Source organism: Cellulosilyticum sp. ST5 (genome assembly GCF_046529625.1).
GTDB classification, from domain to species: domain Bacteria; phylum Bacillota; class Clostridia; order Lachnospirales; family Cellulosilyticaceae; genus Cellulosilyticum; species Cellulosilyticum lentocellum.
Map to the genome: position 1 here is coordinate 4,765,447 of NZ_CP132338.1, position 57,671 is coordinate 4,823,117.

The window sequence follows — 57,671 nt, forward strand, 5'->3', positions numbered from 1 at the left end:
ACACTATCCCTACTAAGTTTTAATGAAGGAAGTATATTTATAAGAGGGATTGCTGTAGATAATGAAGGAAATAGGAGTATAGAGAATGAACAGGCGTCATTTGTAGAATATGTTGTAGATCGTACAGCGCCACAGGTGCCACTAGGGCTAAAGGTGGAAGAAGATGTTGAAGGAATAGTATTAACTTGGTTGCAAGGTCAAGAAGAAGATATAGTAGGCTACGATGTCTATAAATATGATGAGAGAGAAGCTACATATAAGCAAGTAGCTGCTAATTTACAAGCGCTTTATTATAGAGAACCAGATAAAAAACCTAAACAGAATTATAAGTATAAAATCAACTGTATAGATAGCGCAGGAAATCGTAGTGAATTTTCAAAGGAAGTAGAAATAATAGCTTCTAATGATATTCAGGCACCGACTATTACAAGTATTGCACCAAGTAACAATGCTAAAATAGCTATTAATCCAACTATAAGTGTAGCTATATATGATAATTATAAGTTGGGGCAGGTGGTATTAGACTATCAAAAGCAAGGAGAACTGGAATGGAATAATATCGACACCATAGCGACTGATGAAAAATCAGGTATATTTGAATTTAAGTGGGAAACAGATAAACTTGAAAGTGGTATTTATAATCTACGTTGTTATGCAATAGATTCAACAGGAAATAGAAGTATAGATATGAAGGTATCGTATGAGTTAAATACAGGGAAGTTGCCAGCACCAACGATAAGTGGACAGCCAGGACCATGGCAGGTACAACTTAATTGGAAAGTAGAGCAAGATGCCCATTTAATTCGAAGCTATAAAATATATAGAAAAGAAGGGCTAAATGGAGATTTTACATTAATCGTTCAAACTGAGCAAGTTGAATATATAGATAAAATGATTTCGCCCAAAAAAGCCTACACGTATAAAATAACGGCTAGGGATATTTATGGTAGAGAGAGCAATAGTAATGAAATAACAGTTATTCCACTAGCTCAAGACCCCTATGCACCAACAGCTAGACTAGGATATAGTATGGCAGCAATGACAGGAAGAGCAGTGGTATTTGATGCTTCGTTATCAAGTGATAATGATGAGATTGTGAGTTATAAATGGGACTTTGGTGATGGTAAACAAGGAGCAGGAATAGCTCCGAAACATGTATTTGAAGAAGAAGGTGTCTATGAAACTAGGTTAACCGTACAAGATGCTTATGGTAATACAGATTCAGCAAGTATAAATGTCTATGTTTATTCAGCACATTTAACAGGAGAAATTCGTTTAAAAGTGTTAGATCAAGAAACAGGACTACCTATTCCGAATGCTTTAGTATATGTTGATGCACCCAGTATCAGATCAGAAGATTTAATTATCTTACGAGCAGATCAATCAGGAATGGTATCTATTTACCAAAGAGATGGAAACTATAATATTGCTGCCTATGCTACTAATTACTTACCTAAAGAAGTGAATATGAAGGTAGCGAGAGGAAGAGTAAGTGAACAAACGATTCGTTTACCGAAAGGTGAGCCTATTATTGGAGATATCCAAGTTCATAAAATGACCATGGAAGAAATGCAAGAGGCAGGTATAGATCTTTCAAATCCAGACAATCAACACTCTTTTAGTTTTAATATTCATTTAACATTTCAAGAATTAGATTTACCTATTATTTGTAATTCAAAAGGAGAAATAATATATCATGGTAGTACTAATGAGAGTGGAGGAGGAGGTGGCGCTGATGCTAGTAATTATGTAGTAGGTCCCCTAAGAAATTATTCCGGAAATGCTAGTACTTCAACATATATACAAGCTATACCGGCCCCCGAGGGGAGTAATGAGCCACCAGCTATTTCTACTATTACAGTACCTCAGAAAATAAGTTGGCTAAAAGAATTCTTTAATGTGTCTGTAACTGTGCAAAATGTGTGTGATTCACAATTTGTAGTTCAAGATTCTACTATAGAAATTCAATTACCGCCAGGACTCTCTCTAGTTCAAATGCTAGGTGGTAACAAAAGTGTAGTAGATGACCAAGGAAATCAAATGGCAGAAGTAAAACTAGATGACTTAGCAGGGGGCGAAAAAGCAGAATATAGCTGGTTTGTAAGAGGAGATAGTCCCGGTGAATATAATATTGATGTTAATTATAATGGTATGCTCATGCCATTCAGAAAGAAGATTAGCGCAATATTTAGAACATCTGAACCTGTAACTGTGTCTAAGCCAGGAGGACTAGCAGTTAACGTACAAGTAGAAGATGCAGCATATACCGGTGTACCCTATTATGTTTATTTCCAAATTATTAATACTAGCTCAGAGCCTATTTATAATTTACAATGGATGACCGGAACTGAGCAATCAAGTGCCATTGGAACGTATTGTATGGGAGGTTATTTAGACTGGGCAGGTGAGAACGATAGATCTAATCAAGTAGGAAAAGAATATGATGAATTTTCAAGCCAAGAAGGCGAGAAAATGAAGATAGATAAAGTCCATATCCCAGATTTAGATATTCATGATTTTGCTAATATAGAAGGTATTGAAGAGAGTGATAAAGCTATAACTGTAGAAGTACTTGAACCTGGAGAAAGTATATATTTAGTATACAATAATAGTATAGGTGCACCAGATGGAAAATATAATAAGCTTATTGAGGCCTATGTAACTTCTCAGTCCATGGACATTCCGGTAAGTATTTCTGTTATTCCAGCACATAATCCACAATACCGCATAGCAGAGCCAGAATTAGTGGAAGACCCAGTTAACGTTGTTACAGGAGGACAAGAGACTACAAAAACACTAATGGCGCTTCAAGGTTTAGGACAAGTTACTTTCGAAGCTTATTATTCATCATTAACGCCAGAAGAACAGGGAGAAGACGAAACACCTGAACAAATGGGGCCAGGGTGGTACCATAACTATGAAATGAAGTTAGAACAAATCGAAGGCAATACAAAGGTATTAGTACTTCACTTGTCACCGGTTAATGTACTTTTTCTTTTTGATAAGAGTGGAAATGGTATATATACCTCTAATTCACCAGACTTAAAAGATGTACAGTGTGTCAAGTCAGGAGAACAGTATATTTATACAGATGTTAATAAACAGGAATTTACCTTTAATAATAAAGGTAGACTCACCAGTATTCAACCTAAGGGTGGAAGTATTTTAGACTTAAGCTACAAAGATGACGTTCTTTCTTCTGTATCTGAAAGAAATAGCAATATTAGATTAACCTTTAATTATGATGGACAAACACTTTTAAGAAGTGTAACAGACCAAGTAGGCAGAATAGTTCAGTTTGATTATAATTCTGACCGTCAGCTAGTAAGTATGACAGATATGAATGGAAAGACTGAAACTTATACTTATACAGGTAAATATCACATTCATACAATGACCAATGCAGAGGGCATTACCTATTTGACGAATACTTATGATGAAAAAGGAAGGGTACTTATTCAAGATGATGCTAGGTCAGGTAATGAACTTGCTACTTTTACTTATGATGATAAAAGCTTCTGGAGATATATAGTAACAGTAAAAAATAGACTAGGTCATAATAAAACTTATGTTTATAATCGAGATGGCCTTCTCATTATGGAAACAGAAGAAGTAAGTGAAGCAAGAACAAAGGTAAGAACATTAACTTATGATAGCAAAGGTAATCAGGTATCTGACACCAATGGAGATGTTGAAGTAACCTATGAGTATAATGGGAATAATCAGGTTACTAAAATAACTGATCCAGAAAATACAGTTACATATATGGCTTATGATGGCAATGGAAATGTAACCAGTATTGTTAATGAAGAAGGAGAAGCTTCTTACTTTACCTATAATGAAAACAATCAAATATTAACCATGAGGGAACCGTCTGGTAAAGTGACTCAATATGAATATGATGAGTACAGCCGGATTTTATCAGAAGAGGTAGTAGGCTTAGGAAAAATCAAATATGATTACAAAAATGGTTTATTAACAAGTGTTACTGACTCTAGAGGTAATGCGAATCATATGACATATGATGAAGCTGGTAGGCTTAAAACAACTACGGATAGAGAAGGTAATACAACTACTTATGAATATGACCATAAAGGAAACCTATTAAGTCTTACAGATGCATTAGGTTATAAAACTTCCTATACCTATGACAGCAGAGGTAATCAGCTCACTATAACAGGTAGTAAAGGGAACACCGCACACTTTGAATATGATGGTAATAATAATCTGGTTAAAGCCATAGATTGTGAAGGAAATACAATCCACTATATTTATGATGGCAATGATAGACTCATTAAAACTATTTATCCCGATGGTTCTTTTGAATTAAAAGAATATAATTATATAGGAGATCTCATTAAAACCGTAGATACAAAAGGTGCGATAACTGTTTTCCACTATGACACAAGAGGCAGCTTAGATGCAATGACTTTACCAGATGGTGAAAAAGTTATTTATGGCTATTTTAAAAACACAAAATTAAGGACTATGGACACCGTAGGAAAAGGCAGCACCAAATACAGCTATGATAAAGCTTGGAATTTAACAGGTAAGGAAGATGCAGAAGGTCATCTAACACAATACGGCTATGATCAAGCAGGTAATTTGATTTGGAGTAAGGATGGAGAAGGCAACACTAGATCTTATGCTTATGATAATTGGGGACGCCTTGTAAATGAAACTGATGCAAGAGGGTATATGACAAGCTATGCCTATGATTTAAATGATAACTTAACGACAGTAACAGATGCATTAGGTAATGTAACGACCTACACTTATGACAAAGAAGATAGGGTAGTAGCTATTACAGATGCAAATGGCAACACAACTACCTTTAAGTATGATGCTTTAGGACGTTTAATAAGTGCTACTGATTCCTTAGGTCGCACTGTGAGAAGAGAATATGATGAATATGGTAATCTCATCAGTGACTTTGATGCTGCTGGGGTTAGATTGTTTACTAATACTTATGATAGCTTGAATAATCTTGTAAGTACCACAGATGCATTAGGATATACTACTAGCAATGTTTACAATCAATTAAATCAAGTGATAGAGGTAGTAGATGCTTTAAATCGTACCACTAAAATAACCTATGATCAGACAGGCAACGTAAGTCAGGTAGAAGATCCTGAAAAAGGCATTTCTAAGGCCATTTATACCTTAGGTGGAAAATTGAAGTCCTATTCAGATCCAGGAGGTGGTGGCTATACTTATACCTATAATCAGTCAGGACAAATGGTAAAAGAGACCACTAGTCTTGGATATAGCCATAGTTATACGTATAATAATATAGATCAACTTAAAAGTAGTACTAATGGTAGAGGGCAAAATACAACCTATGCTTATGATAAAGCAGGCAGAATCACTTCTTTTACAGATGAAGTAGGTAAAGTTAGCTATAGATATGATGCTAATGGCAATGTCCTTCAAGTATTAGATGAGAAAAATAGTATTCAAAGAGAATATGATGCTTTGAATCGTGTCATCAAATATATAGAAGCTAATGGTATGGCTATTAGGTATGAGTATGATGCAGTAGGAAATGTCACCAAAGTGATTTACTCCAATAATAAGGAAGTTAAATATCGCTATAATGCAGTGAATCAAGTAACAGAAGTTGAGGACTGGGCAGGTAGAAAAACCAAGTATAGTTATGATATTAATGGCAGACTAGAAAAAACGATAAGATCAGATGGCAGTGTTCAAATCAATCAGTATGATGCTCTAGGTCAGCTTGTTGGCATTATTGATAAAACGGGTACAGGACAAGTCATTAATAGCTATAGTTACACTTATGATGGAGCAGGCAATATTGTAGAAGAAACCAAAGCACAAGGAGGTGTAAAAGCCTCAGCAGTTGTTTCAGAAACAGTAGCCATGACTTATGATAAAGATAATAGGTTAAGCACTTATAATGGTAAGAAAGTTATTTATGATCAAGATGGTAACTTGACGTATGGTCCACTAAATGGTAAATGGGTAGAATTTGAATATGATGCTAGAAATAGGCTGATTCGAGCAGGAGACACCATCTATGAATATGATGGTGAAAACAATCGTATTGCTGTTATTGAAGAGGGTAAACGAACAGCTTATGTAGTGGATAGCAACTATGAACTGCCTAGGACCATTGCACAAATAGAAGAGGGTGAACCTGTTACATGGTACATCTATGGCAAAGGTTTATTGGCCCAGGAGCAAGGAGATCATTATTTCATTTATCACTTTGATAATAGAGGTAGCACTACAGCACTTACAAATAGTAAAGGCGAAGTAACAGACAGATTTAGTTACACAGCATATGGTGAATTAGTAGATCATCAAGGAAGTAATGATGTTATCTTTAAATACAATGGACGCTCAGGTGTCATAACAGACAGTAATGGTTTATACTATATGTGTACCCGATACTACAATCCAGATATCAAGCGTTTTATGAATACGGATGTAATAGTAGGTAATGTTTTAGATGGCAGAAGCTTAAATCGTCATGCGTACGTTAATGGTAATCCAATCAACTATAGCGACCCCTTTGGACTAAGCCCAGAAAAAGAAGAAGATGAAGGCATTAATGAGGTCTGGTTAGATGTAGCAGGCTTTATGCCAGTACTTGGAGATATAATAGATGCTGTTAATGCAGTTAATTATTTAAAGGAAGGGGAGTACGGAAAAGCAGCATTCTACTTAGGATGTGTTTTTGGTGCGGACCTAATCTTTAAAGGTGTAAAATACTTAGGCAAAGGCTTAAAAACAGCAGGAAAACTCATATCAGATGTGCTTGGTAAAGTTGGTGCTAAATCTGGTAAAGAGATAGCAAAACAGCTAGCAGAAAAAACAAGCTTTAAAATAGTGGGTTCGGTTACAGAAAATACGGCAGAAAGAACAGTAAGAGAAGCCGGACAGCAAGCAACAGAAAGAAACATAAGAGAAGTAGCACAAACGGCAACAGAGCGAAATATTAAAGAAGCAGTAGAAGATACTGTTGTAGAACAGACGAAAAATGTTAAGTATAAATTAGATTTACAGTTCTTTGCTGATAAGGGTGGCAGATATTCAGGAACTGGTAAGTATGGGGATGTTGGGGGCCATCATGTACATGCAAAGGCTGGTTTTAAAGGAGCTTCTAAATATGACCCTAATGTAGGGTTTTCTATAAGCCAAGATTTTATGGAACGAAATGGACTGAATCATCAAAAGATGACATCAAAACAACGTGAGTTATTTAAAGAGTTATATGAAAGCGGTAGACCCAACACATTGGATGAACATACAAGGATTGCTCGAGAGGCTTTAAAAGCAGGTGGCGCAGGTGATAGTCTTATAAATGACTTGCTAGAAGATTCATTATCAAATTTAGCTGGACAAGGTGTAAAGCAACCAACTAGAATACCATGGTATTCAAAATAATAAAAGAATGGAGATTTAGGTATGAGTGATGTGTTAAGTAGGTTTGGAGAAATATTAATAAGTGATGTTAGAGATAGGACTATACGCAGTTATGATATGAGAATAAATGGTAAAATGAAAGATGAAAGTTCTCAAAAATTATATTCTGAAGTTGAACAGTTAGACATTACACAACGCCAGTTGATAGAAAGAATTGTTCCTCAAATTGTAGATTTAAGTATTCATAATATGCTATGTATGTTAGAAGAGCATTCAAATATTGATATGCAAATTGAGGGAGAAAGTATTTCTGAAATAAGTGATGGGTTGTCTGGAGAATTGTATACTGAAGATGGGTGGATACAACGGTTCTCAAATCAACGATACGAAGAAATTTGATTTAATTATGATTATACTTTAGGACTCACTAATCAACTCTCGTCTCTGTAAATTAATCGAAATGGCGCTCACCGAAGGTAATGTAACCCATAAAGATTAATTAAAAGACTTTAGTGTGAAATTTCCCATCTAGGTATACTTTCGGTCAGAATGGAAAATGAAAAGTTAATATTAAGTTCTAAAACGCTAATATAAACTCACTCTTAGCAACTATGAAAAAAGTTGCGAAAGGGTGTGTTTTATTATGCAAACTAAGAAAGTGAATTCAGGTGCCGTTTAATTTAAATATAATGGGCGATCAGGTGTTATAACAGATGCCAATGGTTTATACTATATGTGTACCCGATACTACAATCCAGATATTAAGCGTTTTATGAATGCAGATGCAGTAGTAGGTAATGTATTAGATGGTAGAAGCTTAAATCGTTAGGCATACGTTAATGGTAATCCAATCAGCTATGATCCCTTTGTTTGAAGTCTAGGAAAAAAAGACGAAGGTACTGGTTATAGTTGATAAAAAGAGAAAAATATTGAGGATAGATAAAGGAGAATTATTCATTTACCGGTAGACTCGCTGAAAGTATTCTTTTTTTACTATCAAAAATGTAGACGCTAAAAAATGCAGAAAATCTGTGGTTTAAGTATAGCCTGTATTATTTGTGGTAGTGAATTATAAGTCATAGCATTATTCATAAAAGATATAAAAATCAGCTCTCGCATTAGCAGATTAAAATCAGCTAATGCGAGAGCTCTTTTAAATTTGACGGAATAAAATATTTAAAATTAAAATAATTGAATAAATATTTAAAATATATTAAAATTATTTTATATTTGGTAATTTTGGGAGGGAATATGAAGAAGAAGAGAGTAATAATATGGCTAATGATTTTTTTACTTATGGGTAATAGTATTTATGCAGCAGAGTATTTTTATGATGATCTTAATAGGTTAGTACGGGTAGAGTATGAGAGTGGTATTTGTATTGAATATGAATATGATAATGCAGGAAATATATGTAAAATCACAACTACAGGTGCAGATGAGTCAAATGAGGGAGAAGAGAAAGAGCCTGAAGAAGGGGAAAAGGAAGATAAGGGGGATGAAAAAGATTCCGAGGATAAGCAGAATGAGAATCATACTGAGAGTGATAAAACAAATAGTGGAGTAAAGAATGATACAGCAGGAAGAGAAAAAGAAAGTGTTACTACAAATCAAGTAATCTTAACATTAAATAGCAATATAGCTGTATATAATGGACAAACTATAGAGATGGATGCAACAGTAATGATTTCAAAAAGTAATAGATTACTAGTACCTGTAAGATATTTGGCATATGCACTTAATATATCACCAGAGCAGATTAAATGGCATGCAAAAACAAAAGAAGTAGAGATTCTAGGAAGTAAGAGAATTGTTATAGGCATAGGAAAAACATATATGCTAGTTAATGGTATAGAGGTACCATTATTAGAAAAGGCACAGATTATTAATGGAAGAACTTATTTACCAATAGGGGATATATGTAGGGCATTTGAAGTGAGTTATAGCTGGGACAATAATACGAAACAGCTAAGTATTGTAAGTAAATAGAGGTTATGGAGGGGAATATGAGGAGTAGAAAGAAATATTTATGCTTTTTATTAGTGGGGGCTATATTAATTGAGACAATATATGGGGAAGAACTTAGAGGTGCATTAGGTGATGTGATTAATGCAGTGGTCAATACGAGCATGAAAATAAGTAATAATGTAGACCCAAAGACCACATCATCAATGCTAGAAGTTATAGCAGATAATAGTATGGAAGTAACTACATCAAGTATGCTTAATGTGACAGCACTGTATAACCAAATAGAAGATGGTTATAGTATAGATGATGTAATAACATTAGAGGAAGATATGATAATTGATGGCAACACATATCTATATGGGCAAGTAGATTTAAATGGATATAAAATGACCATTAATGGAAATCTATACTGCCAAGAGGACTCTATTCTTGAAATGAACGGGGGACAGCTCTATGTAAAGCAAAATATAGAAATACAAGATAGTACACTAATTATGAACAATGCGAATGATGAGATCCATATAGAGGGAGACTTTAAGTCTAATGTAGCTCGGAGGATTAATCCTGTTAGTCAAATGGAAACTAGTGTAGCTAGTTATGGAATGCAATCGCTAGAATTAACTGATGGATGTATTTATATTAAGGGAAATTTAAGTTCGAATTCAGCTCAAGGTTACTATTCGGAAGGTAATCATAGAACTATATTCAATGGGATAGGTAATCAGTACATAGATATTGAAGGGCTGGAGTTGTTTAACAATGATTCTAGCATTAATAGTATTGAAATAGTAGAGGAAAGTAGCATTATTGTAAAGAATTATATTAATTTAGAGCAAAAACCTAATGACGAAACACTTAGTAAAATCTCTCCAGTAGAAAAGGTGTTAATTCAAGGGATGCCACTTGTAAATGAGATAGAAGGCGATGTAGTACTAAATAACTATAGTAATCTAAATGGTGATATTACAATTAAAGGGAATTTGTATATTAATGGTTATATAGAGTTAAATGGGTATAAACTGGTTGTAAAGGGTAGTTTGTATTGTGATAATTACGCTACACTAAGGATATTGGGGGGAAGTGTACAAGTACAAGAAGACGTTTATTGTGAGAATTCATCTCAGATTAATTTAGGTGGAGGAAGACTAGAGGTACTAAGAAATATGATTATCAGCAATTCCATCTTAAGTATGAGTGATGATGCAGATGAAGTTGTTATCAAAGGAAATTTAACATCTACCATATCTGGGTATTATTATCCATTACTTACAAATGGAAAGTTATACATAGGTGGGGATCTAACAGCTAATACACCTAAAGCATATTATTCTGGGTATAAGCATATTACCATTTTTAATGGAGAACGAGAACAATATGTTGATATAAAAGGCAATCAAGTGTTAGGAGCAAGTTATTCAATTAATGAGCTTGCTATTGAGGAAGGAACAACATTAATATTAAAAGACTATATAAATTTAGACAATAATTTTGATGATGAAATGTTGAAAAGGATAGAGCAGCCACAATTTCTACTTATAAACGGAGTACCTATTAGTGGAAAAATAGAACAAGATGCGACGGTGACTACATCGTTGTACCTATATCAAGATTTAGCTATTAATGGAAATCTATATATACAAGCTAATGTTGACCTAAATGGACATAAGCTTGAAGTTAGTGGAAGTGTTTATATTATTAATAATAATACAATAGTAGTTGATGGAGGTAAGTTTTCTGTAGAAGAAAACTTAAAAATGAGTAGTAATAGTCTAATTATGAACAGTGAGGCTGATGAAGTCATTATCAAGAAAGATCTTTTGGTTACAGGATATTATAATTATTCTTCATCACCATTAACTAAAGGTAAACTCTATATAGGTGGGAATCTAACTTCTGATGCTTATATACCATATTGCTCTCAAGGACAACATATTACTATTTTTAACGGTATAGGGGAGCAATGCATTGATATAAAAGGATATGCAAAATTTAATAATAATTATCGAATTAATCAGATAGCCGTTGGAGAAGAGTCAACATTAGTATTAAAAGATTATATGAATCTAGGTAACGAGCCTAATGACCAATTATTAAAACGAATCAGTCCATTAGAATTTTTATTGGTAAATGGTATTCCTAACACTGGATTAGTAGATGAAGATTTAACCATTAGAACACCGCTTGTTTTACATAAGGATATGGTAGTAGATAAGGATTTATATATTAAGTCTAACTTAGATTTGAATGGACATACACTTACAGTTTTGGGAAATGTGTATCATACATCTGGGACCTTGAAAATAAATAAAGGAAATCTAATAGTAGGTAAAGACTTTAAAACAAATGGTTTAATCTACATGAAAAATGTTGAAGATTCAATAGAAGTGCAGGGAAATTATATAGTTAATACTGGGGGGTATTCTATAAGCAGTGACTATCAATTTACCGCTGGAATGGTAAAAATCAAAGGAAATCTAAAGACGGGTAATAACTATGGATATAAGGCTACAGGGGAGCACAGGACGATTTTCTATGGAGAGGGCATACATATAATCGATCTCTATTATCGTTATTATCAAGGGATTGGAAAACTAGGGACCATGGATAATGCCATAATAAAGCTTGAAAGAGGAACTACTATAGGTGAGATCATAAATGTAGAAGTATTAGAAGGGATGCAAAACCTTTCTTATCTGTATTTAACCAGTATTCATATTACAGAGCCTGTAGATAAATCCTGTACTATAAATCTACCTAATTCTACAGTTAAACTTACCCATGATTTAGTGATAAAGAAGGATTTAACATTGACAGGAACATTAGACTTAAATGGTTATAATTTAATAGTAGAAGGAGATTTTTACCATAAGGGATATCTTAATATTAATAAAGGAAAGTTAACAGTACATGGTAATTTACAAACAAGTAATAGCGCAACTTTTTATATGCAAAATGATGAAGATATCATAGAGATTAAAGGAAACTATTTAGCAGGAAGTGGTCAGTATAACAGTGTAATGACAAAAGGAAAAGTATATATAGGAGGCAATCTAGAAGTATTAGTCAGTTATGGGTATAAGGCTGCAGGTACCCATGAAACTATATTTAATGGAAGTAGTGAGCAAAGTATAAGATTTTACTACCCATATGTACCTTATAATAACATTGGAACATTAGTGATTACTGATGATAGTAGTGTCACATTAATAAATGAGATATATGTAGATGCACTAAAAGACAAGACAACGCTTAAAAGAATTAAGAATAGAACTAACTTAAAAGTAGCAGGTGCAACAATATTTGAAGAAGAATATGTGGAAGATTACACTATTACTAATAGTATAAAGGTAGGATCAGATGTAATTTTCAAGAAAGACCTTTATATTAAAAATGATGTTGACTTAAATGGACAGCAGTTAATAGTTGAGGGGGATCTGTATATACAATCAGGAAGCTTAACGATTAGCAATGGTAAGCTTGAAGTTAGAGGGAACTGTGAAATTACCGGTACAGGTAGGTTTAATATGCTAAATGAGCAGGATGAGGTAAGGGTACTAGGTGATTTTAATACACAGAGTACTAATACGACGGCGTCCACCCTAACGAGTGGAAAGTTTTATTTAGCAGGTAATCTAATTAGCAATACAAGAACTGGTTTTTTTGCTAGCCAGACGCATACTTTAATTATGAATGGAAATAAGCAACAAGTCATTATGTTTGCATCTACAGCTAGTGATGGTAATGCAATAGCTTCTATATCTATACCAGATAATACAACTGTAAGATTGGTTAATCCTGTAGTATTCCAAAAACCAATAGCCAAAGCAGATTTAGATAAAATTACCCCCGTGCAAAATATTATTTCTGAGGGGAATGTAGGTAATCTAGAGGGAGTATGGGAAGGTGATTTAACCTTAGCCAATAACCAACTTACCTCAGATTTAATCGTAACCCAGAATCTCTATATAAAAGGGGATGTGGACCTTAGAGGCTATCAGCTTACAGTTAAAGGGCATATTTACCATGAAGCAGGAACATTAACTTTAAATGGGGGGCAAATTAAAGCAGAGAAGAATTATTATTTTGCTGTGGTAAATGGAGAGAATTATACTGATAGTACAGGAAAAATTGTTGCCAACCAAGAAAGTGAACAGATAGAGATTATTGGTGATCTAGTTTGGACATACAATATGACACATGTCATTATGTCATCAGGTAAGTTGATTTTGCATAGTAATGTTATATGTAAATATAGCAATTATTCAAGTAATAGTCTTGGGAAATTTACTAATGAGGCATATATAGTTCTAGCTGGAAATACTTATCAAGAAATAAATCTTTACTATAGAACTGAATTACCAAATTTAGAAGTCACTGCAGCTGCTGAGAAAAACATAAAATTTTATACTGAGATAATAGTTACCAATCGATTTGTGCATCATAATGTTAACTACACAGGGAATGTTTATTTTAAAGATGAGGCAGCTTATCAAATATTATCGGACCCTACTTGGGATAAAGAAGTACCTTTATATGGACATACCTTTAAACAAGATATTAAGACCGATAAGGTTGTTAGAATGGTTTCAGATACTTATATAGATGGGGTAACAGTAGAGTTCGATAATATCGTTAAGGGAGATTATATATATATTAGAAACCAAGGAAATGCTATTTTTAGAAATTTAGTTGAAAATTATCGAATAACTATAGATAAAGAGAGCCTAGTTGAACTATATGGATGTGCTAAGATTAATAGTATTACAGGAGAAGGGAAGGTAGTAATAGGCAATGATGTAGAACTAGGGTCATATAGTATTGGCCAGTTAGTCATTGAGAAAGGTAATTTAACTTGCCTAGAGCAAAATAACAATAGCTATGTCAAGGAGCTGCAAGTTAATAGTGCCACGAAGATAGCTGGCTTATTATATATAGATAGCTTAAAGCTAAGCGAAAATATACACATTACTAATCCAGAAAATATAGTATTTAGAGTACTTGATGAGTATAATAAACACCCTAATAAGGGATATAGTCTTGGGAATGTTATTTTAGCTTCGAATTACAATTTTACTGGAGATGTACGTATCAAAGGAAATTTATCGCTCTCTAATAATGCAAAAGTTAATGTAGCAGGTGATTTGTTAGTAGAGTATGGCTCTATTACAGTCTATAGTGGAAATTTATATATAGCTGAAAATTTAAATACAAAGAATAGCGGAGTAGATATACGAACTGGAACAGTAGAAGTAGGAAAAGATTGTGAGCTAGCTTGGCTATCTTTTTCTAGTGCAGCAAATCAGCTTATTTGCCATGGCAATTTGAAGTTACTTCCAATAAATGATATATATATTGGATATGGACAAATTATAATAGAAGGGGACTTGGTGCAACAAGGAGATAAGAGCATTCAGATTGGTGCATCTATACTTTTTAAAGGGAATAAAAAGCAACAAGTTATTCTGAATGATAATAGAAATTACTTCACTCAGGTTACAAACCAAAATACAAGTTCAGAAGGAGTAATATTTAATAGTTTTAATTGTATTAAGGAATTAAAGGATGAGTATGGTACCATCCATTTTGAACAACCAGGAAAAAGATTATGGCTAACTAATAGTACTTTAGCAGAGGATTTAGTGATAGAGGGAGATGTGTATCTTGTTGGCACAAACCTTGATTTAAATGGTCATACGGTAATTATTAAGGGGAATTTAACACAAATTTATGGGAATCTTAATATAGGTAGTGGCACATTAAAGGTTGATGGAGATTACAAATATATTCATCATAGTAAGTGGGGGGATGAGGCATGGCAACTGCAAGCTTCATATAGTACGACCTATCTAAATATGGAAAATGCGGATGGTTACTTTTATATTAAAGGAAATATGGAGGTTAATAATAACAGAGCATACGTGTATTTGCGAAAAGGTAAGTTAGTTGTACTTAAAGACTGTAAATTTGCACCGTATCGTATAGATAGTGATATAAACCATAAATTATTACTCATTGGTGATAATAGGCAAACTATAGATACTAAAGGGGTTAGTTATAGCTATTACAATAAAGTAGGGACATTAGTTATTGACAAGGCAGTAGACAATTATACTTTTAATCCTACTAACTGTTATCAAAAGCTAGAAATTGTGGAACAGCAATCAGGTGATACACCACAAGGATTTCAAATTAGCTATCAGACAGGTAAGAAAGTAGTACTTAAATGGAATGAATTACAACCTATTAGAGAAGAAGAATCCTATCGTATTTATAGAAATGGTGAGTTATTAGAAGAAACTACAGAGCGAAATTATAACGACACCACTGTCCAATCAGGTGAGACCTACACTTATCAAGTGACAGCTGTAGTAGGGGATCAAGAAAGTGAAAAAACAGAGGGAGTAGAGGTAACACCTTCTGAACCTAAAATTCTAGAAAGTACAGTTGACCATGAGCCGGTAATAACTAATAATACTCACAAAATTACTGTTAAATATGATAATAACTACTATAGTTTCAAAGAGTTAAGGGTATATGATGTATTTAATGGGCAAGAAAACTCTCTCTTTTCTACTTCATCACCTAGCACAACAACACAAAAGCAGATTACTTTTGATAATACATGGTATTTATCAAGTACAGCAGTAGGAGAACATACCTTAAAGTTTGTATTTACGGATATAGATGGCAATAAGTTTATAGAAGAACGAAAAGTACAAGTGCAAAAAGGTGCTTATGCAGCAAGTGTTATAAAAAGTGAGGCTGGTATTCAAGTATCATGGAAAGTACCTAAGCCAGAAAGTGTATCGCATTGTAAGATAGAAGTATATGAGGCTAATAAGCGCATTAAGGAAGATGAGCTGCAGAAGAACTTTACAATTTTATATGATGATTTAGATACAAGTACTAACTATACCTATAAGATTTATACTTACTACACAGGTGGTAACCAAAGTGAACCGTTAATTACTAATTTCTATGCAAGCAGTATGTTACCTAGAGGTGGAAGTGTTATTGATGCAAGTACAGAATTCATTATTAATAGTAATGCAGGTGCGTCCTATTTTGATTTAGCTTATTATAATGTGGATCTAAAGCAGTGGCTCCCTATTAGTTATGCTTATGAAGTAAAAGAAGGAGATAAGGCATTTAGTAAGCATTATGCGTATCTTTTAAATGTACCGTTTGGATATGAAACATTAAAAATTCGCATGATTACAAAAGGAGACAATGGTGCTACCCTACAACAAGATTTTGTGTATACAGTAGAAAATAATACAGTAGATTTAATCAATCCAGAGATAACAAATATAACACCCGAAAAAAATACAACAGTAACGGGTAAGACTGACTTTAAAGTAGTTGCTACAGATAATCATAAGGTAGCTAGATTGCAGATGTCTTATTGGAATGAAAGGCAAAAGCAATGGACATTAATGGGAGAAAATACAAATAGTAATGAACTCCTTGTAAGTTATCAAATACCGATTGATGTAGGAAGTTTTAAGGTAAGATATCAGGTATGGGACAAAGCCGGCAATACAACAGATGCTATTTACATTTATGAAGTGGATCAGAGTTATTTTGCCATTACAGATATGCAGTTTGAAGGTAGTAAGGTGACATTAGAATGGACAACCTATGGAACCAATCACATAGGGCATTACTGTATGGCATATAAAAATTTAACAACAGAGGATTTTACCTATTCTGAGAAAATAGCAGGTTCACTAAATAAATACACTTTAAATGACCTAGTAATAGGTGATATCTATGAGGTGCAAATTCATAAATATGATTTGCAAGGAAAGATGATAACAAGTACAGAAAAAATAATGATTAAAGTTGGCAGTGACAATCTAGGTATTACAAGTTTTGGACCACACCAAGGATATTTTAGTGACAAAGTGCTAGTTAATATAGGTGCTAGAAGTACTCAAGGAATTAGTAAGATTACCTTAGAAGCGTCTTATGACCAAAAAGAGTGGCAAGTAGCAGCTATAAAAGAATATACCATACCAAGTAGGGCTAATTCGTATGCAATAGAAATAGATCTTTCAAGCTATAAAGAAGGCGAGTTATATTTTAGACCACTCATGGAAGACCAAAAAGGAAATATACTTGATAGCAAGAGTTTACCAATCATTTTAGTTAACGTAGACCGAACTGCTCCACCATCTGTTAAAGCATTTACAGCAGAGGCTAAGGGAAATAACGTTAACTTGTCATGGGAACTACCGGATGATGTAGCAGACATAGCTTATTGGCAAGTAGAAAGAAGGGCAGAAAATGAAAGTGAATACAAGCTCATTTATAAGGGGAATGGTCTTAGTAAAGAGGCTATTGATACAACTGTTCAAGCTAAGGCGAAATACACCTATCGTATTTTTAGCATAGACTGGGCAGGTAACGGTTCAAGTGCACAAACAGCCAAGGTAGAGGTTCTAGAAGATAGGCAAGTCCCAACTATAGAAACCTCTTGGAATGGTGTGGAAACACCCCTATATAGTGATGTGCTTCGTATTCACGCAATTGATGATTTTTATTTAGCTAATGTACTAATTGAAATTAAAACAGCTACTAGCCAGACTTATAAAGTATTTAAAGAACATCAACTAAAGGATGTCAATAGTGCCTGGATTGAAGCTGGCTTTTCAAAAGATGATTTTGAAGAAGGTAATAATACTATTCGTATTACTGCAACGGATCAAGCAGGTAATAAGAGTGAGGAGCATCTCTTTACAGTAAAGGTAGATAAAACACCACCTAAGGCGCCTAATATAGTGGCTCAAAGTACAGATAAGGGTATTGCGCTAGAGTTTAGTAGTGAAGAAGAGGGTGTACGTTACTATTTATTTAAAAAAGAAAAGGTAAACTTTAATTACTTAACTGAAACAACGGAGACCGCTTATTTAGATAAAGCAACCATTCCGCAGAAAAGCTATACTTATATGATTTATGCAGAAGACACTAATGGTAATAGAAGTGAGGAAGTACAGCTTGCAGTAAAGGATGAAAGAACTGATAATGAGGCACCATCCATCCACTTAGCTAACTTTACACAAGGTGTTATTGGAAGAAATTATATTCTAGATGCCTCTAAATCTATGGATAACTGCGGAATCAATGAAGTGATTTGGCTTATTGATGATGAGATTACTAGAAAGGGTGCCATTGTTAATTATAGTTTTAATACATTAGGTATACATAATGTAAAAGTAGTAGTGACAGACTATGCCGGCAATAAAGCGCAGCGAGAGATTGAAGTAGAGGTAGTAAGGGCGACCCAGTTAGGAGGCATAGAACTTAGTATAGTAGATAATAAAACAAAACAAGCCGTAACAGATGCGAGTGTTTATATTACTTCTAATTTAAGAGCTGAACAAGATAATTTATTTTATACCAATGCTAATGGCGTATTAACTACTAATTTACCAAGTGATACTTATGAAGTAAGTGTATTTTCTCCTACAGCAGGAGGAGGCAGTACTACATTAGAAGTGAAGAATGGTGAGGTACAGGTAGAAGAAATAACGCTTGAGAAGATAGATATTATTAAAGGACAAGTTAATGTTAAACCATTAAGTTTAGAAGAAATAGTAGAAGCAGGTATTGATATTAAAGATCCAGATAATCGTCAAGTGTATGAAGCAATCATTAATTTAGAATTTGAGCAAGTACGCATTTTTGTTAATCAAAAGCCACAAGTTCATTATCAAACACAAAATAATGGGTATTACTACTATGTAGGTAGTACTGAAGGCAGTGGAAAAAGTAACGATTTTAAGCAGGCGACACCACCTACACTTTACATTCTAAAAATACCGTTTGAAATCAGTATGTTAAAAGAGTTCTTTGAAATAGAACTAGAATTAATAAATACTAGCGACCAAGATATTTGCTTCCAAGATATTATGGCGACTATTGATCTTCCAAATGGTCTTAGTTTAGCACCGACTACAGAGGTTCAAACCATCAATCATGAGGTAGAAGAAATTAATGGTGGTCAGCAGACAACTACTAGCTGGCTAGTAAGAGGGGATAAAGAGGGTGAATATGAAGTAGGTATAGATGTCTCCGGTGTATACACCTTTGGTACAGATCCTAATAAAAAAATACCAGATAAAATGAGGTTTATTACAAAACCACCACTTAAGGTCTATGGTAATTCAGCTCTCTATATGTATGTAGAAGCACCGGAAATTGCCATGCCGGGAGAAGAGTACACCATTGACGTAGAATTAACTAACGTGTCAGACAAAGATATTAATGACCTCAAAATTAAGGCAAAGGAACCTTCTAGCTACAAGCAAGTAGGTGAAGAAATAGTAGTGGACTATGGAAGTGAAGGCTTTGACTTTACTACAGAAAATATGACGGTGGTTCCAACCTTAAAATTAGGCCAAGAGGTAAGTGTCAAGGTATTAGAACCAGGGCAATCCGTAAATATGACCTATACCACAAAGATTTTATTTCCTGAAAAGGATGAAGAGGGCTTCGATGTACAATATATGTTGAGAAATGCTTTTATTACAGGAATGAATGGGCGTGTAAACATCAAGACAGGTCTAATTAGTACCACCAAACAAAGTGGTAGTAGGCTAAGAGATGCTAGCTATTTAGAAGCTTATAATAGCGGTGGTATAGATGCAGTAACCGGTGCCCAAGCACTTGATCAGCCTATTATGAGTGTTAATAGTGCCATTCCATTATCACTAGGACTAGAATACAATACAGCACAAACCAAAGGAAATATACTTGGTAGAGGATGGAGCCATACCTTTGATTCTTATATTGAAAAGATATCAGATACACAAATTAGAGTCTTTTGGAGGCCGCAACAATTCACCTTGTATGAACGCAGGGAAGATGGCGTTTATGTAGCAGGAGATTGGCAGACGAATAAAGATAAGCTCTATGTAGAAGCAGATGACAGTTATCGACTAGAACGTTCTGATATGCAAGTGCACTATTATAATGCTAAAGGTAAGCTGACCAAGCTGGTGAATAAGATGGGACAAGCTTTAGTCTTAGCTTACAACGACCAGGATTTATTAGAAACTATTACAGAGCCTATTTCAGGAGAAAATATTCATTTGGCTTATGATAATCAGAAGCTAAGCAAAGTAACAGACGATCATGGTAGAAGTGTTAAGCTATCTTATAATCAATCAGGACTTTTAGAAAGCGTAACAGATATGCTAGGCCAGGCAACTACCTATCATTACAATAAGAAAAAACTTTTAGAAGAAGCCATTAATGCAGAAGGCAATAGCTTTGTCAAATTAGGCTATAATGCCAAAGGAAAGGTTATTTCTCAAACTTTTCCTAAAGGCTATACAGAAACCTACAGCTATGAGACCTACACAGAGGGAAATACCAGCTATATTACTATGGTTACCACAGATGATGTAGGTAACAAAACTTATAAAACAGTAGATATGGATGGGCAGTTATTAAAAGAAATAGATGAACTAGGCAATACCTATTACTTTACCTATGATAGCAATCATAGAAAAATAGGTGCTACTGACGGTGAAGGTAATACCACTAGATATCAGTATAATGACTATGGTGATGTGACAGAAATAAAAGATGCGATGGGCTATACTCAAACCTATACTTACGATGAACATCGCAATCTTTTAACTTATACGAATCAAAAGGGCAAAGTAACTACTTATACCTATGATGAATCTAATAATACACCTAAAACCGCCGTACTATCAACAGGTGCAACTACACGGTATGACTATAATGCACAAGGGTTATTAGAACAAACGACTAACTTTGATTACTATGAAGGCTTAGATGTAGTAAGTATTAATAGTTATGAGCAAGGTAGGTTAAAGTCTGTCTCTGATTTTAATCGCAATGAGACTACCACGACTTATGATACCTATGGCTTCCCAAGAACAGTAACAGATAGAGAAGGCAATACGACTACTTATATTTATGATGCAGCAGGTCAGCTAAAGAGCATGACAGATGCCAAAGGCTATACGACAACTTATACCTATGATAAAACAGGCTTATTAAAGACACAGACAGATGTGAAGGGCACCATTAGTTATGACTATGATACAGAAGGAAATATGGTGAAGCAAACCGACCCTAAAGGTAATGTGACAGAGTATGATTACACCATTAAAGGGCGACTGAAATGGACAAAATACGCTGATGGTAGCAAAGAGCAAATCACCTATAATGCAGCAGGGCAGATAGAAACGTCTACAGATCGTAACAATGCCGTAAGTAGCTATACCTATGACAACGCAGGCAATTTAGAAACAGAAACACACCCACAGTCAGGAACCACATCCTATACCTACGACAGTTTAAACCGCAAGAAAACAGAAACGAATGCTAAAGGTGCAAACATTACTTATGAGTATGATGAACTTGGTCAAGTGGTTAAAATCATAGCACCAGATCGCTATGTGACCACACAGACCTATGATGATTTAGGTAATCTCACCACGCTGATAAATGGCTGTATGGAAACCACAAGTGCAACTTATGATAAGTGGGGTACCAAGCTTACTAGTACAGATGCAAGGGGGTATGTAACCTCTTATAAGTTTGACAAAATGGGCAATCTTAAGGCCGTAACCAATCCTTTAGGGCAAACAACCAGTTACTCCTATGACAAGGAAAATCGTTTAAGAACGACTACTAATTCGTTAGGTTATACAACTTCCATGACCTATGATGCTCTGGGTAACATAGAAACCACTACTGATGGTGCAGGTAGAACAATGAAGACTTTTTATGATGCTAGAGGCAATGCCAAAGAGGTTTATGATGGCTATGGTCAGCTTATTAGCAAGATGACCTATGACGCAGCTTCTAACTTAGAAACTGTTACAGACGCATTAGGCAATACTACTACGAACCACTATGACAATATGAATCGCCTTCAAACCTCTATAGATGCTCTTAATCAAACCAAAGAAAGGCAATATGATAATAGAGGTAACTTAAAACAGGTAGTAGACCCAGCTACAGAAAACAGAACAGAGCCAGTTATTACATCAGCTACTTATAATCCAAAGGGACAAGTGAAGACCATCACAGACCCAGAAGGCAACACTCAAAGCTATGACTATGATGTAATAGGTAATTTGTTAACAGAAACCACACCATTTGGTGGTAAGTATTCTTATACTTATAACGATCTTAATTTACTTAAAACGAAGACCAATGCAAGGGGCCAAACAGCAACCTATGACTATGACGCCGCAGGTAGAATTAAGAGTTTAACAGACCAAGTAGATAGCACTAGCTACACTTATGACAAAAATGGCAATCTACTAACTGTAAGTTCGGCAAAAGCAGGCACTATTACTAGAACCTTTGACGAGCTAAACCGTGTCAAAACTTATACAGATGCAAATGGTAATACGATCCAATATAACTATGATGCTGCAGGCAATCTCAAGGAAATGACATATCCTAATGGGCAAAGTATTACCTATAACTATGATGGCTCAGGCTTGCTTGCAGATACTATAGACTTCAAAGGTGGGACCACTCACTATGACTACGATAATAATGGCAGAATCAAAACAATCACAAGACCAAACGGTACTACTAGAAGCACTACTTATGATGCTGCAGGTCAAGTGAAAACTATCATTGATACAAATGCCAAAGGAGAAATGGTCTGTAACTATAGCTTTGACTATGATGCGGGTGGTAAAATAAAAGAAGAAAAAGGCTTGAATGAAAACCTCACTATTACTAACGGTGAAACCATCATGACCTATGGCAAAGGCAATAGACTTCTTACCTACAACGGACAAGAAGTTAAATATGACGCTGATGGTAACATGACCTATGGGCCACTAGATGGTAAGATGGTAGACTTTAAGTACGATGCTAGAAATAGACTTATAGAGGCCGGCACAACAACTTACCAATATGATGCAGAAAATAACAGAATCGGTCAAATCACCAATGGTGAAAAAACAACCTATGTAGTAGACACCACAAGCAGTGCACTCTCCAGGGTATTAGTAGAGAAAAAAGGCAATACAGTTAGACAATACATCTACGCTACAGGCCTTATTATGCACGTAGAAGGTGGTGAATATGCGACTTACCACTACGACAACAGAGGAAGTACAGTAGCTATTACTAATGGACAAGGAACAGTAACAGATACCTTTACCTATGGTCCATATGGCGAACAATGCGGCAGAACAGGCAAGACTAGAACACCATTTCTCTACAACGGTAGATACGGTGTAGAAACAGACAACAACGGACTCTACTACATGAGAGCAAGGTATTATAATCCAGATATCAAACGTTTTATTAACCAAGATGTTATTCAAGGAAGTTTAGATAATGCCATAAGTCTAAATAGATTTGCTTATACTAATGGTAATCCTATCAGTTATATCGATCCATTTGGAACAGTGACTATGGAAGAAGGTATGGCATTAGAAAGACAAGCAAACTTGAGACCAAAGACTCAAGAAGAAGCTATGAGAATATGTCTTAATCAACAAATGGCAGATTTAAAGTTACAGCAAATACAAACTGAAAAAGCTAAAAGGCAGAAGGAGATTAAGAGACTTAATAGAGAACTAGAATGGAATCAGTTCTGGGGAGGTGTTGAGAGTTCTATTTGGGGTGGCCTTGCAGTTGGGACAGATTTTACTTGTTCAGTAGTACCTGTTATGAATTTTTCTTATAGAAGTGCACAAGGTGTAGGGAATATAACAAATCCTAATATGAATTGGGATATATGGTTGCAACAGTGGTCCGGAGCAGGAATAAGCACAGCTACATTTTTCTTGATGGGGCCAATGCTAGGAGTTACAGGGAGTACATCAGTTGGAGCAGTAGGTGGGACAATAAAAAATGTGTTTACACAAAGTCCATATATTACCATGGGGCAATTCTATACGGGAACGTTGGTAAACAGTGCTACTACAGTATCTCAGGTAGTGGGTAACACTACTAGAGTAGGCAGATGGATGTCGCAAGCAGAATATAAGAATATGGTAAAGACTGGAATGGTTCAAGAAAGTTATAGTGGAACAACACATGTTGCTAATCCTGCATCTATAGAAGCATTTGGAAAGCAGGCAAAGGTAGGGCAAATTTATGTAGAGTTTGATGTTCCTACATCTGCTCTAATACAAACAAATGAAGGATGGGCAAAAATACTAGGTCCTAATACGATAGAAGCCCGTCTAGCTGTGAACAAAGGCTTACCTATACCAGAAATACCACCTGCTACTAATATTCAAGTAGTTGGAGAAAAATAAAAAAGGGGGATACTATGCATAAGATATTAGAGAAATGGATAGAGAAAAATAGGTATAAATTAGAAGAAATAGGAATTACTACAGATGAAATAATTACGACAAGTGAAGAAGTAGAATTGCCCTGCATAAGGGTGGACCAGAGTACAGATAAATGTATTGGTAGAATTTGTGTGTGGAAAGATGGGACTATTGATTTAGAGGTTTTAGATATACAGACTGAGAGGAGATTAATGTTTGCACATTATGAAGAACAACACGAAGTAGAGTGTTTTATACAACCATATATTAAAGTAATATTGAAAAATTAAAAGATTTGTTAGGCTCAGCATACCAATTAAGTTTGGTACCTGCTGGGTTTTCTTTTTGCCTAAAATACATAACCATGAAAATGTGATACACTAAAGGTGGTTGAATATAAATGATAATATTATTAGTTAGAATAATTATAATATTTTGGTATGACAGAACTAATCAATGTTCTTCTAACTAAAAACAGTCCAGAAGTAGTTATTATGGATACACAAGTTAAAGCACTTAGTATGTCTCGTAATGAGCTGATAATCAAAGCGATTACGATTCTACTTAACTTTGAGCCTACATTTTACAAGAAGTTAGAGGTCTATAAACACTAGTTTTGACAGCAGAAGGACTTAAATCGATAGAAGATATCCAAGTAGGGGCCAATGTTTACGCTGAAAATCCAGAAACAGGAGAAAAAGGCCTGAAAGAAGTTCAAGCCACTTATATTCATGATAAAGTAGTCATTATCTGAGCTGGTCAAGCAAAATTGTAACACTATAGTTGAAATCTTCTCTAGCTCTTGGGGAATAACTCCCCAACCCCCTGTAGACTAGATTCTTAAAAAGCATTTTAGTTAAAATACTTTTTAAAAATCTAGTGTAAAAAAGCTAACTATAGCTTGTTCTTTTCGTAGCTGGAGCTTTACCCCCATTAAATGAATGAGGTCTTACATGATTATACCAGCAATAAATCTCCCCATAGATACCTTGATTTAAGCACTCATCATCTTTGAAGTGATGTTGTGAAACATATTCTGTTTTTAACGTGCTATAGAAACTCTCCATAGGTGCATTATCATAGCACGAGACCGCTATGTAACCACACAGACCTATGATGCTCTAGGAAACATAGAAACCACTACTGATGGTGCAGGTAGAACAATGAAGACTTTTTATGATGCTAGAGGCAATGCCAAAGAGGTTTATGATGGCTATGGTCAGCTTATTAGCAAAATGACCTATGACGCAGCTTCTAACTTAGAAACTGTTACAGATGCCTTAGGCAATACCACTACGAACCGCTATGACAATATGAATCGTCTTCAAACCTCTATAGATGCTCTTAATCAAACTAAAGAAAGGCAATATGATAATAGAGGTAACTTAAAACAGGTAGTAGACCCAGCTACAGAAAACAGAACAGAGCCAGTTATTACATTAGCTACTTATAATCCAAAGGGACAAGTGAAGACCACCACAGACCCAGAAGGCAACACTCAAAGCTATGACTATGATATAATAGGTAATTTGTTAACAGAAACCACACCATTTGGTGGTAAGTATTCTTATACTTATAACGATCTTAATTTACTTAAAACGAAGACCAATGCAAGGGGCCAAACAGCAACCTATGACTATGACGCCGCAGGTAGAATTAAGAGTTTAACAGACCAAGTAGATAGCACTAGCTACACTTATGACAAAAATGGCAATCTACTAACTGTAAGTTCGGCAAAAGCAGGTACTATCACTAGAACCTTTGACGAGCTAAACCGTGTCAAAACTTATACAGATGCAAATGGTAATACGATCCAATACAACTATGATGCTGCAGGCAATCTCAAGGAACTGACATATCCTAATGGGCAAACCATTACCTACAACTACGATGGCTCAGGTTTACTCACAGACACCATAGACTTTAATGGTGGTACAACTCACTATGACTATGATAATAACGGCAGAATCAAAACCATCACAAGACCAAACGGCACTACTAGAAACACTACTTACGATGCTGCAGGTCAAGTGAAAACCATCATTGACACAAATGCCAAAGGTGAAAACATCTGTAACTATAGCTTTGACTATGATGCCGGTGGTAAAATAAAAGAAGAAAAAGGCTTGAATGAAAACCTCACTATTACTAACGGTGAAACCATCATGACCTATGGCAAAGGCAATAGACTCCTTACCTACAACGGACAAGAAGTTAAATATGACGCTGATGGTAACATGACCTATGGGCCACTAGATGGCAAGATGGTAGAGTTTAAGTACGATGCTAGAAATAGACTTATAGAGGCCGGCACAACAACTTACCAATACGATGCAGAAAATAATCGCATCGGCAAGACGGAAAATGGTGAAACAACGACTTATGTAGTGGACACCACTAGTGGTGCTCTTTCTAAAGTCTTGGTAGAGAAAAAAGGTAGTACTGTCAGACAATACATCTACGCTACAGGTTTAATCATGCATGTAGAAGGTGGTGAATATGCGACTTACCACTACGACAACAGAGGAAGTACAGTAGCTATTACTAATGGACAAGGAACAGTAACAGATACCTTTACCTACGGTCCATACGGAGAACAATGCGGCAGAACAGGAAAGACAAGAACACCATTTCTCTACAACGGTAGATACGGTGTAGAAACAGACAACAACGGACTCTACTACATGAGAGCAAGGTACTACAATCCAGATATCAAACGCTTTATTAACCAAGATGTTATTCAAGGAAGTTTAGATAATGCCATAACCCTTAATCGATTTGCTTATGCAAATGGTAATCCTATATCTTTAATAGACCCATTTGGATTAGCAGCAATCCCGGACTTAAACTACAGACCTAAAGATGCACAAGATGCTGCAAGGTATACAGTAGAACTAGAAGCTTATAAGCAAGCTTGCTTGACTTCAATTAAAGCATTTGATCAAGGTGATATTACTTTCTTAGAAGAAAATGAATTCTTAGGAAGGGGAACAGAATTACAAAGATTAGGTGCATTAAGTATTTTAAAAACCAATCATCAGCTAACAGGAGAAGATATCATTGCGCTTGGATTCATGAGTCAAGAAGAGTATGATAGCAGAAGTTGGCATCAGAAACTATTTTCAGCAAGTCCTAGCGATATTGCAGCTTTAACTACAACGGCATATAACAGCTATCAACATGGAGCATATTTTGGTGATTGGGCAATGCAAGAGTATAGTAAGCAAGTTCAACAAGTATCTATGTTAACAGATATGTATATGTTCTCTGCAATAGGTAATTATATTGGACAAATGGACCCATGTTATAGTGTATGCTTTGTAGAAGGAACACTTGTTTCAACTGAAGACGGATTAAAAGCAATTGGAATAATACAAGTAGGTAACTATGTATGGTCACAAAATATCCAAACAGGAGAAATAGCATTAAAGCAAGTTGTTAATGTTTTTATTAATGAGACAGATGTATTAGTTAATATTTATGTTGATGATACAATAATTAGGGCAACTGAAACACATCCTTTCTGGGTAGAAGAAAAAGGTTGGGTTTCGGCTAAAGAATTAACATCAGGCGATAGGCTAAGGTTACAATCTGGAGAGATTATTCAACTAGATAAGATAGAAATTAATATTTTAGAAGAGCCGATAAAGGTATATAATTTTGAAGTAGAAGATTGGCATACATATTTTGTATCGTCTGAACGTATTTTAGTTCATAATAAATGTAAGCCGGATCAACTCCATCATTTTAGTACTAATAAAAGTAAAAAATACACGTATCAGTTTGAAGAGATAACAAATAAGTATGGATTAGATTTAGATGGTGATTGGAATAAAGCAATGATGCCACATCAAGGAAGACATCCTTATGCATATCACGAGTATGTACTTAAGAAAATGAAAGAGATTGATGTAATAGCACAAGGTGATGTAGAGATGTTTAAGGCGCTATATGAAGGAGTAAAACAAGAAATTAAAAACAATCCGGAGATGTTATATAAGGCATATTGGGTAAAATAAGAACAGTAAGGAGACAAGTGATGAAATACTATGAATTAATATATGATTATGAGCATGATAAGGGGTGGGTAGGCTGTAAAAGTGCGAAGAGTAGTAATGTTAATCAATACATAGTCTGTAAGGGAGAAAAAGTTGCTCAGTGGCCTGAAGAAGTAATGTTCGAATATAATTCTAAGGAAGAGAATATATTTACAGATTACTTGCATAATGCCAAAGGTTGGCTGATAGTATCTAAGCAGTTTCGGATACTAATAAGAACACTGATTGAAGAAGAAGTACAATATCTACCTGTAAAAATAAAAGATGTGGTGACACAGGAGGTTGTAACAGATTATCAAGTTGCTAATATTATTGATGTTTTAGAGGCATTAGACCTGGAGCATTCAGACTACTCCTATATTACAGCTAAGGATATTAAGCTACTCTCCGTTAAGAAATATGGTTTAAAGGCTGAGGTGATAAAAGGTCATCATATATTCAAATTAAAAGAATCTATTATGCCTATATTTGTATCAGAAGTATTTAAAAAAGAAATCGAGACAAATAAGTTATCTGGATTTTCTTTTTTAGAAGTTAAAGTTAACTAGAGAAAAAACAGTGAAATGGGGGAGAGAAGGATGGCGATGTATAAAGGGATAATGGAAGAAGTAACTTATTTCAAATTAAAGACAAGCGTAAAGGAATGGCTTAGTGCTTTAGAAAAAGAAGAATTACCAGATAGCATAAAAGCGCTTAATTTTGGATTATATGAGCCATATGGTATGGAAGTAATAGGAGCAAAAGAATATGACGAGGAGGATGATGACTGGGCTTGTGAAGAAGATTTTGTACCAGAGCAAAGAGCGTGTCCTTATTTTGAAATCGATGAAAGTATAGAGTGGGAGAAAGTACTTGAGATAGCTACTAGTATTTTACAAGAACTTGTTGAAGAATTAAATGATAATAAGTTATTGAAGGTAGAGCATATCACAACAGGTTTTTGTGATGGAGATTTGGTTGTTATCAAATAGATTTAAGGCATAGAAAAAATCCGTCTAATATAAAAATAACGGATTTTTTCTACATTATTTTATGAGTATGATGAACGTGACAAAGTGACTAAAATCATAGTGCTAGATTATTATATAACCCTCAGACTTATGATAACTTAGAGGATTTTAAAGAATTGACATATCCAAATGGACAAAACATTACCTACAACTACGACGGCTCAGAATTGCTTACAGACACCATAGACTTTAACGGCGGTATCACTCACTATGACAATAACGGCAGAATCAAAACCATCACAAGACCAAACGGCACCACGAGAACCACGACCTACGACAAAGCCAGTCAAGTGAAAACCATCATCTGTAGAACAGGTGGCACTTGCTAAGATGTCAGGGAAGATATTTAGTGCTAAAGCAGATCAAAAGTCTACAAACGCCAAGGCTCAACTTGATGGATATATAAAAGTATTAAAAAACAAGGATTATTTAAAAATCCTGTAGCAGGAACTACTCTCGATACAAAAGGAGTAAGAATTCCTTATAATGACAAAGTAAAATTTGATGAGATGAAGAATCCATTGATGATTAATGTAATTACAGGAGAAATTCAACAGTAATAACTAAAAAAACGCCCATCCTAGAAAAATCTAGAATGGGCGTTTTTGGACTCCAGCACTTGTTTTTGACTTCTACAACCATTACCTGTATTTACAAAAGGACACAAAGGTTGCTCCTCAGCGCCAATATGTCATCTGATGAGAATACAAGTAAAGTTATAAAAGCTTAAACAAGAGGAGGAGCTCCTAACAACTTAGCTGGTGCACCCTAAGCTAGGAAGCTAAGGTGTTAGGACTCTGGTTTAAAACTTTATTTGGTAATGCAAGGTATAAAAACATTTCAAACAACTTATAAGTGGCGCCTCCCTTGCAGCGCATCAGTGAACATTTTCCTTAAGTCCAGAGGTACCTATAACAATAGATTGAGACTTGGCTGACCCGGTCAGTTCCTCAGATTGAAGCTGTGGTGATTATGCCGTGGGAAGTTATTTGTTTTGTCTTTACACTCTATTATATGTGGTAAAAGTAATCATTCCCTAAAAAATTTTAAAATTAATTTAACCAAGAGCATTTTTCAAGAATAAAGGTGTAAAAGTCTTAAAAATCTGAATAATTTGCTGTGAACTTGGCTATTTTCTAAGATAAGAATAGCACTTAAGGAGATGAATAATGAAAAAGCAAATTACCATAGATGGACAGCAAAGTGATTGGTTTGAAAAAGCTGTTTTTGTTTTAAAAGAAAGTAAAACCACTCCGATTCCTAATAATTTATTTCAATATGCAGAGCATTTAGTTGAAAACCAGCTTAAGAAATCGCCTATTTCATTTAACCAAGCCTCTAAAAAAACAGAAATGCCCTATGATCCCTATCTAGAAAATCTAAAATTAGAAGCTGCTAGAAAGCATGAATTAGCATTGAAACGGCAAAAGAGAGCCAAGATGATTGATGCCTTTCTCTATCTATCCATTTCTTTTTGCTTCATATGTGTAATGTTTTTACTTTTTAAAATATATTCCTAGCTTTTAAACTATTGAAAAGTAAGCTGTTTTTGATTTATAGTAGAATAAATATGAGATAGCGTGAGTAAGATAGATAAGATTCATTGATTTGAATGTGAAAATTTATCAAAACCTAAAATATGGCTATACTATATAAGGAGCGTAGGATGGCAGAGCAAATTCATAGAAAGATAAAAAGGTTCATCGAGAAAAATCAGTTAATCGAACAAGGAAACGAGCTTATTTTAGGTGTATCAGGAGGCATGGACTCTATGATGCTCCTTCACTATTTCTACACTTATAAGGAAGCATATCAGGTAAGTTTAAAAGTGGCTCATGTCCATCATGGTATTAGAGAGAGTGCGGATTTAGATGCGGCCCTAGTAGAAGAAACTTGTAAGGCCTATTATATTCCTTTTTATAGACATAATTGCAATATTAAAGCGCTAGCAAAGCAAAAAAAATGCTCAGAGGAAGAGATTGGAAGAGAAGAAAGATACAATTTCTTTATATCTTTATTAAATCCGGGTGCTAAAATAGTAACAGCTCATAACATGAATGATCAAGCTGAAACGATGATGATGAGATTTTTTAGAGGAACAGATATTAAAGGACTAGGTGGTATTTTACCTAAAAGAGGGCAAATCATTAGGCCTTTATTAGATGTGACACGGAAGGAGATAGAATCCTACTGCAAGGTACATCAGGTACCTTTCAGACATGATGAAACCAATTTTATGCCCATTTATACCCGTAATAAGATTCGGTTAGAATGTACACCTTATATAGAAAGTGCGATTAATCCTTCTTTTATAAAAGTATTAGGTGAACATAGTCAGCTCTATAGAGAGGAAGAAGATTTTTTAGAAGGTTATACAAAAAGTTTATTTGAGTTAGTGGCCAGTCAGCAGGAAACAGCTATTGTGCTAGATGAGAAATTACTTAAAAGCTATCATCCGTATATGCAAAAAAGACTTTTTTTTATGGCAATAGAAAAGCTTACAGGCAGTTTAAAGGATTTTAGTTCTAAGCACTTAGAAAGCGCTTTAGCTTTAATGGAAGGACAAAGTGGAAAAGAAGTTCACTTGCCCAAGCAAGTTACTTTACGTAAAATCTATGATCAGCTTATTCTTACTAAGGAAAAGCTAAGTTCATTGTCTTACGCTATACCGCTAAGTCTAGGTACACAAGAGATTAAAGAAGCAGGCTTAGTCCTTAGCTTAAAACTTGTTTCTAAAGAGGCAATTCATCAAAAAAGTGAAAACTTATATACTAAATATATTGATTATGGTAGAATAAAAAATGGATTGCAAATTCGTACAAGACAGCCTGAAGATTACATTTCCTTAGGTGCTGGGACGAAAAAGCTAAAAAAACTTTTTATCGATGAAAAAATCTCTAAGGATGTAAGAGATAGCTTACCTCTTATTGCAGATGGAGATGAAATTATATGGGTTATAGGGAGCCGTTTAAATACGGACTATTATGTTACCCAAGAAACCACTAAAGTCTTAGAAATACAAATGATGAATGAGAGGTAAAGGCATGCTTAATTTAGAAACGCTCATATCAGAAGAAAGATTGCAAGCTCGCATCGCTGAGTTAGGAGCTGAAATCAGTCATGATTATGAGGGGAAAGAGATTATTGTTTTGTGTATCTTAAAAGGTGGGGTCATGTTTATGACTGACCTTGTTAAACATATTACAGTACCACTCAAAATGGAGTTTATGGTAGTATCTAGCTATGGTGATGAGTATAAAAGTAGTGGTATTGTAAAAATCGTTAAGGATTTAGATGAGCCAATTACGGATAAACATGTACTTATAGTAGAAGATATTATTGATTCAGGTAGAACGCTAGCTTATGTGAAAAAAATGTTAGGAGAAAGAAAGCCTGCAAGTATTAAGCTTTGTACCTTACTTAATAAAGAAGAAGAACGTGTAACAGACGTTGAAGTAGAGTATGAAGGCTTCAAGGTAGGCAATGAATTTGTGATTGGCTATGGTTTAGATTATAAGCAATATTATAGAAATCTACCTTATATTGCAGTAAATAAAGGGTAACCCCAAGAGTCAGAAAGGAGGATTTAATTATGAAAAAGAAATTCAAAGGAACTTATGTGTACCTTATTTTAGTTGTTGTTCTGACTTTGTTTGTATTCTATGGCACTAGTAGAGATTTAAGTGATACATCTCCTAAAATGAGTGCGCTTGATGTAATGACAGCAATAGAAAATAAAGAAATCAAATCTATAGAGCAAATTATCTCAAGTGGTGATGATGGTAAATTTATCATTACAGATAAAGACGGTAATAAATCAACCATTAGTGTTGCTCAAGAAGCATTTAGTAACTATATTTATAACTTATCTCCAGAGCTTAGAAGCTCATTTAAGTTTACAAGTAGTGAACCACAAACAAGCTTATTCTTCCCAATCATGCAGATTGTACTGATTATCGGTATGTTTATATTCATTATGATTTTCTTTGTACAACAAATGCAAGGTGGTGGAGGCGGCGGTGGCCGTATCATGAACTTTGGTAAGAGCAAAGCCAAGATGACCATCGACGAAAAAGGAAATATTACCTTTAAAAATGTAGCAGGTCTTGAAGAAGAAAAAGAAGAGGTTGCAGAAATTGTTGACTTTCTTAAAAATCAAAATCGCTATATCCAAGTAGGTGCTAAGATTCCTAAAGGTGTCCTTTTAGTAGGACCTCCAGGAACAGGTAAAACCTTACTTGCTAAAGCAGTAGCTGGTGAAGCTGGCGTACCATTCTTTAGTATTTCAGGTTCAGACTTCGTTGAAATGTTCGTAGGTGTAGGTGCTTCTCGTGTACGTGACCTTTTCGAACAAGCAAAGAAGAATGCACCTTGTATCGTATTTATTGATGAAATTGATGCTGTAGGACGTAAGCGTGGCGCTGGTCTTGGCGGCGGACATGATGAAAGAGAACAAACACTTAATCAATTACTTGTTGAAATGGATGGTTTCGGTGCTAATGAAGGTGTTATTGTAATGGCTGCTACAAACCGTGCAGACATTCTTGACCCAGCTCTTCTTAGACCAGGTCGTTTTGACAGACAAATTGTAGTAGGTAGACCTGATGTTAAAGGACGTAAAGATATTATTAAAATCCATGCAAAAGGTAAACCATTAAATGAAGATGTTGATATTGAAACGATCGCTAAGATTACTTCAGGCTTTACAGGAGCAGATCTTGCGAACTTAATGAATGAAGCAGCCTTACTTACTGCACGTCACAATAAACGTGCTATTGATATGGAAGAGGTTCAAAAAGCTTTCGTTAAAATCGGTATTGGTACAGAAAAGAAAAGCTACGTTATTACTGATGAAGATAAACGTATCACTGCTTACCATGAGATTGGGCATGCTATCTTACATGAAATTTTAGATAAAATTGAGCAAGTACACAGTGTTTCTATTATCCCAACTGGTTTTGCAGCAGGTTATACAATGCCAGTACCAAAAGAAGATCATAGACATATGACTAAAACAAGAATGCTTCAAGAAATTATTAGCTTACTTGGTGGTCGTGCAGCAGAAGAAATCGTTATTGGTGATATTACAACAGGTGCTTCTAACGATATCGAAAGAGCAACTAATATTGCAAGAGATATGGTTACTAAATATGGTATGAGTTCTTTAGGGCCAATTAAATTTGGAGATGAACAAGAAGAGCCATTCTTAGGTAGAGACTATAATCATCAACGTAATTACAGTGATGCTTTAGCAACAGAGATCGATAAACAAATTAGTGAAATCGTTCGTGAGTGTCATGATAAAGCTGTTGCTTTATTAAAAGAAAATATGGAAGTACTTCATAGTGCATCTGAAGTGCTGATTAAGAAAGAAAAAATCACAGGTAGAGAGTTTAGAAAGCTTATGAGAGGCGAAAGTGTTGATATTGATAAAGTAGATGATATCAATTTCTTCGAAACAGAAGAAGAACTAGAAGCTGATAAACAAGCTATGCAGCAAAAAGAAAATACAGAATCAGTAAGCTTAGCTAAAGCAGATGAAACTGAAAATAATTTATAAAAAGTAATGGGGCTGTTACACTTTAGGTGTAGCAGCCTTTTGCTCACTAAGGGAGAACTAAAATACTTATCCTATTGCTATATGACTTAAAGTGTTATATAAATATATCATATGTGAGGTTCCAAGGGATGGAGGAGTAATAATGAAAGATAAAGTACTTGCCTTATTAAAAAAGCAAGAAGCATATATATCAGGAGAAGAAATGAGTCAAAGCCTAGGTGTAACGAGAGCAGCTGTATGGAAAGCTATTAAAAAGCTTCAGGGAGAAGGCTATATTATAGAATCAAGTACTAAAAAAGGATATAAATTAGTAGAAAAACCAAATGTGATTACACCAGCAGAGTTAGCACCTATGCTTTGTGGCTATACTTTAGGACAAGTGATTAAGTATTATGAGGTAGTTGATTCTACCAATGAAAAGGCGAAAGCTTTAGCAAGAGAAGGGGCAAGTGAAGGGACTTTGGTGATTGCTGATCAACAATCTGCGGGGAAGGGGCGTTTAGGAAGAAATTGGAACTCTCCAGCAGGTACAGGGATATGGATGAGCCTTATTTTAAAACCAGAGATTTTACCTCAATATGCAAGTCAATTAACCTTAGTAGCAGGACTTTGTATGTGCGAAGCTATCAGAGAGGTTACAGGTTTAGATGCTACTATTAAGTGGCCAAATGATATTGTAGTAAATGGGAAAAAGGTATGTGGCATTTTAACAGAGATGAGTGCTGAAATGGAGCGTATTAACTATATTGTATTAGGAATAGGGGTTAATGTGAATCACAAAGCATTTCCTGAAGAACTGCCATTTGCTACTTCTTTAGCATTAGAGGGAAAGCAGGATTATGAAAGAGCAAGTCTTATTAAAGCATTTTTAGAACGCTTTGAAAAAGATTATAAGCATTATAAAGTGGATCCTCATTTAACAGCTATTTTAAGCCGTTATGAAGCTCATTGTATAACACTTGGCAAGACGGTGAAAATAATAAGTGGAAATGAGAGTTTTACAGCAGAGGCGAAGGAGCTTACCATAGATGGTAATTTAATCGTTAAAACTGAAACTGGTGAAGAAAAATTAATACACTCAGGTGAAGTTTCAGTAAGAGGATTATATGGTTATATTTAGAGAGGAAAAGGAATGAACTATGGAAAAACATATTTTAATATCAGTATCACCTTATGTACAAAAGTACTATATCAACGATTTATATGAAGATTTACCAAAGGATATTAAGGAAACATTACGAGCTAAACTAGGTGTTATTGCAGAGAAAACAAATGCTATTATTTCCCTAGGCTTTTATGAAGATGGCGAAGTGTTTATGGAACAACGTTATGAGGACTTAAGTTTTTATGATGAGATTGGAGCAGAACTTAGAATTAAGAAGTTCCAAAAAGAAGAAGTAGAACTTTTAAAGGCTGTTAAGATGTGGTATGTGGTTTATCATACACCTAATGGCGCTATTGTAAGAGATGTGGTAGTACTTCAAAGTGAAAATAAAAGTAAAGAAGAGATTATTAGTACTATAGTGGAAAAATATGGGGAAGCTTTTAAGGAATTCGTTATAATGCTTTTGGAAGACTAAGGAGTAAATTGCCTATACTAATATAAACTATTATGCTATAATGTATGCTGTTAAAAATAAGCGTTGCATCTTATTAAAGAGCGACAGCAAGGAGGAAAAAATGAATATTAAAAGAAATACTAGGAGTCTAACGTTTTTGGGAGTGCTTATAGCCATTGAACTGGTGCTAACTTTTGCACATATTGGTTTTATACCCTTACCCTTTATGAAGGCAACGATCCTACATATCCCTGTTATCATAGGAGCCATTTTCTTAGGACCTATAGAAGGAAGTATATTAGGATTGGTATTTGGTATTTTATCTGTTGTGATGAATACTATTGAGCCTGGCGTTACTTCGTTTGTATTTTCACCTTTTTATACTTTAGGAACCACTAAAGGAAATGTATGGAGTTTAGTGGTAGCTCTTGTACCTAGGGTACTAGTTGGGATTACATCTTATTACACTTATCAGTTCATGAGCAAGTTTGACAAAACGAAATGGTCAGCTTATATAGGAGCAGGTATTGTGGGTTCACTTACAAATACCATATTTGTTATGAGTTTTATTTATTTATTTTTTGGACAAGCTGAACCTTATGCAAGTAATACAGCACAAGGTATTGGATTTGTTTTCAAGGTGATTATGGGCGTTGTACTTACTAATGGCGTACCAGAAGCCATTGTAGCAGCTGTTTTAGTAAGTGCAATAGGTAAGGTATTAAGTAAGGTTTTTAAAACGCAGCGTATTTTAGCAAGGTAGAGGTTAGGTGACATATGAAAAAACATATTTTATTAGGTGTAACAGGTGGTATTGCTTGTTATAAAATGTTAGATGTAGCTAGCAAGCTTAGAAAACTAGGATATGAAATGAATACAATCATGACTCAAAATGCCTGTGAATTTGTGGCACCTTTATCCTTTGAAACGATTACCAATAATTATGTGGTAACGGATACATTTGCTAGGCCTCATAAATGGGAAGTAGAGCATATTGCATTAGCTAAAAAAGCAGAATTAATGCTTATTGCCCCAGCTACAGCTAATATTATTGGTAAAGTAGCTCATGGTATTGCAGATGATATGCTTTCAACTACGGTTATGGCTGCTAGATGCCCCGTAGTTTTTGCCCCAGCTATGAATACAGCCATGTATGAAAATCCTATTGTACAGGAAAATATAGCGTATTTAAAAGAAAAAGGTTATTTGTTTATAGAACCTGATAAAGGCTGGCTGGCTTGTGGTGATTTAGGTGCAGGTAAATTACCAGCACCAGAGGTACTAGTAGACTACGTAACAGAGCTATTAGAAAATAGAAGTGATCTTGGGTCAGAAGCAGAGCAGGATTTAAAGGACAAGCACGTTTTAATAACAGCAGGGCCTACTATTGAAGCTATTGATCCAATGCGTTATATTACCAATCATTCTTCAGGAAAAATGGGATATGCTATTGCTAAGGATGCAGTAAGTAGAGGTGCCAAAGTCATTCTGGTTTCTGGTGTTACTCAGCTAGAGTGTCCTGAAGGAGTGGAACGCGTTAATGTAAAAAGTGCTAGAGATATGTATGAAGCTGTTCATCAGCATTTTGAATGGGCTGATGTGGTTATCAAAACAGCGGCTGTAGCAGATTATAGACCGAAGGCTATAAGTGAGCATAAGATTAAGAAAGATAATAGTCATTTAACCTTAGAATTAGTACCTAATCCAGACATTCTTCAAAGTTTAGGTGAGAAGAAAACCCATCAGGTATTAGTTGGATTTGCGGCAGAGACACAAAATGTGCTAGAATATGCAAAGGAAAAAATCACTAAAAAGCACCTAGACTTTATTGTGGCTAACAATATAGCTGAGGATGGCGCTGGCTTTAAAGGGGATACTAATATTGCTACCATTATTGAAAGTAGCGGAGCGGTTACTGCTTATGAGCAAATGTCGAAGCTTCAGTTAGGTCATGTTATTTTAGATAAAGTAAAAGCTTATTTATAAGATAAAAAGCGGTGTTGCAAAGGGGATTTGCAGCACCCTTTTTGAAAGCTTAGGGAGTTTTAATTTGAGTAGCAAGGAGAGAAAACATTTATGTTATTAGCGATAGACATAGGAAATACCAACATTGTTATGGGGGTTATGAAGGGACTAGAATTAATTTCCAGCTTTCGATTAACGACTCAAACTCCACGTACGTCAGATGAATATGGTATTATGATGGTTGAGATGTTAAGACAAAAGGAAATTAAAATCCAAGATATTACAGCTGTCATTATATCCTCAGTTGTACCTGATATTATGTATTCCTTTAATAATGGCATCAAAAGATATTTACGTCAGAAACCTCTTATTGTAGGTCCGGGGCTTAAAACAGGACTAGCTGTTAGAACGGATAATCCAAGAGAAGTAGGAGCAGACCGTATTGTCAATTGTGTAGCTACCTATGAACTTTATGGGGGGCCTTGTATGGCAATAGACTTTGGAACTTCTACTACCTATGATATTGTTAATGCAAAAGGTGAATTTATAGGAGGACTTATTACTCCTGGTATTCGTATTTGTGCTGATGCCCTTTGGCAAAGAGCGGCACAACTGCCACATATGGAAATTAAGAAAACTAAAGGTATCTTAGATTGTAAAAACACCACTACCAGTATGCAATCTGGTTTAGTTTATGGTTATATTGGGCAAATTGAATACATTGTTAAAAAGGTTAAAGAAGAAATGCAATGTGATGACTTAAAAGTAATTGCTACAGGAGGCCTTGCTAAAATTATTCAAGATGGTACAAGTGTCATCGAAAAATATGATGGTATCCTGACGCTTAAAGGTCTTGCACTCATATATGAAAAAAATAGATAGGATGATTAAAAAATGAAGTTTGGTACAGTAGAAACACCCAATAATGTGTTTCTTGCACCTATGGCAGGCATTACAGACTTGCCCTTTAGATTGATTTGTAAAGAATTTGGTGTGGGAATGATGACCACAGAAATGGTCAGTGCCAAGGGGTTACTTTATGAAAATGGTAAAACCAATGATCTTTTATATATAGATCCAAAAGAACATCCCATAGGCGCACAGCTTTTTGGTAGTGACCCTAAAATATTAAGTGAAATGGCAAAACAAGTGGAACAAAGTGATGTGGATTTCATAGATATTAATATGGGGTGCCCAGCACCTAAAATTACTAAAAATGGTGAAGGGTCGGCGCTACTAAAAAATCCGGAGCTTATCGGAGAGATTGTTTATGCTGTAGCTAAGGCACTAACGAAGCCGCTTACTGTTAAGATTAGAAAAGGCTTTAATGATGAAATGGTTAATGCAGTAGAAGTGGCAAAGATTATTGAAGAAGCAGGGGCTAGTGCCATTGCTCTTCATGGCAGAACGAGAGAGCAATTTTATAGTGGCAGCGCTGACTGGGATATTATTAAGGAAGTAAAGCAGCATATCCATATTCCACTTATAGGAAATGGTGATATTAGAACACCGCAAGATGCTAAACGCATGTTAGATTATACCGGTTGTGATGCAGTACTTATTGCTAGAGCAGCTCAAGGTAACCCTTGGATCTTCAAAAGAACAGTTCATTATTTAGAAACAGGCGAACTTTTGCCAGAGCCTACCTTTGAAGAACGTGTACCTGTTATTTTAAAGCATGCTAAGTTATTAGAAGCATACAAAGGTGAGTATGTAGGTATGAGAGAAATGAGGTCTCATCTAACCTCTTATGTAAGAGGAGTACATGGTGCAGCAGACCTACGTAGAACCTTGACTGCTATAGAAACTTATGCTGATATAGAAAGGCTTTTAGAGGCTTGTTTAAAGCGATTAGAAAGCCATGAATAAGCATGAATGTGGTCTCATAAATTGGGCAGTATAATATGAACATATACCTACGCTAGCCAAAGGTGATTAAGTTGACAATACAAGGTGTGTAAGGTATAATTGTTAAATTATAAAATGTAAAAAACATAGAGATAGACATAAGCGTTACTAAAATATATAAAATAATTAGAGGTATAAGAAAGGGAGTAAAAATATGTCAAGCAAATCAGTATTACTCACATATGAGGGGATTAAAAAGTTAGAGGCAGAACTTGAAAACTTAAAAACAACACGCCGTAATGATGTGGCTGAAAAATTAAAAGAAGCAAGAGCACAAGGCGACCTTTCTGAAAATGCTGAATATGATGCTGCTAAAGAAGAACAAGCAGAAATTGAAGTAAGAATTGTTGAACTTGAAACAATGCTTAAAAATGCTGTTGTTATTGAAGCAGAAGAAGGTGCAGTAGAGATTGTAAAACCTGGTTATACAGTAAGACTTTATGATCATACTTTTGAAGAAGAAGTAGATTACCTTATTGTAGGTTCAACAGAAGCAGATCCTGTCAATGGTAGAATTTCAAATGAATCTCCAGTAGGTGCTGCACTTATGAACCGTAGAGTAGGAGATATTGTAGAAGTTGAAACATCTGAGGGTGTTGATAAATATGAAATTTTAGGTATTACAAACTAAGCATTACAAACGAGGAGGAATCAGTAGTGTCTGATCAAAATCAAGTACAAGAACAAGTACAAGAAAACGTTAGCGAATTAATTAAAGTAAGATATGACAAACTTGCAGGTCTTCAAGAAAAAGGGAAAGATCCTTTCAAAATTACTAAGTTTGATGTAACAGCACATAGTGAAAGTGCTAAAGCACACTTTGAAAGCATCGAAAGTACCTTAGAAGAACATGAGATGTCAGAGAAAACTCATTTATCAGTAGCTGGTCGTATTATGGCTAAACGTGATATGGGTAAAGCATCTTTCATTACCATTCAAGATCAAGAAGGACGTATTCAGTCTTATGTTAGAAAAGATGAATTAGGCGATGAAGATTATGCAGATTTCAAGAAATATGATATTGGTGATATCGTAGGTATTGAGGGCTATATCTTTAGAACACAAAAAGGTGAGATTTCTGTACGTGCAAAATCTGTAACACTTTTATCTAAGAGTTTACAAATATTGCCTGAAAAATATCATGGTCTTAAAGATACAGAGATGAGATATCGTCAACGTTACGTAGACCTTATTGTGAATCCTGAAGTTAAAGATACTTTCTTAAAACGTAGTGCTATCATTCGTTCAATGAGAAACTTCTTAGATAACAAAGACTTTATCGAAGTGGAAACACCTGTACTTCACTCAATTGCAGGTGGAGCAGCTGCACGTCCATTTGTGACACACCACAATGCCTTAGATATTGATATGTACATGAGAATTGCACCAGAACTTAAGTTAAAACGCTTAATCGTAGGTGGTTTTGATCGCGTTTATGAAATCGGTAGGGTATTCCGTAACGAGGGTATGTCAATCAGACATAATCCAGAGTTTACAATTATGGAATTATATCAAGCTTTTGCTGATTACAATGATATGATGGATATTACAGAAGAAATGATTAGACACGTATGCAAAGAAGTCAATGGAACAGCAGTTATTGAGTATGATGGCGTAACAATCGACCTTGACAAACCATTTGCTAGAATTTCTATGGTAGATGCTGTTAAACAATATACAGGAGTAGACTTTAGAGCAATTAAAGATCTTGAAGAAGCTAGAGCTATTGCTAAAGAAAAACATGTTGCTTTTGAAGAACATCATATGAAAGGTGATATCCTTAACTTATTCTTTGAGGAATTTGTTGAAGAACACCTTATTCAGCCAACCTTCTTAACAGAACATCCAGTAGAAATTTCTCCTCTTTCTAAACGTAAACCATTAGACCCAGAGTACACAGAAAGATTTGAACTTTTCATCGTTGGGCGTGAACATGCTAATGCATTCTCTGAGCTTAATGATCCAATCGACCAAAGAGGTCGTTTCAAACGTCAAGAAGAGCTTAGAGCAGCTGGCGATGATGAAGCTTGTGAAATTGATGAAGACTTCTTAACAGCTTTAGAATACGGCTTACCACCAACAGGTGGCCTTGGAGTTGGTGTGGATAGACTTGTGATGCTCCTTACTAACTCAGCATCTATTAGAGATGTATTATTATTCCCAACTATGAAACCAATTAGTGAATAAATAAAATGAAAATAGGACTTGCAAATAGATTATTTGCAAGTCTTATTTATGTTAGTGGGTAAATAGTTGTATATTCGAGGGGAAAGGGTGAGGGTTTGTATAATATATTAATAACAGGCAATACTTAATAAAATGCATATTTTTCAAAAAATTAACAATTATGATAGAGTATATTAGGGTATATTGAATAAAGGCATTTAAGTAAAAGATGTGATATAATTAAAAAGAGTGTGTACAGGGGTGCTGACAAATGAAAAAGTACAAACTAAGGCCAGTTAATAGTTATTATTTTTATAAGAAGAAAAAGTCAAGGGCGAGAAAAAGACTACTTTTTGTATGTAGTCTTATTTGTGTGGTATTTATTGGCATATGTATAAACGACGAATTTGGGCAAGATCTTATTACCTTTTTTCCTTTTTTAGAACAAGAAGCTAAAGGCCCTCAAAAAGATGTTTATCTACCTACTACTGGCGTTAAATATGACTTGTATAAAGCACCTAAAAAAGTAAAGGGTATTTATATTCCACCAAGTAAAGTAATGGATTATGAGAATTACATTAGTATGGCAAGAGAAACAGGGATTAATAGTTTTATTATTGACGTTAAAAATGATAATGGTTATCTGACTTTTGCAACAGATAATGAAGTACTAATAGAAAAAGGTGTTGTACTAGCTAAGCCACCGATGAAGGATGTCAGTCGTATGATGACAAGGCTCTACGAGGAAGGCATTTATCCTATAGCTAGAGTAGTGGCTTTCAAAGATAATGTGGTGGCTAAGAAGGAGCCAGAACGTGCTATTAAGAGCTTATCAGGCCAGATTTATGAAACAAGTGCAGGTGATACATGGTTAGATCCTTACAATAAAGCAAATTGGGATTATCTTTTAGAGATATGTGATGAAGCTGTTGAGCTAGGCTTTAAAGAAATACAGTTCGACTATGTCCGCTTTCATGAGTCTATGAAGCCTACTACGGTCGTATTAGATGAGACCACTTCAAAAGCAGACATTATTACTGCATTTACAAAGTATGCTTGTCAGCATTTGCAGCAAAAAGGGGTGTATGTATCTGCAGATGTATTTGGCGCTGTTATTTTAAGCCAGCTGGATGCTAGTATTGTGGGTCAAGACTTTGCGGCTATGAGCCAGTATTTAGATTATATTTGTCCAATGGTCTATCCTTCACACTATGCAGAGGGGACATTTGGAATAGCCTATCCTCATCTTGACGCTTATGATATAATATTAAATACAATGGAAAAGGGACAGGACTTAATAAGAGAGAATGAAAGAAGTCAGCGAAAAGCCATTATAAGACCATGGCTACAGGATTTTACACTGAAGAGTTTAAAGCCATATCTCCTTTATGGTCCAGAGCAAATAAAAGCTCAAATTCAAGGAACTTATGATGCTGGTCTAGAAGAATGGATTTTTTGGAATGCAGCAGGAAACTATACAGTAGATGGCTATAAATAAGTGCAGGTAGGGGGATGAGATAATTTGACTGACCAAAAGAAGATTATTCTTATGACAAAACTAGCTTTATATGAAAAAAATCATATGAAGAAAGATCAAGCTAGGCTAAATTACTTTATTGAGGATTATATATATATTAATAACTTTAAAACAAGACTAGGAATTACTATTATAACACTTTTTTTTGTGGGAATGGGTGCGTTAAATATCTTAAATGAGGGGGTTATTTTCCCAAAATCCCTATGGGAGCTTATAGACGTGTATTTTAAACCCTACTTCTTACCTTGGATTACAGCACTTATTATTTATACTTCTATTTCAACTGCTATTTATGGAAGAGAGTACCAGGCAGCGAAGCAAAGATTTAAGAATTATAGAAAGTTACTAAAACAGCTAGATACCTATGAGCAGGAGCAAAAGAGTGACGAGGGGGAAGAGCATGAAATCTAACGAAGCACTATTAAGTATGAGACAAAATATTATCAGTGAATTTAAGAAGTATGAGTATATCATTTTGCCTTTTATGAAGTTTATACTCATTTTTAGTGCCATACATATGCTAATAACAGCCACTAATTATACAGGGGCCTTAAGCGGGGTAATAGCTGTGATGTTTTTAGCGCTTATTGGAACTTTTGTATCAGCACAGTGGATTTTGATAGGGAGTATTCTGTTAACTACACTTTTTATTTTACCTGCTAATCCTATATTTGCAATATTGATGTTTATACTACTTACTATTCTTTATTTGGCGTTTATGAGGCTATTTCCCAAGGAAGGTTTGTTAACTTTAGTAACATTAATGGCTTTTGCGATTAATGTACCATTGATTTTACCTATTATAGTAGCGCTGTTAGGCGGTTATATTTGCATCGTAATGATGATTATAGGTGTTATAGTATGGTTTATGGTTCCTGAATTAACAGTCGTTATTCAAACGACAACCCTTAACAAAAGTGAAATAGTTGATTTAGCTACTAGCGTGAGTAAGACTGATTTTAATGCCTTACTAATGGATGAAAAGATGCTATCAGTAGTAGTTGTATTCTTTATTGTTTTTTCAGTGGTTTATATTATTAGAAAGCAATCTATTGATTATGCACCTTATATTGCAATTGGAGTAGGAATGGTAGTTAATATATTAGGGTTTGGATTAGCCATTCTATTTTTTGATGATATTGGGATGAAGATGGGAAGTATTATTTTATGGACTGTAATCAGCGGCATAGTGGCAGTAGTTGTCCAGTTCTTTTCAGTGGCCCTTGATTATCAAAGATCGGAAGTTGTTCAATTTGAAGATGATGATAATTACTATTATGTTAAAGTAGTCCCTAAAATAAATGTAAAAGTTAAGCATACTACTGTAAAACATGTTTATACTAATAATAAAGGGCCAAAGGATTTTAATAGCAGAATAATGGAATCTTATAATGAAGATAAAGGTATATAATGGGGAAGGTACAAGCATATTATTAGTAACAGGCTTGTGCCTTTCTTTAATTTTAGAAAAGGATTCATTATTCATAATAATTATGTAGAGTAGTCGAAAATTAAATACACGTAGTCAGTAAAACATGATATAATAGGATAGAAAATACACATAAAGGAGTTTTGTTCGGTGGATGTAATAAAAGAGGCGCTTGATAAGATACCCTATCTAGGATTTCCTAATATTGGTATGAGAGATATTATTGATATACTCGTTGTAGCATATCTTATTTACATTGTGCTAGCATGGATCAAAGACACGAGAACTTGGGCGCTATTTAAGGGTGTAATGATTGTCTTGGTTGTAGCTAGTGTGGCATATCTTTTCCAACTACATACATTGTGGTGGGTAGTTTCTAATGCCATTACAGTAGGTACTTTTGCTATTTTAGTTGTATTTCAACCGGAACTTAGAAGGGCTTTAGAACAGATTGGTAGAGGAAAATTGTTTGAATCCTTAATTAATACCTCGGATCAGGCTGAGGATGGATTAACAGACGAAGCTATTGAAGCAATTGCAAAGGCTTCACTGCACATGTCTAAATATAAAACAGGAGCATTAATTGTACTTGAACAAGAGACTAGACTTGGTGATGTGGAAAGAACAGGAATCAGGATAGATGGCCTTATTTCTAGTCAATTACTCATTAATATTTTTGAAAAAAATACGCCCTTACATGATGGAGCAGTTATTATTAAAAATAATAGAGTATCTGCAGCTACTTGTTTCTTGCCTCTTTCAGATAGTATGGAGATTAGCAAGGATTTAGGCACAAGACATAGAGCGGCTATTGGTATTTCTGAGGGGACAGATGCACTTGTTATTGTTGTGTCTGAAGAAAATGGCATTATATCTTGTGTGAGAAATGGGAAAATAAAAAGAGGACTAGATGCAGAACTCATTAAGAAGATTCTTCTTTCTACTAGAAAGAAGAAACGATCAGAAAGAAAAAAGGTAATATGGAAAGGAAAGAGTAAAAATGAATAAATTATTTACAGACAACCTTCCATGGAAAATAACATCCTTAGTACTTGCCTTTATCCTATGGCTCTTTGTTATTAATACACAGAATCCTATTCAGCCTCAAGAGATTGCGGGGGTGAATGTGGTTATTACTGGTCTAGACGAATTAGAATCTAGCGGTTATAAACTCAAAAATGAAGACGAAATAAGAAATCAGAATTTTAAAGTAGTTGTAACGGGACCACGTTTAGAAATTGATAAATTAGTTAAAAATCCAAAGCTCATTACAGCAACTTTAAATATAGCAGATTATATGGGGAATTTAACAGAATCCTCATTATCTGATAATGCTAATTATGCAGTTAAAATTAATTTAGATAGTTATACAATCAGTGTTACAGATAAAAAGCCGCAGGTGACTAAAGTACTAATAGACAAGATTGACCAAAAACTCCAGAAGGTTACTTATGAGATGTCTAAAGACTTAACAGATACGTATACATTAATTGGGGATGGTGTACCTGTTATTACGCCTGATAAAGTAACAATTACAGGACCTAAATCAGATATTGATAGAGTTTCGGAGGCGAAGGTACTCATTGAAGCAAAAGATTTCTCAGAAGAGAAATTAGTAGCGCAGTTACCTATTAAGCTTTATGATGCAGAAGGTGTAGAAATTACCTCCTTATCCTTATCCACCGATACAGCAGAGGTAAAATTACCAATTGGTAGTGAAAAAGAAGTAACGATTAAGGTTAACTACACAGGAACGCTTAAAGAAGGCTTAGTGCTTATTAACACAATTGTTTCACCTGAAAAGGTAAAACTCATTGGTAAGTCTGAACTTTTAGCAGGTATCAAAGAAATAGAACTAGAACCTATTGATTTAAGTAAAGTAGAAAAAACAGATCTTATTCAAGTGGCTATGAAATTGCCTGATGGGGTTATGACCTTGATTGATAATAAAGTCAATGTGAGCCTAGAAGTAATGGAAGAAGAAAGCTTAGAATATCCAATACAGACGAATGAAATGGATTTAACAGTAATTGGTTTAGGTGAGAATTTAACTTATGAGATTTTAACACCGAATATTCAAGTAGTATTAAGTGCTTTACCTAATAAATTACTAGGATATACCAAAGAGGATATTAAATTCTCTTTAGATCTGACAGGATATGGAACAGGTGAATATCAGTTACCACTAACTATTATTCCGCCAGCAGATGTAAGAGTAGTAGGCGAGCCTATTAATATTGATGTACGTATTAAACAGCTGGAAACAGGTGAAGCGACTCCGACGCCGAGCCATGATAATTCAGGAACAGCAGGAGAAGGAACTTCTAATAGTACTACAGAAGAATAATAAATAAAAGAAAGCTAAGTTACTGTCTTTTTTGATAGTAACTTAGCTTTTTTTGATGTCATTTTTTATCTCTGTTAAGATAAGGGATTGTAATTTTAACAAGATAATATATAATTAATTTAAGTTTAAAAAAAACTATTTTTAATTAAAATAGTTTGATATTAAGTGGTACAAGTAACGCATAATAAAAATAGTAATACCATATGTAAAAAAAGCTAATAAGCCTAAGGAACATTGTAAAACTTATGATATGAGGGAGATGGTAGTGTGTCTACAGAAAAATTGAGTCGCGTGTTGCAACGTGCATTAAATGGAGAAGAGATAACAGTTGGCTTTTTAGGAGGCTCTATTACACAAGGCTGCAATCCAAGTTTACCTAAAAATGCCTATGTAGAAAGGGTTTATAAATGGTTTCAAGAAACGTTTCCAGAAACAAAAATTAATAAAATTAATGTTGGTGTAGGTGCTACGGGTTCTTTAATAGGTGTGCATCGTGTAGAAAAAGATTTATTAGTTCATAAACCAGATTTGATATTTGTCGAATTTGCTGCTAATGATGTACCACCAAAAGAGAAGACTAACCTTTCCTATGAAAGCTTAATAAGACGTATTTTAACTACCTTGGAAGATACAGCAATTGTTGAGATTTTTATGACATTAGAAGATGGTACAAGTGCAGAGGAAGAACAAGCAGCTATTGCTAAATATTATGGTATACCCACAGTAAGTTATAGACAAGAAATCTTTAAAGAAATTAACAAAGGTACATATACTTGGAAGGATATTGAGACAGACGAAGTCCATCCTAATGATAGAGGACATGGGATTGTTGCAGAATTGGTAACAAAGTTACTAAAGGAAGCTATGACTAGTCCTGTATCAGAAGATAAGCATTATGAGATACCACAGACACCTTTAAATGAGGCCCCTTATGAAAAGGGACAGCTTTTATCCTGTAAGGAAATAGGATTCATTAAGGAGGTAGGTTTTGAAGCTAGCGATGAGCAGTTTAGAACTATAGGGGATGGCTACAAAATGCAGAGGGATGCTAAAGAGGCAGAATTAGTATGTGAATTAGAAGGTAGTCATATTTTTCTCCTTTATATTAAAGGGATTGAGGATATTAGAGGAAAGGTGATGATTACCATTGATGATGAACCTACCAATATACTAGATACTTATTTTGATAAAGGGTGGGGAAATTATCCTGAAACTTATCCTATTTTAATGAATGGTGAATACAAGAAACATAGAATTACCTTAACTGTGATGCAAGCACCTGAAAATCAGCTAGTAAGCATACTAGGGTTTTTAGTTTCTTAAGTCAATATAAGCTAATAATAAAATATAACTTGAAGGAGATGGGGTATGGGAATCAAGTATTATGAAAGTGAACGAGCATTTAAATTAGACACACCACAATCAACTTATATGATAGGTATTGTTGATGAAGAGGATTTTATAGGTCACATTTATTATGGTAAAAGGATAGAGGATTATCATTTAAGTTACTTATTGAGGACTAATGAAGGCCCTTATGTACCTAGTAAGAATAATAGAGACAGGGGAAGTTTCTTAGATTGTTTTCCGATGGAATATTCTACTCATGGCATTGGAGATTTTAGAGAGAGCTGTTTAGGTGTGAAGACTTCAAAAGGTCACAGTGCTTGTAGTCTAGCTTATGTGGATCACACTATTTATAAAGGGAAAAAAGCACTAGAGGGGTTACCAGCAACTTTTGGAAAAGATAACGAATGCACTACCTTGGAACTCATTTGTAGAGATAAGCTTCTACAATTAGAAGTTGTATTAAGCTATACTGTCTTTGAAAACTTAGATGTTATTACAAGAAGCACCAAAATAACGAATAAGCATACAGAGACTATAACACTTACTAAAGCTTTATCCGTATGTCTTGATATGGACAATAAAGACTTTGAACTACTTACCTTACATGGCTCTTGGGCTAGAGAACGTCATATGCAGCGCCGAAGAGTAGGATATGGTAAACAAGGTACTTCTTCTATAAGAGGAGAATCTAGTCATCAAGATCATCCATTCATGGCACTTTTAACAGCAGATGCTACAGAGGATAGAGGAGAGGTATATGGCTTCCATTTTGTATACTCTGGTAATTTTATGGCTCAAGTAGAATGTAATCAGTTTGACACAGTAAGAGCAGTCATGGGAATTGAACCTACAGATTTTAGTTGGAAATTAGAGGAACAAGCTAGTTTTACTACACCAGAAGTTGTTATGGTCTATTCGGCTGAAGGACTAGGGAAAATGAGTAGAACACTTCATGACTTGTACCGCAATCATTTGATTAGAGGTATATATAAGGACAAAAAGCGACCGATTTTAATTAACAACTGGGAAGCAACTTATTTTGATTTTGATACAGATAAATTATTAGCTATTGCTAGAGAAGCTTCAGCATTAGGTATAGAAATGCTAGTGATGGATGATGGCTGGTTTGGCACTAGAAGTAGCGATAATTGTGCTTTAGGTGATTGGCAAGTTAATGAGGAGAAAATTAAAGGTGGTTTAAAATATCTAGTAGATGAAGTGAATAAGCTAGGTATGGCTTTTGGTATTTGGTTTGAGCCAGAAATGATTTCACCAGATTCGGATTTGTATCGTGCACATCCAGATTGGGCTATTGCAGTGCCAAATAGAGAAGGGACTTTATGTCGTAACCAATACGTATTAGATTTATCCAGAAAAGAAGTAAGAGATTATGTTTATGAATGTTTAAGAAAGGTATTAAGCAGTGCTAATATTACCTATGTCAAATGGGATATGAATCGTCCACTAACCAATATAGGAAGCTATTATCTAGAGGCTAATCAGCAAGGAGAACTTTATCACCGTTATGTGTTAGGTGTTTATGAACTCCAACAAAGATTAATTGATGAATTTCCAGAGCTACTTTTAGAAAACTGTTCTGGCGGTGGTGCGAGATTTGACCCGGGTATGCTTTATTATAGTCCACAGATTTGGTGCTCTGATGATACGGATGCTATTGAACGGTTAAAGATTCAAGAAGGAACAGCCCTTATTTATCCCTTATCAGCCATAGGTGCTCATGTAAGTGATTGTCCTAATCATACAGTTGGTAGAACAACACCTTTTGAAACAAGAGGCTATGTAGCTTTATTAGGTACGTTTGGTTATGAATTAGATGTTACACGCATTCCAGAAGAAGATAGAGCTATGATTCCACAGCAAGTAGCTATGTATCATAAATATAATGACTTAGTGAGACAAGGTGATTATTACCGCATTGCTTCTTGTAGTCAAAATCATATGTATGATTGTTGGTCTGTTGTATCAAAAGATAAGAAAGAAGTACTCGTAACCTTCGTTCAAGTCATGGCAAGACCGAATTATCGTAGTAGAAGGATTTACTTGAAAGGGTTAGATACAAAGGCATTTTATCGTATAGAAGGTAGTGAAGAAGTCTATGCAGGAGATGCTTTAATGTATGGAGGGCTTAATATTCAAAGTATATTTGGAGACTTTAAAGGACAACTCATTCATTTAATCGCAGAATAGCAGTCGGAGAGGTGGCAAAGATGAAGCGAATAGAAATTATTGAAAATGGCATTTATATGATCCTAGAAATAACAAAAGAGGAGCAGGTGAAGCTATTACATTTTTCAGCTGTACCTTTTAATGAAACGGATATTGTATCAGAACGAATTCATAATGAGGCATTTAATCTTGTAGAGTTAAACTTATCAGGCATGGATAAACCTTATGAAAGACATGGAAATAAATATATTGTGACCGCACCAGGTTATCGAATGAAATATAATGGCCTTAAGGATGAGAGAAATGAATTAGGGAGAAAAATTGAGATAACAACGTATGATGAGGCATCAGAGGTGTATGTAACAACTCATATGCAATTTTATAATCAGATTTCAATCGTTCGTTTTTGGAATGAGGTTACTAATAAAGGTAAGAATCCTCAAACTTTAGAGTATATCTCTTCATTTAATTATACAGGTATAGAGAAAGAAGGATTACTGCCAAGAGATGAAAAAATGCGCATCCATGTGCCTCATCATTCATGGCAAAGGGAGATGAATTGGCAAACTTATACTTTACCAGAAGTAGGCTTAGAGCAAGTACAGCCTACAATTGATCAGAGATCTTCTAATGCTTTAGAGGTCACTAACGTAGGAAATTGGTCTAGTAAAAAATATCTGCCTATGGGTTATTTAGAAAATACAGAAGTAGGAAGTAGCTTATTCTGGCAAATAGAACATAATGGTTCTTGGCATTGGGAAATAGGAGATCAAAATGGTCACTTTTATTTAAATATTTGTGGGCCAGATGAATTAAATGCTCATTGGTTTAAGGAGCTTGGCATGGGAGATACATTTACTTCTGTACCAGTAGCAGTAGGTGTAACTAATAAAGGCTTTGATGAGGCTATGGGAGAATTAACTAGGTACAGGAGGGTGATCAGAAGGCCTAATAAAGATAATGAAGAACTAAAAATCATATTTAATGATTATATGAATTCTTTATGGGGGGATCCCACTACTGAGAAAGAAATCCCATTAATTGATGCAGCAGCGAAGGCAGGTTGTGAATACTATTGTATTGATGCAGGGTGGTATGCTGATGGAAACTGGTGGGATAATGTAGGCGAGTGGCAAGAATCAAAGCAGAGATTTCCTAATGGATTAAAAGAAGTAACAGATTATATTAGAAAAAAAGGGATGATACCAGGAGCGTGGCTAGAGTTAGAGGTTATGGGAATTAACTGTCCAAAGCTTAAAGAACTAGATGATACTTGGTTTTTCATAAGGCATGGAAAAAGAGTATACGATCGAAGCCGGTATCAATTGGATTTTAGAAATGAAAAAGTAAGAAATTATGCCACAGAGGTTATAGATAGGCTTATTAATGAATATGGCATTGGCTATATTAAGATGGATTATAATATTGAGCCAGGAATAGGAACAGAATATGAAGCTGATAGCGTGGGAGATGGTTTGCTAGAGCATCAAAGAGCATATCTTGCTTGGTTAGATTATATTTTTGAAAAATATCCAGAGCTTATTATTGAGAATTGTTCTAGTGGTGGACTTAGAATGGACTATGCGATGCTTGCTCGATATAGTATTCAATCCACTAGTGACCAAGAGAACTATCTTCAATATGCTACTATTGCAGCTAATGCACCAACAGGTGTAACGCCAGAACAAGCAGCTGTCTGGTCATATCCTTTAGAGGAAGGTGATAAAGAAGAAGTTGTATTTAATATGGTTAATTCATTGCTATTACGTATTCATCAAAGTGGTCATTTAGCGCGATTGAGTAAAGAGAGGGGAAGCTTAGTAAAGGAAGCACTAGATTATTACAAGACAATCAGACAAGATATAAAGATTGCAACGCCTTTTTGGCCATTAGGTTTATCGCATTTTAAAGATGAATGGGTCTGCCTAGGAATGAAAACCGAACATAAACTTTACATAGCCGTATGGAGACGACAAGGAAATAAAGCAACAAAAGAAATCCCATTAATAGGATTGGTAAATAATAAAGTAAGCATAAAATGCACTTATCCTAGCTATGCTTCCAATCAATTTGAGTGGCAGGAAGCTAGCCAAAAGTTAACCATTACATTAGAACCAAATACAGCACGTTTATTTGAGATCGAAAAGGAATAAATAAAAATTCAGTATATATTGACAAATTATTCGGGTGAAAATATACTTAGCTTAGCTAAAAAAAGATAGCTTAAAAAAGTTAATAATTTATTTGAAAGAGATTTTGTGCTAAAATATGACATGAATGATAATCGTAGATGAAAATACAAATAAATGCATGTGGCTAGAGGTAATGGTTTTACCAATAAAATATAGGATGTAAGAGGGACGGAAAGGCGGAAATCGATATGGCAAAAGCAGTAAAGCTAGAAGATATTGCTAGGCGCATAGGTGTAAGTAATGTAACTGTATCTAAGGCTTTGGCAGGTAAAAGTGGTGTCAGTGAAGAATTAAGACAACGTATTAAAGAAATAGCTGAAGAAATGGGATATAAATCAGTATCTACTCAAAAAGCAAAAGAAAAAAAAGGAACAGGTAATATAGGCGTATTAATTCCTTGCCGTTTTGTTGATGGTAATACCTCCTTCTACTGGGCAATTTATCAAAATGTAGTCACCAAATTACAAGCAAAAGGTTATTATGCTATTTTAGAGCTTTTAAACATAGAAGATGAGGAAAGCCTTGTTCTACCTAAGATGATACAAGACGCTAAAGTGGATGGCATAATAGTGATTGGTCAGGTACGTAATGAGTATTCTCAATGTATTTGGAATAATGGTAGTGTACCTACTATTTTTCTGGATTTTTATGATACACATATGGAATATGATACAATTATTACTGATGGCTATTATGGTATGTATATGCTTACTGATTATCTCGTAAAGATGGGACATAAGAAAATTTATTTTGTAGGAACACCTTTATCTACAAGTAGTATCACAGACCGCTTTTTTGGATATCAGAAGGCACTTATGGAGAATGGTATTACTATGGAGCCTCATTGGCTTGTTAAAGACAGAGAGTGTGGAGCTAATCAAGACTTAGCAGTGAATATCCCTGACGATTTACCAACAGCTTTTGCATGTAATAGTGATTATACAGCTAACTTTTTAGTGTCTAAGCTAAATGAAAAAGGACTATCTGTACCAGAAGATCTATCTGTTGTAGGTTTTGATAATTATCTATATCCTAATCTGTCTAATTTACAGCTTACTACCTATGAAGTTGAGATAGATAAAATGGCCGAGCTTTGTGTTAAAACATTACTTAGAAAAATTAATCGTAAAGATTATGTTAAAGGGGTTCAAATTATTACAGGTCACATGGTTATTAAAGATAGTGTAAAGATGATAAAATAATTAATGAATAAAAAAGTTCCTGATAGTTATGTTAGCTATCAGGAACTTTTTTTATTCATCTAAGAATTCTAAGCTATCAGGATGATATTTTTTGCGATAGGTAATAGGGGTTACCCCTGTGTTCTTTTTAAAGAGATTAGTAAAATGGTTAAGGTTATCTATACCTACAAAAGTAGCAATTTCATATACTGGCTGTTGAGTATTTCTAAGAAGTTCTTTTGCAACCTGCAGACGCTTTTGAATAAGATAATTAATGGGAGAGGTATGCAGGTAGGTGGTGAAGTCCCTAATAATTTTATATTTACTAACATGGTATGTATCTGCTAGCTCATCTAAGTTAAAGTGGTCCATATAGTGAGTATCAAATAAATTTTTAAGTTCAGATAGATACTTTGGCATGGCTACTATTTGGCTTGAATCTATTTCTTTACTCAGAATCAGTTCTGTAAGTAAATCGGTAATTAACTTTGAAATAATAAATTCAGCTAACTTAGGTGTATCCTTATTAAAGTTAATTAGGTGATTTAAAATTTCAGGCAAGTGTGAGATAGGTGAAATAGGACATAGTATATACTCATCTTGCTGAAAGTGTGTATAGTAGGCTGCACTATTAGCACCCTTAAAAATGATATATTTGAATTGCCAGTGACTAGATTCAAATATATCTAGCTCAAAAGGAGCATTACAATCAATCCACATAACAGTGTGAGGTTGAAGTTGATAAGTCTGATCTTTATAGGTGAGCTTACCTTTGCCCTCAACAGTATATAGCACTAAATAAGCATCAAAAGGTGCAAATTTTAAGTGAAATGGAAAATGAGCTTGCATAGTATCAGCTAATAAGAAGTAATTGAGATGCTGTTTAGCAAATGAAGATACATTAAAAGAGTTAGGTATAGATTGATAAAACTGAGGTGGAGCTGATAGTATGATTGTTTCGTAATTAATAGTGTTTGACATCATAAAACTCCTTTCGGTAAAACAAGAGTTGAATGATTAAATTATAAAATATCCGAATATAAAAAACAATATCGTACAATAAAAAAATTAACTTGTATAAAAACTAAAATTAATTTATAAAAAGAGGAAAACAAAATTATACATAGTAAACCAATAGTGGTATAGAGTTAGACAAAATCCTAATAACTAAAAAACTAACAATTTGAAAAATAATTCGCCTATGATTAAGTGTAATATAAACAAAATTTGAAATATATTAAGGAAAATGCAAATATAAGTGAATGACTTTAATTAACCAATATTATATAATTAATTAAAGTAAAAAATTAGCTAAAATTAAAGTTTAAACATAAATGGAAATAGAGATTATTTTGTGTCAAAACCTATTTATGTTGGTTTAAGAATCAGTTCTATAAAAGGAAAAGGTTAAACCCAGTTTAAAACAATAAATGATACTAAAAAGGAGAATGACTATGAGCAAAATCAAATTAATTTGTCCAGAAGTAAGTAACATGCCGTGGCAAGATAAAAAAGAGGAACCAGTTCAAGCACCTATTTGGCGTTATAATGAAAATCCAATTATCGGAAGAAACCCTGTTAAGAATGTAGCTAGAATTTTTAATAGTGCGGTTATCCCTTATGAGGGCGAATTCATTGGAGTATTTAGAGGAGAACAAACTAATGGTATACCCTATATTTACTTAGGTAGAAGCCAAGATGGTATTCATTGGAATTTTGATGAAAATAAAATTAACTTTGTAGATGAAGAGGGCAATGCCTTTATGCCAATCTACGCATATGACCCAAGACTTGTAAAGGTAGAAGATACATATTATATCATTTGGTGTCAAGATTTCTATGGAGCAGCTATTGGTATGGCAAAAACGACTGATTTTAAAACCTTTGTTAGAGTAGAAAATCCATTTTTACCTTTCAACAGAAATGCTGTTTTATTCCCAAGAAAAATCAATGATAGCTTTATGATGCTATCTAGACCTAGTGATAGTGGACATACACCATTTGGAGATATTTTTGTTAGTGAAAGTAAGGACCTTGTATACTGGGGTAAACACAGACATGTAATGAGCCGTGGTAAGTCATGGTGGGAATCACTTAAGATTGGCGGAGGTGCCGCACCTATTGAAACAAGTGAAGGCTGGCTTCTTTTCTATCATGGTGTATCTGGTACTTGCAATGGTTATGTCTATAGCATTGGTGGGGCCATCTTAGATATTGATAATCCTTCTATTGTGAAATATAGATGTGAAAACTTCTTATTAACACCAGAAGAATGGTATGAAGAAAGAGGTTTTGTACCAAATGTAGTATTCCCATGTGCAACTATTTGTGATTCAGCTACAGGTAGAATTGCTGTTTACTATGGTGCAGCAGACAGTTATGTAGGCTTAGCCTTTACAACAGCTGATGAGATCGTTGCTTATATTAAAGAACACAGTGCGGTAAGCAATGATGATACAGAAATTGGAATGAGATAAGAAAAGAGAAGGTGATACAGTGTTTGTTGCAGAAGTAAAAGAGCATCTAGTAAATGGTATTATTCCTTTCTGGAAAAAACTAAGAGATA

36 protein-coding genes (2 of these 36 only partly in view) are annotated in these 57,671 nt (G+C 34.7%); 33 read left to right on the plus strand and 3 right to left on the minus strand.

The features are described 5' to 3' along the window. The 7 genes from QTL86_RS22760 to QTL86_RS22790 all read left to right on the plus strand — a co-directional run. A protein-coding gene (locus tag QTL86_RS22760; protein WP_410496119.1) for a PKD domain-containing protein crosses the window boundary here: on the plus strand, nucleotides 1–7,410 show its 3' portion. 2,739 nt of this gene lie to the left of the window's left edge; 7,410 of the gene's 10,149 nt are visible here — the last part of the coding sequence; its start codon lies off the left edge, out of view; its stop codon occupies nucleotides 7,408–7,410. A 21-nt stretch (nucleotides 7,411–7,431) separates the two neighbouring features. Beyond that, entirely contained in the window at nucleotides 7,432–7,788 is a 357-nt protein-coding gene (locus QTL86_RS22765; RefSeq protein WP_013658360.1) for a hypothetical protein, read from the plus strand. 852 nt (nucleotides 7,789–8,640) lie between these two features. Continuing rightward, entirely contained in the window at nucleotides 8,641–9,378 is a 738-nt protein-coding gene (locus QTL86_RS22770; RefSeq protein ID WP_127067730.1) for a stalk domain-containing protein, read from the plus strand. A 17-nt stretch (nucleotides 9,379–9,395) separates the two neighbouring features. After that, entirely contained in the window at nucleotides 9,396–24,638 is a 15,243-nt protein-coding gene (locus tag QTL86_RS22775) for an RHS repeat-associated core domain-containing protein (protein WP_410496120.1), read from the plus strand. Between the two features lie 14 nt (nucleotides 24,639–24,652). Beyond that, nucleotides 24,653–24,946 (plus strand): hypothetical protein, encoded by a 294-nt coding sequence (locus QTL86_RS22780; RefSeq protein ID WP_127067728.1) that lies wholly within the window; start codon nucleotides 24,653–24,655, stop codon nucleotides 24,944–24,946. A gap of 150 nt (nucleotides 24,947–25,096) precedes the next feature. Continuing rightward, nucleotides 25,097–25,270 carry a hypothetical protein gene (locus tag QTL86_RS22785; protein WP_410496121.1) on the plus strand — a complete coding sequence of 58 codons (174 nt, stop codon included), beginning with the start codon at nucleotides 25,097–25,099 and terminating at the stop codon, nucleotides 25,268–25,270. A gap of 2 nt (nucleotides 25,271–25,272) precedes the next feature. Continuing rightward, entirely contained in the window at nucleotides 25,273–25,410 is a 138-nt protein-coding gene (locus QTL86_RS22790; protein WP_127067727.1) for a polymorphic toxin-type HINT domain-containing protein, read from the plus strand. Nucleotides 25,411–25,546: 136 nt separating this feature from the next. Here QTL86_RS22790 and QTL86_RS22795 read toward each other — a convergent pair whose 3' ends face one another. Next, on the minus strand, nucleotides 25,547–25,774 hold the full coding sequence (locus QTL86_RS22795; protein WP_410497327.1) for an integrase core domain-containing protein: 228 nt from the start codon (nucleotides 25,772–25,774) through the stop codon (nucleotides 25,547–25,549). 45 nt (nucleotides 25,775–25,819) lie between these two features. On the opposite strand from QTL86_RS22795, the gene QTL86_RS22800 reads away from it, so the two are divergent. From QTL86_RS22800 to QTL86_RS22810, 3 genes are read left to right on the plus strand one after another with little or no spacing between them, the layout of a single operon-like run. Then, the gene (locus tag QTL86_RS22800) at nucleotides 25,820–28,675 is read left to right on the plus strand and encodes a polymorphic toxin-type HINT domain-containing protein (RefSeq protein WP_410496122.1); all 2,856 of its coding nucleotides are present in this window, start codon (nucleotides 25,820–25,822) and stop codon (nucleotides 28,673–28,675) included. Between the two features lie 20 nt (nucleotides 28,676–28,695). Next, entirely contained in the window at nucleotides 28,696–29,262 is a 567-nt protein-coding gene (locus tag QTL86_RS22805; protein WP_127067724.1) for an imm11 family protein, read from the plus strand. A gap of 30 nt (nucleotides 29,263–29,292) precedes the next feature. Continuing rightward, nucleotides 29,293–29,685 (plus strand): hypothetical protein, encoded by a 393-nt coding sequence (locus QTL86_RS22810; protein ID WP_207669751.1) that lies wholly within the window; start codon nucleotides 29,293–29,295, stop codon nucleotides 29,683–29,685. A 200-nt stretch (nucleotides 29,686–29,885) separates the two neighbouring features. On the opposite strand, the gene QTL86_RS22815 is transcribed toward QTL86_RS22810, so the two are convergent. Then, complete coding sequence (locus QTL86_RS22815) at nucleotides 29,886–30,014, minus strand: hypothetical protein (RefSeq protein ID WP_256372383.1); 129 nt, start codon at nucleotides 30,012–30,014, stop codon at nucleotides 29,886–29,888. Between the two features lie 879 nt (nucleotides 30,015–30,893). On the opposite strand from QTL86_RS22815, the gene QTL86_RS22820 reads away from it, so the two are divergent. From QTL86_RS22820 to QTL86_RS22920, 21 genes are all read left to right on the plus strand, one after another. Beyond that, nucleotides 30,894–31,244: a hypothetical protein gene (locus QTL86_RS22820; protein ID WP_127067722.1), complete on the plus strand. Its 351-nt coding sequence runs from the start codon at nucleotides 30,894–30,896 to the stop codon at nucleotides 31,242–31,244. A 146-nt stretch (nucleotides 31,245–31,390) separates the two neighbouring features. Further along, entirely contained in the window at nucleotides 31,391–32,764 is a 1,374-nt protein-coding gene (gene tilS, locus QTL86_RS22825) for a tRNA lysidine(34) synthetase TilS (RefSeq protein WP_190283418.1), read from the plus strand. Between the two features lie 4 nt (nucleotides 32,765–32,768). Continuing rightward, nucleotides 32,769–33,287 (plus strand): hypoxanthine phosphoribosyltransferase, encoded by a 519-nt coding sequence (gene hpt / locus QTL86_RS22830; RefSeq protein ID WP_127067720.1) that lies wholly within the window; start codon nucleotides 32,769–32,771, stop codon nucleotides 33,285–33,287. Nucleotides 33,288–33,316: 29 nt separating this feature from the next. Continuing rightward, entirely contained in the window at nucleotides 33,317–35,284 is a 1,968-nt protein-coding gene (gene ftsH / locus QTL86_RS22835; RefSeq protein ID WP_127067719.1) for an ATP-dependent zinc metalloprotease FtsH, read from the plus strand. 142 nt (nucleotides 35,285–35,426) lie between these two features. Then, complete coding sequence (locus tag QTL86_RS22840; protein ID WP_127067718.1) at nucleotides 35,427–36,404, plus strand: biotin--[acetyl-CoA-carboxylase] ligase; 978 nt, start codon at nucleotides 35,427–35,429, stop codon at nucleotides 36,402–36,404. A gap of 19 nt (nucleotides 36,405–36,423) precedes the next feature. Further along, on the plus strand, nucleotides 36,424–36,864 hold the full coding sequence (locus tag QTL86_RS22845; protein WP_127067717.1) for a DUF6145 family protein: 441 nt from the start codon (nucleotides 36,424–36,426) through the stop codon (nucleotides 36,862–36,864). 100 nt (nucleotides 36,865–36,964) lie between these two features. Continuing rightward, nucleotides 36,965–37,606: an ECF transporter S component gene (locus QTL86_RS22850; protein WP_013658346.1), complete on the plus strand. Its 642-nt coding sequence runs from the start codon at nucleotides 36,965–36,967 to the stop codon at nucleotides 37,604–37,606. A gap of 14 nt (nucleotides 37,607–37,620) precedes the next feature. Then, on the plus strand, nucleotides 37,621–38,829 hold the full coding sequence (gene coaBC / locus QTL86_RS22855; RefSeq protein WP_127067716.1) for a bifunctional phosphopantothenoylcysteine decarboxylase/phosphopantothenate--cysteine ligase CoaBC: 1,209 nt from the start codon (nucleotides 37,621–37,623) through the stop codon (nucleotides 38,827–38,829). Between the two features lie 90 nt (nucleotides 38,830–38,919). Beyond that, nucleotides 38,920–39,690 (plus strand): type III pantothenate kinase, encoded by a 771-nt coding sequence (locus QTL86_RS22860; RefSeq protein ID WP_013658344.1) that lies wholly within the window; start codon nucleotides 38,920–38,922, stop codon nucleotides 39,688–39,690. Nucleotides 39,691–39,702: 12 nt separating this feature from the next. Continuing rightward, entirely contained in the window at nucleotides 39,703–40,677 is a 975-nt protein-coding gene (gene dusB, locus QTL86_RS22865) for a tRNA dihydrouridine synthase DusB (protein ID WP_127067715.1), read from the plus strand. A 193-nt stretch (nucleotides 40,678–40,870) separates the two neighbouring features. Continuing rightward, the gene (greA, locus tag QTL86_RS22870) at nucleotides 40,871–41,347 is read left to right on the plus strand and encodes a transcription elongation factor GreA (RefSeq protein WP_013658342.1); all 477 of its coding nucleotides are present in this window, start codon (nucleotides 40,871–40,873) and stop codon (nucleotides 41,345–41,347) included. A gap of 26 nt (nucleotides 41,348–41,373) precedes the next feature. Next, a complete protein-coding gene (gene lysS, locus QTL86_RS22875; protein ID WP_013658341.1) occupies nucleotides 41,374–42,903 on the plus strand; it encodes a lysine--tRNA ligase in 1,530 nt (509 codons plus the stop codon). 250 nt (nucleotides 42,904–43,153) lie between these two features. Then, nucleotides 43,154–44,380 carry a putative glycoside hydrolase gene (locus QTL86_RS22880; protein ID WP_127067665.1) on the plus strand — a complete coding sequence of 409 codons (1,227 nt, stop codon included), beginning with the start codon at nucleotides 43,154–43,156 and terminating at the stop codon, nucleotides 44,378–44,380. Nucleotides 44,381–44,431: 51 nt separating this feature from the next. Beyond that, nucleotides 44,432–44,830, plus strand: a complete 399-nt coding sequence (locus QTL86_RS22885) for a hypothetical protein (protein WP_127067664.1) — start codon at nucleotides 44,432–44,434, stop codon at nucleotides 44,828–44,830. Next, nucleotides 44,820–45,830 carry a hypothetical protein gene (locus tag QTL86_RS22890; RefSeq protein WP_410496123.1) on the plus strand — a complete coding sequence of 337 codons (1,011 nt, stop codon included), beginning with the start codon at nucleotides 44,820–44,822 and terminating at the stop codon, nucleotides 45,828–45,830. Before QTL86_RS22885 ends, QTL86_RS22890 begins: the two co-directional genes overlap by 11 nt. Nucleotides 45,831–45,998: 168 nt before the next feature. Further along, on the plus strand, nucleotides 45,999–46,856 hold the full coding sequence (gene cdaA / locus QTL86_RS22895; RefSeq protein WP_013658337.1) for a diadenylate cyclase CdaA: 858 nt from the start codon (nucleotides 45,999–46,001) through the stop codon (nucleotides 46,854–46,856). After that, nucleotides 46,849–48,195: a YbbR-like domain-containing protein gene (locus QTL86_RS22900; protein WP_127067662.1), complete on the plus strand. Its 1,347-nt coding sequence runs from the start codon at nucleotides 46,849–46,851 to the stop codon at nucleotides 48,193–48,195. The genes cdaA and QTL86_RS22900 overlap by 8 nt, the downstream gene beginning before the upstream one ends. A 267-nt stretch (nucleotides 48,196–48,462) precedes the next feature. After that, complete coding sequence (locus tag QTL86_RS22905) at nucleotides 48,463–49,518, plus strand: SGNH/GDSL hydrolase family protein (protein ID WP_127067661.1); 1,056 nt, start codon at nucleotides 48,463–48,465, stop codon at nucleotides 49,516–49,518. Nucleotides 49,519–49,563: 45 nt separating this feature from the next. After that, the gene (locus QTL86_RS22910; protein WP_127067660.1) at nucleotides 49,564–51,753 is read left to right on the plus strand and encodes an alpha-galactosidase; all 2,190 of its coding nucleotides are present in this window, start codon (nucleotides 49,564–49,566) and stop codon (nucleotides 51,751–51,753) included. A 20-nt stretch (nucleotides 51,754–51,773) separates the two neighbouring features. Beyond that, entirely contained in the window at nucleotides 51,774–53,885 is a 2,112-nt protein-coding gene (locus tag QTL86_RS22915) for a glycoside hydrolase family 36 protein (protein WP_127067659.1), read from the plus strand. 227 nt (nucleotides 53,886–54,112) lie between these two features. Continuing rightward, nucleotides 54,113–55,126 carry a LacI family DNA-binding transcriptional regulator gene (locus QTL86_RS22920; RefSeq protein WP_013658332.1) on the plus strand — a complete coding sequence of 338 codons (1,014 nt, stop codon included), beginning with the start codon at nucleotides 54,113–54,115 and terminating at the stop codon, nucleotides 55,124–55,126. Nucleotides 55,127–55,177: 51 nt separating this feature from the next. Here QTL86_RS22920 and QTL86_RS22925 read toward each other — a convergent pair whose 3' ends face one another. Beyond that, complete coding sequence (locus tag QTL86_RS22925; RefSeq protein WP_190283411.1) at nucleotides 55,178–56,086, minus strand: helix-turn-helix transcriptional regulator; 909 nt, start codon at nucleotides 56,084–56,086, stop codon at nucleotides 55,178–55,180. Nucleotides 56,087–56,559: 473 nt separating this feature from the next. Between QTL86_RS22925 and QTL86_RS22930 the strand changes: the two genes are divergently transcribed. Further along, nucleotides 56,560–57,582, plus strand: a complete 1,023-nt coding sequence (locus tag QTL86_RS22930; RefSeq protein ID WP_410496124.1) for a glycosylase — start codon at nucleotides 56,560–56,562, stop codon at nucleotides 57,580–57,582. A gap of 19 nt (nucleotides 57,583–57,601) precedes the next feature. Continuing rightward, nucleotides 57,602–57,671: the start of an AGE family epimerase/isomerase gene (locus tag QTL86_RS22935; RefSeq protein WP_127067656.1), read on the plus strand. It continues 1,118 nt past the right edge of the window; only the first 70 of its 1,188 coding nucleotides appear in the window; it begins with the start codon at nucleotides 57,602–57,604; the stop codon falls past the right edge of the window.

Coding starts and splice junctions, on each gene's coding strand:
- QTL86_RS22900 (WP_127067662.1), top strand. CDS start 46,849: ATGAATAAATTATTTACAGACAACCTTCCATGGAAAATAACATCCTTA.
- QTL86_RS22930 (WP_410496124.1), top strand. CDS start 56,560: ATGAGCAAAATCAAATTAATTTGTCCAGAAGTAAGTAACATGCCGTGG.
- dusB (WP_127067715.1), top strand. CDS start 39,703: ATGAAGTTTGGTACAGTAGAAACACCCAATAATGTGTTTCTTGCACCT.
- QTL86_RS22915 (WP_127067659.1), top strand. CDS start 51,774: ATGAAGCGAATAGAAATTATTGAAAATGGCATTTATATGATCCTAGAA.
- ftsH (WP_127067719.1), top strand. CDS start 33,317: ATGAAAAAGAAATTCAAAGGAACTTATGTGTACCTTATTTTAGTTGTT.
- QTL86_RS22925 (WP_190283411.1), bottom strand. CDS start 56,086: ATGTCAAACACTATTAATTACGAAACAATCATACTATCAGCTCCACCT.
- QTL86_RS22880 (WP_127067665.1), top strand. CDS start 43,154: ATGAAAAAGTACAAACTAAGGCCAGTTAATAGTTATTATTTTTATAAG.
- QTL86_RS22890 (WP_410496123.1), top strand. CDS start 44,820: ATGAAATCTAACGAAGCACTATTAAGTATGAGACAAAATATTATCAGT.
- QTL86_RS22780 (WP_127067728.1), top strand. CDS start 24,653: ATGCATAAGATATTAGAGAAATGGATAGAGAAAAATAGGTATAAATTA.
- QTL86_RS22805 (WP_127067724.1), top strand. CDS start 28,696: ATGAAATACTATGAATTAATATATGATTATGAGCATGATAAGGGGTGG.
- QTL86_RS22845 (WP_127067717.1), top strand. CDS start 36,424: ATGGAAAAACATATTTTAATATCAGTATCACCTTATGTACAAAAGTAC.
- greA (WP_013658342.1), top strand. CDS start 40,871: ATGTCAAGCAAATCAGTATTACTCACATATGAGGGGATTAAAAAGTTA.
- QTL86_RS22800 (WP_410496122.1), top strand. CDS start 25,820: ATGAAGACTTTTTATGATGCTAGAGGCAATGCCAAAGAGGTTTATGAT.
- hpt (WP_127067720.1), top strand. CDS start 32,769: ATGCTTAATTTAGAAACGCTCATATCAGAAGAAAGATTGCAAGCTCGC.
- tilS (WP_190283418.1), top strand. CDS start 31,391: ATGGCAGAGCAAATTCATAGAAAGATAAAAAGGTTCATCGAGAAAAAT.
- QTL86_RS22820 (WP_127067722.1), top strand. CDS start 30,894: ATGAAAAAGCAAATTACCATAGATGGACAGCAAAGTGATTGGTTTGAA.
- QTL86_RS22810 (WP_207669751.1), top strand. CDS start 29,293: ATGGCGATGTATAAAGGGATAATGGAAGAAGTAACTTATTTCAAATTA.
- QTL86_RS22775 (WP_410496120.1), top strand. CDS start 9,396: ATGAGGAGTAGAAAGAAATATTTATGCTTTTTATTAGTGGGGGCTATA.
- QTL86_RS22860 (WP_013658344.1), top strand. CDS start 38,920: ATGTTATTAGCGATAGACATAGGAAATACCAACATTGTTATGGGGGTT.
- QTL86_RS22770 (WP_127067730.1), top strand. CDS start 8,641: ATGAAGAAGAAGAGAGTAATAATATGGCTAATGATTTTTTTACTTATG.
- QTL86_RS22920 (WP_013658332.1), top strand. CDS start 54,113: ATGGCAAAAGCAGTAAAGCTAGAAGATATTGCTAGGCGCATAGGTGTA.
- QTL86_RS22765 (WP_013658360.1), top strand. CDS start 7,432: ATGAGTGATGTGTTAAGTAGGTTTGGAGAAATATTAATAAGTGATGTT.
- QTL86_RS22785 (WP_410496121.1), top strand. CDS start 25,097: ATGACAGAACTAATCAATGTTCTTCTAACTAAAAACAGTCCAGAAGTA.
- QTL86_RS22850 (WP_013658346.1), top strand. CDS start 36,965: ATGAATATTAAAAGAAATACTAGGAGTCTAACGTTTTTGGGAGTGCTT.
- coaBC (WP_127067716.1), top strand. CDS start 37,621: ATGAAAAAACATATTTTATTAGGTGTAACAGGTGGTATTGCTTGTTAT.
- QTL86_RS22910 (WP_127067660.1), top strand. CDS start 49,564: ATGGGAATCAAGTATTATGAAAGTGAACGAGCATTTAAATTAGACACA.
- QTL86_RS22840 (WP_127067718.1), top strand. CDS start 35,427: ATGAAAGATAAAGTACTTGCCTTATTAAAAAAGCAAGAAGCATATATA.
- QTL86_RS22885 (WP_127067664.1), top strand. CDS start 44,432: ATGACAAAACTAGCTTTATATGAAAAAAATCATATGAAGAAAGATCAA.